Source organism: Catenulispora sp. EB89 (assembly GCF_041261445.1).
Taxonomy (GTDB): domain Bacteria; phylum Actinomycetota; class Actinomycetes; order Streptomycetales; family Catenulisporaceae; genus Catenulispora.
Window position 1 is genome coordinate 686,657 of the sequence record NZ_JBGCCU010000002.1, and the last position, 54,913, is coordinate 741,569.

General features: G+C 71.4%; 60 protein-coding genes (2 of these 60 cut by a window edge). 28 read left to right on the forward strand and 32 right to left on the reverse strand.

The genetic code is table 11. From position 1 onward, the window contains the following. From ABH920_RS06580 to ABH920_RS06645, 14 genes are all read left to right on the forward strand, one after another. Positions 1–646, forward strand: the 3' portion of a protein-coding gene (locus ABH920_RS06580; protein WP_194912026.1) for a response regulator transcription factor. Its footprint begins 104 nt before the window's first position; only the last 646 of its 750 coding nucleotides appear in the window; its start codon lies off the left edge, out of view; its stop codon occupies positions 644–646. 321 nt (positions 647–967) lie between these two features. Then, on the forward strand, positions 968–1,657 hold the full coding sequence (locus tag ABH920_RS06585) for a hypothetical protein (protein WP_370347845.1): 690 nt from the start codon (positions 968–970) through the stop codon (positions 1,655–1,657). A 13-nt stretch (positions 1,658–1,670) separates the two neighbouring features. Next, entirely contained in the window at positions 1,671–2,978 is a 1,308-nt protein-coding gene (locus tag ABH920_RS06590; RefSeq protein ID WP_370347847.1) for a hypothetical protein, read from the forward strand. Beyond that, positions 2,978–4,306 (forward strand): CpaF family protein, encoded by a 1,329-nt coding sequence (locus ABH920_RS06595; protein ID WP_370347850.1) that lies wholly within the window; start codon positions 2,978–2,980, stop codon positions 4,304–4,306. Before ABH920_RS06590 ends, ABH920_RS06595 begins: the two co-directional genes overlap by 1 nt. A gap of 5 nt (positions 4,307–4,311) precedes the next feature. Further along, on the forward strand, positions 4,312–5,214 hold the full coding sequence (locus ABH920_RS06600; RefSeq protein WP_370347852.1) for a type II secretion system F family protein: 903 nt from the start codon (positions 4,312–4,314) through the stop codon (positions 5,212–5,214). Then, the gene (locus tag ABH920_RS06605; RefSeq protein ID WP_370347854.1) at positions 5,211–6,131 is read left to right on the forward strand and encodes a type II secretion system F family protein; all 921 of its coding nucleotides are present in this window, start codon (positions 5,211–5,213) and stop codon (positions 6,129–6,131) included. Before ABH920_RS06600 ends, ABH920_RS06605 begins: the two co-directional genes overlap by 4 nt. A 13-nt stretch (positions 6,132–6,144) precedes the next feature. After that, a complete protein-coding gene (locus ABH920_RS06610; RefSeq protein ID WP_370347856.1) occupies positions 6,145–6,534 on the forward strand; it encodes a Flp family type IVb pilin in 390 nt (129 codons plus the stop codon). 9 nt (positions 6,535–6,543) lie between these two features. Further along, complete coding sequence (locus ABH920_RS06615; protein WP_370347858.1) at positions 6,544–7,026, forward strand: TadE/TadG family type IV pilus assembly protein; 483 nt, start codon at positions 6,544–6,546, stop codon at positions 7,024–7,026. Continuing rightward, entirely contained in the window at positions 7,023–7,799 is a 777-nt protein-coding gene (locus ABH920_RS06620) for a TadE family protein (RefSeq protein WP_370347860.1), read from the forward strand. Before ABH920_RS06615 ends, ABH920_RS06620 begins: the two co-directional genes overlap by 4 nt. Further along, positions 7,799–8,308, forward strand: a complete 510-nt coding sequence (locus ABH920_RS06625) for a TadE/TadG family type IV pilus assembly protein (RefSeq protein ID WP_370347862.1) — start codon at positions 7,799–7,801, stop codon at positions 8,306–8,308. Before ABH920_RS06620 ends, ABH920_RS06625 begins: the two co-directional genes overlap by 1 nt. Positions 8,309–8,335: 27 nt before the next feature. Next, positions 8,336–11,539, forward strand: coding sequence for a BTAD domain-containing putative transcriptional regulator (locus ABH920_RS06630; protein WP_370347864.1), 3,204 nt, complete (start codon positions 8,336–8,338; stop codon positions 11,537–11,539). Positions 11,540–11,633: 94 nt separating this feature from the next. Beyond that, complete coding sequence (locus tag ABH920_RS06635) at positions 11,634–12,332, forward strand: hypothetical protein (protein WP_370347866.1); 699 nt, start codon at positions 11,634–11,636, stop codon at positions 12,330–12,332. Then, positions 12,332–13,261, forward strand: a complete 930-nt coding sequence (locus tag ABH920_RS06640) for a hypothetical protein (RefSeq protein ID WP_370347868.1) — start codon at positions 12,332–12,334, stop codon at positions 13,259–13,261. The genes ABH920_RS06635 and ABH920_RS06640 overlap by 1 nt, the downstream gene beginning before the upstream one ends. A gap of 211 nt (positions 13,262–13,472) precedes the next feature. Then, a complete protein-coding gene (locus ABH920_RS06645; protein WP_370347870.1) occupies positions 13,473–14,432 on the forward strand; it encodes a hypothetical protein in 960 nt (319 codons plus the stop codon). Positions 14,433–14,802: 370 nt separating this feature from the next. Here ABH920_RS06645 and ABH920_RS06650 read toward each other — a convergent pair whose 3' ends face one another. The 3 genes from ABH920_RS06650 to ABH920_RS06660 all read right to left on the reverse strand — a co-directional run bounded on the left by ABH920_RS06650 (position 14,803) and on the right by ABH920_RS06660 (position 17,198). After that, positions 14,803–15,168 carry a hypothetical protein gene (locus tag ABH920_RS06650; protein WP_370347872.1) on the reverse strand — a complete coding sequence of 122 codons (366 nt, stop codon included), beginning with the start codon at positions 15,166–15,168 and terminating at the stop codon, positions 14,803–14,805. A 150-nt stretch (positions 15,169–15,318) separates the two neighbouring features. Then, positions 15,319–15,999 carry a response regulator transcription factor gene (locus tag ABH920_RS06655; RefSeq protein ID WP_015796763.1) on the reverse strand — a complete coding sequence of 227 codons (681 nt, stop codon included), beginning with the start codon at positions 15,997–15,999 and terminating at the stop codon, positions 15,319–15,321. A 47-nt stretch (positions 16,000–16,046) separates the two neighbouring features. After that, positions 16,047–17,198 (reverse strand): sensor histidine kinase, encoded by a 1,152-nt coding sequence (locus tag ABH920_RS06660; protein WP_370347874.1) that lies wholly within the window; start codon positions 17,196–17,198, stop codon positions 16,047–16,049. 196 nt (positions 17,199–17,394) lie between these two features. On the opposite strand from ABH920_RS06660, the gene phoU reads away from it, so the two are divergent. Next, the gene (gene phoU, locus ABH920_RS06665; protein ID WP_370347876.1) at positions 17,395–18,048 is read left to right on the forward strand and encodes a phosphate signaling complex protein PhoU; all 654 of its coding nucleotides are present in this window, start codon (positions 17,395–17,397) and stop codon (positions 18,046–18,048) included. Positions 18,049–18,166: 118 nt separating this feature from the next. Here the strand turns inward: phoU and ABH920_RS06670 are convergent, their stop codons facing one another. From ABH920_RS06670 to mshA, 7 genes are all read right to left on the reverse strand, one after another. Then, positions 18,167–19,459 carry a hypothetical protein gene (locus ABH920_RS06670; protein ID WP_370347878.1) on the reverse strand — a complete coding sequence of 431 codons (1,293 nt, stop codon included), beginning with the start codon at positions 19,457–19,459 and terminating at the stop codon, positions 18,167–18,169. 7 nt (positions 19,460–19,466) lie between these two features. After that, a complete protein-coding gene (locus tag ABH920_RS06675) occupies positions 19,467–20,000 on the reverse strand; it encodes a SigE family RNA polymerase sigma factor (protein WP_370347880.1) in 534 nt (177 codons plus the stop codon). Between the two features lie 93 nt (positions 20,001–20,093). Then, positions 20,094–22,028 carry a GTP-binding protein gene (locus ABH920_RS06680; protein ID WP_370347882.1) on the reverse strand — a complete coding sequence of 645 codons (1,935 nt, stop codon included), beginning with the start codon at positions 22,026–22,028 and terminating at the stop codon, positions 20,094–20,096. Positions 22,029–22,164: 136 nt separating this feature from the next. Continuing rightward, positions 22,165–22,536 carry a hypothetical protein gene (locus ABH920_RS06685; protein WP_370347884.1) on the reverse strand — a complete coding sequence of 124 codons (372 nt, stop codon included), beginning with the start codon at positions 22,534–22,536 and terminating at the stop codon, positions 22,165–22,167. Between the two features lie 389 nt (positions 22,537–22,925). After that, entirely contained in the window at positions 22,926–23,681 is a 756-nt protein-coding gene (locus ABH920_RS06690) for a phosphoglyceromutase (protein ID WP_370347886.1), read from the reverse strand. A 9-nt stretch (positions 23,682–23,690) separates the two neighbouring features. Continuing rightward, positions 23,691–24,239 (reverse strand): YbjN domain-containing protein, encoded by a 549-nt coding sequence (locus ABH920_RS06695; RefSeq protein WP_370347888.1) that lies wholly within the window; start codon positions 24,237–24,239, stop codon positions 23,691–23,693. 52 nt (positions 24,240–24,291) lie between these two features. Then, entirely contained in the window at positions 24,292–25,575 is a 1,284-nt protein-coding gene (gene mshA / locus ABH920_RS06700) for a D-inositol-3-phosphate glycosyltransferase (protein ID WP_370347890.1), read from the reverse strand. An 861-nt stretch (positions 25,576–26,436) separates the two neighbouring features. On the opposite strand from mshA, the gene ABH920_RS06705 reads away from it, so the two are divergent. From ABH920_RS06705 to ABH920_RS06720, 4 genes are all read left to right on the forward strand, one after another. After that, positions 26,437–26,910: a helix-turn-helix domain-containing protein gene (locus ABH920_RS06705; RefSeq protein WP_370347892.1), complete on the forward strand. Its 474-nt coding sequence runs from the start codon at positions 26,437–26,439 to the stop codon at positions 26,908–26,910. Positions 26,911–26,926: 16 nt separating this feature from the next. Further along, the gene (locus tag ABH920_RS06710; protein ID WP_370347894.1) at positions 26,927–27,613 is read left to right on the forward strand and encodes a hypothetical protein; all 687 of its coding nucleotides are present in this window, start codon (positions 26,927–26,929) and stop codon (positions 27,611–27,613) included. Between the two features lie 158 nt (positions 27,614–27,771). Beyond that, on the forward strand, positions 27,772–28,098 hold the full coding sequence (locus tag ABH920_RS06715) for a DUF2516 family protein (protein ID WP_370347896.1): 327 nt from the start codon (positions 27,772–27,774) through the stop codon (positions 28,096–28,098). Further along, a complete protein-coding gene (locus ABH920_RS06720; RefSeq protein WP_370347898.1) occupies positions 28,095–28,931 on the forward strand; it encodes an alpha/beta fold hydrolase in 837 nt (278 codons plus the stop codon). Before ABH920_RS06715 ends, ABH920_RS06720 begins: the two co-directional genes overlap by 4 nt. Positions 28,932–29,495: 564 nt before the next feature. Here ABH920_RS06720 and ABH920_RS06725 read toward each other — a convergent pair. Then, a complete protein-coding gene (locus tag ABH920_RS06725) occupies positions 29,496–29,999 on the reverse strand; it encodes a MarR family winged helix-turn-helix transcriptional regulator (protein ID WP_370347900.1) in 504 nt (167 codons plus the stop codon). Positions 30,000–30,248: 249 nt separating this feature from the next. Here ABH920_RS06725 and ABH920_RS06730 point away from each other — a divergent pair, with 249 nt between their 5' ends. Next, the gene (locus ABH920_RS06730) at positions 30,249–31,784 is read left to right on the forward strand and encodes an MFS transporter (protein WP_370347902.1); all 1,536 of its coding nucleotides are present in this window, start codon (positions 30,249–30,251) and stop codon (positions 31,782–31,784) included. Here ABH920_RS06730 and ABH920_RS06735 read toward each other — a convergent pair. Genes ABH920_RS06735 through ABH920_RS06745 form a run of 3 tightly spaced genes read right to left on the reverse strand, consistent with a single transcriptional unit; the run spans position 31,705 to position 33,214 of the window. Continuing rightward, positions 31,705–32,715 carry a permease prefix domain 1-containing protein gene (locus tag ABH920_RS06735; protein WP_370347904.1) on the reverse strand — a complete coding sequence of 337 codons (1,011 nt, stop codon included), beginning with the start codon at positions 32,713–32,715 and terminating at the stop codon, positions 31,705–31,707. The two genes, ABH920_RS06730 and ABH920_RS06735, sit on opposite strands and share 80 nt — an antisense overlap. Further along, positions 32,712–32,843: a hypothetical protein gene (locus ABH920_RS06740; protein ID WP_370347906.1), complete on the reverse strand. Its 132-nt coding sequence runs from the start codon at positions 32,841–32,843 to the stop codon at positions 32,712–32,714. Before ABH920_RS06740 ends, ABH920_RS06735 begins: the two co-directional genes overlap by 4 nt. Continuing rightward, the gene (locus ABH920_RS06745; RefSeq protein ID WP_370347909.1) at positions 32,843–33,214 is read right to left on the reverse strand and encodes a PadR family transcriptional regulator; all 372 of its coding nucleotides are present in this window, start codon (positions 33,212–33,214) and stop codon (positions 32,843–32,845) included. Before ABH920_RS06745 ends, ABH920_RS06740 begins: the two co-directional genes overlap by 1 nt. Before the next feature lie 149 nt (positions 33,215–33,363). On the opposite strand from ABH920_RS06745, the gene ABH920_RS06750 reads away from it, so the two are divergent. Both ABH920_RS06750 and ABH920_RS06755 read left to right on the forward strand, forming a co-directional pair. Further along, complete coding sequence (locus tag ABH920_RS06750) at positions 33,364–33,783, forward strand: YciI family protein (protein WP_370347912.1); 420 nt, start codon at positions 33,364–33,366, stop codon at positions 33,781–33,783. Positions 33,784–33,822: 39 nt separating this feature from the next. Then, entirely contained in the window at positions 33,823–35,184 is a 1,362-nt protein-coding gene (locus ABH920_RS06755) for an RNA polymerase sigma factor (RefSeq protein ID WP_370347915.1), read from the forward strand. A 149-nt stretch (positions 35,185–35,333) separates the two neighbouring features. Here the strand turns inward: ABH920_RS06755 and ABH920_RS06760 are convergent, their stop codons facing one another. After that, on the reverse strand, positions 35,334–35,867 hold the full coding sequence (locus ABH920_RS06760; RefSeq protein WP_370347917.1) for a hypothetical protein: 534 nt from the start codon (positions 35,865–35,867) through the stop codon (positions 35,334–35,336). A 133-nt stretch (positions 35,868–36,000) separates the two neighbouring features. Here ABH920_RS06760 and ABH920_RS06765 point away from each other — a divergent pair, with 133 nt between their 5' ends. Beyond that, on the forward strand, positions 36,001–37,407 hold the full coding sequence (locus tag ABH920_RS06765) for a M64 family metallopeptidase (RefSeq protein ID WP_370347919.1): 1,407 nt from the start codon (positions 36,001–36,003) through the stop codon (positions 37,405–37,407). Between the two features lie 67 nt (positions 37,408–37,474). On the opposite strand, the gene ABH920_RS06770 is transcribed toward ABH920_RS06765, so the two are convergent. The 4 genes from ABH920_RS06770 to ABH920_RS06785 all read right to left on the reverse strand — a co-directional run bounded on the left by ABH920_RS06770 (position 37,475) and on the right by ABH920_RS06785 (position 41,369). After that, positions 37,475–38,470, reverse strand: coding sequence for a DUF5996 family protein (locus ABH920_RS06770; protein WP_370347921.1), 996 nt, complete (start codon positions 38,468–38,470; stop codon positions 37,475–37,477). A gap of 95 nt (positions 38,471–38,565) precedes the next feature. Further along, a complete protein-coding gene (locus ABH920_RS06775; RefSeq protein WP_370347923.1) occupies positions 38,566–39,522 on the reverse strand; it encodes an asparaginase in 957 nt (318 codons plus the stop codon). An 8-nt stretch (positions 39,523–39,530) separates the two neighbouring features. Beyond that, positions 39,531–40,091 carry an aerial mycelium formation protein gene (locus tag ABH920_RS06780; RefSeq protein WP_370347925.1) on the reverse strand — a complete coding sequence of 187 codons (561 nt, stop codon included), beginning with the start codon at positions 40,089–40,091 and terminating at the stop codon, positions 39,531–39,533. 270 nt (positions 40,092–40,361) lie between these two features. Beyond that, positions 40,362–41,369 (reverse strand): folate-binding protein YgfZ, encoded by a 1,008-nt coding sequence (locus tag ABH920_RS06785; RefSeq protein ID WP_370347927.1) that lies wholly within the window; start codon positions 41,367–41,369, stop codon positions 40,362–40,364. 95 nt (positions 41,370–41,464) lie between these two features. On the opposite strand from ABH920_RS06785, the gene ABH920_RS06790 reads away from it, so the two are divergent. Next, positions 41,465–42,847, forward strand: a complete 1,383-nt coding sequence (locus ABH920_RS06790; RefSeq protein WP_370347929.1) for a hypothetical protein — start codon at positions 41,465–41,467, stop codon at positions 42,845–42,847. Here the strand turns inward: ABH920_RS06790 and ABH920_RS06795 are convergent. From ABH920_RS06795 to ABH920_RS06845, 11 genes are all read right to left on the reverse strand, one after another. Beyond that, positions 42,807–43,268: a Fur family transcriptional regulator gene (locus tag ABH920_RS06795; RefSeq protein ID WP_370347931.1), complete on the reverse strand. Its 462-nt coding sequence runs from the start codon at positions 43,266–43,268 to the stop codon at positions 42,807–42,809. The genes ABH920_RS06790 and ABH920_RS06795 overlap by 41 nt on opposite strands. A 68-nt stretch (positions 43,269–43,336) precedes the next feature. Beyond that, the gene (locus tag ABH920_RS06800; protein ID WP_370347933.1) at positions 43,337–43,870 is read right to left on the reverse strand and encodes an FABP family protein; all 534 of its coding nucleotides are present in this window, start codon (positions 43,868–43,870) and stop codon (positions 43,337–43,339) included. A gap of 315 nt (positions 43,871–44,185) precedes the next feature. Further along, positions 44,186–44,485: a DUF1416 domain-containing protein gene (locus ABH920_RS06805; RefSeq protein ID WP_015796793.1), complete on the reverse strand. Its 300-nt coding sequence runs from the start codon at positions 44,483–44,485 to the stop codon at positions 44,186–44,188. Further along, on the reverse strand, positions 44,482–45,345 hold the full coding sequence (locus tag ABH920_RS06810; protein WP_370347936.1) for a sulfurtransferase: 864 nt from the start codon (positions 45,343–45,345) through the stop codon (positions 44,482–44,484). Before ABH920_RS06810 ends, ABH920_RS06805 begins: the two co-directional genes overlap by 4 nt. A 206-nt stretch (positions 45,346–45,551) precedes the next feature. Further along, complete coding sequence (locus tag ABH920_RS06815; protein WP_344661945.1) at positions 45,552–45,632, reverse strand: Ms5788A family Cys-rich leader peptide; 81 nt, start codon at positions 45,630–45,632, stop codon at positions 45,552–45,554. A 100-nt stretch (positions 45,633–45,732) separates the two neighbouring features. Continuing rightward, a complete protein-coding gene (locus ABH920_RS06820; protein WP_370347938.1) occupies positions 45,733–46,422 on the reverse strand; it encodes an anti-sigma factor in 690 nt (229 codons plus the stop codon). Then, the gene (locus tag ABH920_RS06825) at positions 46,419–46,952 is read right to left on the reverse strand and encodes a sigma-70 family RNA polymerase sigma factor (RefSeq protein WP_194910193.1); all 534 of its coding nucleotides are present in this window, start codon (positions 46,950–46,952) and stop codon (positions 46,419–46,421) included. The genes ABH920_RS06820 and ABH920_RS06825 overlap by 4 nt, the downstream gene beginning before the upstream one ends. 250 nt (positions 46,953–47,202) lie before the next feature. Then, the gene (locus tag ABH920_RS06830) at positions 47,203–47,964 is read right to left on the reverse strand and encodes a DUF2993 domain-containing protein (protein WP_370347940.1); all 762 of its coding nucleotides are present in this window, start codon (positions 47,962–47,964) and stop codon (positions 47,203–47,205) included. Next, the gene (locus ABH920_RS06835) at positions 47,961–49,223 is read right to left on the reverse strand and encodes a hypothetical protein (RefSeq protein WP_370347942.1); all 1,263 of its coding nucleotides are present in this window, start codon (positions 49,221–49,223) and stop codon (positions 47,961–47,963) included. The genes ABH920_RS06830 and ABH920_RS06835 overlap by 4 nt, the downstream gene beginning before the upstream one ends. 53 nt (positions 49,224–49,276) lie before the next feature. Continuing rightward, positions 49,277–49,528, reverse strand: coding sequence for a MoaD/ThiS family protein (locus ABH920_RS06840; protein ID WP_370347944.1), 252 nt, complete (start codon positions 49,526–49,528; stop codon positions 49,277–49,279). Next, positions 49,528–50,787: an alpha/beta hydrolase gene (locus ABH920_RS06845; RefSeq protein WP_370347946.1), complete on the reverse strand. Its 1,260-nt coding sequence runs from the start codon at positions 50,785–50,787 to the stop codon at positions 49,528–49,530. Before ABH920_RS06845 ends, ABH920_RS06840 begins: the two co-directional genes overlap by 1 nt. A gap of 115 nt (positions 50,788–50,902) precedes the next feature. On the opposite strand from ABH920_RS06845, the gene ABH920_RS06850 reads away from it, so the two are divergent. Genes ABH920_RS06850 through ABH920_RS06860 form a run of 3 tightly spaced genes read left to right on the forward strand, consistent with a single transcriptional unit; the run spans position 50,903 to position 53,018 of the window. Further along, a complete protein-coding gene (locus ABH920_RS06850) occupies positions 50,903–51,700 on the forward strand; it encodes a response regulator transcription factor (protein WP_370347948.1) in 798 nt (265 codons plus the stop codon). Beyond that, entirely contained in the window at positions 51,697–52,635 is a 939-nt protein-coding gene (gene mshD / locus ABH920_RS06855) for a mycothiol synthase (protein WP_370347950.1), read from the forward strand. The genes ABH920_RS06850 and mshD overlap by 4 nt, the downstream gene beginning before the upstream one ends. 2 nt (positions 52,636–52,637) lie before the next feature. Further along, the gene (locus tag ABH920_RS06860) at positions 52,638–53,018 is read left to right on the forward strand and encodes a hypothetical protein (protein ID WP_370347952.1); all 381 of its coding nucleotides are present in this window, start codon (positions 52,638–52,640) and stop codon (positions 53,016–53,018) included. A 72-nt stretch (positions 53,019–53,090) separates the two neighbouring features. On the opposite strand, the gene ABH920_RS06865 is transcribed toward ABH920_RS06860, so the two are convergent. Next, the gene (locus ABH920_RS06865; protein WP_370347954.1) at positions 53,091–53,807 is read right to left on the reverse strand and encodes a class F sortase; all 717 of its coding nucleotides are present in this window, start codon (positions 53,805–53,807) and stop codon (positions 53,091–53,093) included. Next, the gene (locus ABH920_RS06870; protein ID WP_370347956.1) at positions 53,797–54,501 is read right to left on the reverse strand and encodes a hypothetical protein; all 705 of its coding nucleotides are present in this window, start codon (positions 54,499–54,501) and stop codon (positions 53,797–53,799) included. Before ABH920_RS06870 ends, ABH920_RS06865 begins: the two co-directional genes overlap by 11 nt. Positions 54,502–54,717: 216 nt before the next feature. Here ABH920_RS06870 and ABH920_RS06875 point away from each other — a divergent pair, with 216 nt between their 5' ends. Next, on the forward strand, positions 54,718–54,913 hold the 5' end (the start) of the coding sequence (locus tag ABH920_RS06875) for an RNA degradosome polyphosphate kinase (protein WP_370347958.1). Its footprint extends 1,898 nt past the window's final position; 196 of the gene's 2,094 nt are visible here — the first part of the coding sequence; its start codon is at positions 54,718–54,720; its stop codon lies off the right edge, out of view.

Genomic DNA, 54,913 nt, shown 5'->3' on the forward strand with positions numbered 1-54,913 from the left:
GGCCGGGCCGCTGCGGCGGCTGCCGGACGTGGTGCTGCTGGAATGCGGCATCGTCGATCGCGAAGTGCTGGCGTTCTGCCGCCGGCTTCGGACCGAGCTGCAGGCCCCGATCATCGCCGTCACCCACCGCGTCGACATGGGCGCCTGGCTGCGCGGCCACGACAACGGCATCGACGACTACGTGGTCCAGCCTTTCGGACTGCAGGAACTGGCCGCGCGTCTGCGGTTGGCCGTGGCCCCACCACGACCACCCCTGACCCCCGGGCCGCCGCGCCGCATCGTCGCCGGACCCCTGGTGGTCGCGGAGGACTCGCGGACGGTCACGGTCAACGGCCAGCGCGTCGCCCTGCGTCCCAAGGAGTACCAGCTGCTGGTGGTCCTGGCCCGGCAGGCCGGCACGGTGCTGGCCCGCGACCAGCTGATAGCCCGGCTGTGGCCGGCCGGCTGGGACGGCGCCGAGCGGTCGCTGGAGGTGCACATCGCCTCGCTGCGCTCGAAACTCGCGCTGCCCGGCATGATCGCCACGGTGCGCGGCGTCGGGTACCGGCTGGTGACGCCGGAGTCGTTCCTGCGCCTGAGTTCGGAGGCGGTGCGGCAGCTGCGGGAGGAAGCTGCGGGCCGCGAGCGGACAGTGGTGGCGGCATAAGGGCATTTCAGACGCACTATTGCGATTGGGCAACGACTGCGACGTCGACGATCGACAACACGACGGCCGCCGCGACTCGGGACACCCCGACGTCACGGCGGCCGTCGCCACTTCCGGTGACGATTCGGTCACGAGAACCGCCGGACGACCGCATCCGAACCGGGAGAAATCACAAAACGCCCCTCCCCGGGCGCCCTGAAAGGCGGTTACGATAGCCGCTCGCAGGGGGATGGCGAACCGTCCAATGCCGCATCGCTCCGGGGGTTTCCTCAGTCTCGGTGCCCTGCGATGCGGCCTGACGCGTAGACGGGGAAGACAGCTGTGAGCAAGGACCGAACGATTCCGGGCGCCCCGGCGACGGGTGCCGCATTCGGCGGCGGCCGTGCGGTCGCGGCGAACCGGCTGCCCACCGCTCCGCGCGAGCGCAAGCCGGCCCTGGCGGCGCTGGCCGTGCTGCTCATCCTGGCCGGGGCGCTGGCGACGATGATCCTGGTGACGAAGTCCGGGGACCGGGAGTCGGTCGTGCGGGTCGCGGGCACGACGATCGCCGCGGGCTCGAAGCTGGACGCCGGCCAGTTCGTCGAGGCCAGCGTCGCCAAGGACAGCGACATCCACTACGTGCTGTGGAGCCAGCTGAGCCAGCTTCAGGGGCGGGTCACGTACAACACCCTGGTCAAGGGCTCGCTGCTGACCGGCGAGATGCTCAACGACCAGTCCGGGGCGTCGGCCGGCGCCGTCCCCGGCACCACCCTGATGGGCGTCCAGGTCAAACAGGGCCACTACCCGACCGGCGAGATGTACATCGGCGACAAGTTCACGCTCTACACCGAGACCGTGACCGCCGGCCAGAACGGTCAGAACGCCACCGCGAACTGGGTCGCGCTGGGCACGGTGACGCTGGTGAACCGGGACGACGCGGAGACCATGACCGCGACCATCGCGGTGCCCACCGACAAGGTGCTGACGGTCGCGAACGCCGCGGACCTGATGCTCACCAAGACCTTCGGGTGAGGCAGCCCACCCCATGTCCCTGATAGTCCTGGCCTCCGACAAGGGCTCCCCCGGCGTCACCACGACCGCGGTGGCCCTGGCCGGCGTGTGGCCGCGCCGCGCGGTGCTGGCCGAGTGCGACCCGGCCGGCGGCGACCTGGTGTACCGCACCCCGGCCGAGAGCGGATCCCCGCTGAACCCCAACATCGGCATGCTCTCGCTGGCCACCACGGCGCGCCACGGCCTGTCCCCGCACCAGCTCGAACAGCACATCCAGCGCATGCACGGCGGCCTGGAACTGGTGGTGGGCCTGGCCACCGGCGACCAGTCGGCGGGCCTGGCGGGCCTGTGGCCGGCCCTCGGCCGCGCCTTCGACGCCCTGCCGGAGGCCGACGTGATCGCCGACTGCGGCCGCGTCGACGCCACCGGCCCGGCCCTGGACCTGATGGCCACCGCGGCGCTCGTGGTCCTGGTCGCCCGCACCTCGGCGGAGCAGATCGCTCACGTCCGCGACCGAGCACTGTCGCTGCTGCAACGCGTCGGCGGCGGCACCGCCACGGCCGGCGGGGGCCTGGGCGTCCCGATCGGCGTGGTGCTGATCGTCGACCCGAAGCAGCGCGCCCGCGTCACGGCCCAGGTGGACGAACTCCTGCGCAACAGCGGCCTGCCGGTGAAGGTGATCGGCACCATCGCCGACGACCCGGACGGCGCGGACCTGATCAACGGCCGCGGCCGGGGCCGCCTGGACCGCACGCTGCTGATCCGCTCGACGCGGGAAGTCGCGCTGGATCTGTACCGGCGGTTCGCGCCGCCTTCGCAGGGGGCTGCGATACCGCAGGGCGGAGCGCCGATGCAGGGTGCCGGACCGATGCAGGGTGCCGCGCCGATGCAGGGTGGGGCGCCGATGCAAGGTGCCGGACCAATGCAAGGTGCCGCGCCGATGCAGGGTGCCGGACCGATGATGCCGCCCGGGCAGCCGATCCCGGCACCGCAGCAGCAGTATTCGGCGCCGCCGATGCAGCAGCCAATCGCGCCGCCGATGCCGCCGCAGCCACAGCACGCGCCGGCCAACGGATACCCGCCGCCTGCACCTCCCGCGCCGACACCGAAGCCACCGATGTTCCGCCGCGACCCCCAACCGCAGCCCGCGGTCTGGCCCGGCGAGCAACCGCCGAAGCCCCCGACCTCAGCCCACGAAGGCTTCACCTCCGTGACCCTCGGCGGCGGCCCCGATCCGCGCCCCGGCAACCTGCCGTACCAGGACCCGCAGGAACCCGACATCCAGCCCGGCCGCCACGGCCACCGCGCCGCCCCGCCGCACGAAGAGGGGGGTCAGCGCTGATGGCCTCCCCCATCGACCACGGCCTCGTCAAACGCCTCCGCCAGGACGTCGGCGACCGCCTCGCCGAGCAGCGCCGCGCCGACCAGGCCTCGCGCCTGCCTCCGATGACCGGTGAGGACGAGCGCCAGTACGCGCGGGCGCTCGTGGCGCAGGCGTTGGAGGATCACGCCCGTACCGAGATCACCTACGGCCGGACTCCTCCCAACGCCATGGAGGAGGAGGCCCTCGCCGCCGCGGTGCACGCCGCGCTCTACGGCGTCGGCCGTTTGCAGCCTCTGCTCGATGATCCCGACATCGAGAACATCGACATCAACGGCTGCGACCGGGTCTTCATCGGGTTCGCCGACGGGCGCGAGGCCGAGGGCGAGCCGGTCGCCGACACCGATGAGGAGCTGATCGAGCTCATTCAGGTGCTCGGCGCCTACTCCGGCCTGTCGTCTCGGCCCTTCGACACCGCGAATCCGCAGCTGGACCTGCGGTTGCCGGACGGCTCGCGGCTCTCGGCGGTCATGGACGTCACGCGCCGGCCGGCGCTGTCCATCCGGCGTGCGCGGCTGGGCAAGGTGTTCCTGCGCGATCTGGAGAACAACGGGACGGTGCTGCCGGAGCTCGGCGGCTTTCTGCGGGCGGCGGTCGCGGCGCGCAAGAACATCATGATCGCCGGGTCCACCAATGCCGGGAAGACCACGCTGCTGCGGGCGCTGGCGAACGAGATCCCCGGGCACGAGCGCCTGATCACCGTGGAGCGGGCTTTGGAGCTCGGGCTCGACCAGTTCCCGGAGCTGCATCCGAACGTCGTCGCGTTCGAGGAGCGGCTGCCGAACTCCGAGGGCCACGGCGCCGTCTCGATGGCCGAGCTGGTGCGCCGCAGCCTGCGGATGAACCCCTCGCGCGTCATCGTCGGCGAGGTGCTGGGCGACGAGATCGTCACCATGCTCAACGCGATGTCGCAGGGCAACGACGGGTCGCTGAGCACCATCCACGCGAACTCCTCGCTGGAGGTCTTCAACCGCATCTCGACCTACGCCCTGCAGTCGCGCGAGCGGCTGCCGGTCGAGGCCAGCCAGATGCTGATCGCCGGCGCCATCAACTTCGTGGTCTTCATCACCCGGCGCAACGCCTACCACCACGGCGGCACGCTGCAGCGCATGGTGACCTCGGTCCGCGAGGTGAACGGCATCGACGGCCGGGTGCTCTCCTCGGAGATCTTCGCCGAGGGCCCGGACGGCCGCGCCGTCGCACACGCCCCGATCGCCTGCATGGAAGACCTCGCGCAGGTCGGCTACACCGGCCCCCTGCCGACCCCCCACGCCCCCGGATGGAGGTGAGGCCCGTGGACTCCGCGGTGTTCAACCCCACCACGTTCGCCGCGCTCGGCATCGGCGCGGCGATCGGCGGCGGCATCGCCCTGCTGATCGCGGCGATCCGCGGCTTCCCCGCGAAGCCGCCGCAGGAGCGGCAGCGGTCGGCCGCCGACGTCATCAAGTTCCTCTCGACGCGCGGCGCGGTCGCCGTGGTGGTCGGGGCCGTGGTGCTGGCCGCGACGCGCTGGCCGACGGCCGCGATCGCCTCCGGCGTCCTGGTCTTCTTCTGGAACCAGATGTTCGGCGGGCTGGCCGCCGAGCGCGCCGCGCTGGCCCGGGTCGAGGCGCTGGCCGCCTGGACCGAGAGCCTGCGCGACACCATCGCCGGCGCGGTCGGCCTGGAGCAGGCGATCCCGGCCACGGCCCGCGCCGCGTCCCCGGCGATCCGCGAGAACCTGCACACGCTGGTCGACCGGCTGCGCGCCCGCATGCCGATGCCGCAGGCGCTGGAGTACTTCGCCGACGACATGAACGACGCCTCCGCCGACCTGGTCATCGCCGCGCTGATCCTGAACTCCCGGCTGCGCGGACCGGGCCTGCGCGAAGTGCTCGGCGCGCTCGCGCAGTCCTCCCGCGAGGAGGTCGACATGCGCCAGCGCGTCATGGCCCAGCGCAGCTCGACCCGGCGCAGCGTGCAGATCGTGGTGGGGGTGTCGGTCGCGGTGGTGCTGGGCCTGGCGGTCTTCAACAAGTCCTTCGTGCAGCCCTACAGCACGGCCACCGGCCAGCTGGTGCTGCTGGGGGTGATCGCGCTGTTCGCCGCCGGGTTCTTCTGGCTGCGCAAGCTGTCCTCGATCGAGACCCCGGCGCGCTTCCTGCAGCGCGCGCACGCCCCGCAGGTGCCCGAGCAGCGAGGCGGTGAGCAGCGGTGACGTACCAGGTACTGGCCGGGGCGCTGGTCGGGCTGGGCCTGTTCCTGCTGATCAGGGCCCTGATGCCGAGCAGGCCGGACCCGATGGCCTCGATCGCGCGCATCGACGCGCTGCGCCAGCAGTCCTCCTCCGCCTACACCGCCCAGCAGGAGCAGGCGCCGCCCAAGCGCCTGGCCCGGTTGCGCGACGAACTCGGCACGTCGGTCAACGAGTTCTACATCCGCCAGGGCTGGCAGATCCGCTCGCTGCGCGCGGACCTGGCGATCCTGGACCGCTCGGTGGAGCAGTTCCTGGCGACCAAGCTGCTGCTGGCGGCGTTCGGCGTCATCTTCGGCCCGTTCGTCTTCGCCGCGTTCTACATCATCGGCCTGCACCTGACGCCGACCATCCCGGTGTGGCTGGCGCTGCTGTTCGGCGCGGTCTTCTTCCTGCTGCCGGACCTGGAGGTCAAGGGCCAGGCCGCCGAGAAGCGCCGCGACTTCCGCCGCGTGCTCGGCGCCTACCTGGACCTGGTGGCGATGAACCTGGCCGGCGGCCGCGGCCTGCCCGAGGCGCTGATGGCGGCGGCCGAGGTCTCCGACGGCTGGGCGCTGCGCCGGATCCGCGACGCGCTCACCGACGCCCGGGTCACCGGCATCTCGCAGTGGAACGCGCTGTCCCAGCTCGGCGACGCCCTGGACATCGACGAGCTCAAGGACCTGGGGGCCGCGCTGGCCCTGGTCGCCGAGGACGGCGCCAAGGTCCGCGAGTCGCTGTCCGCGCGCGCCGAGACGATGCGGCACCGCGAGCTGTCCGAGATCGAGGGCGCGGCCGGCGCGAAGTCCCAGTCCATGCTCGTGGCGCAGATGCTGCTGTGCGCGGGCTTCATGGTTTTCCTCCTGTACCCGGCGATGGCCCGGGTCATGGGCTCTATCTAGGAGAAATACGAAGATGAACGCTCAGGTCATCAGAACCGAGTACGCGGAGCTGTTCCCGGTCCGGCCGTGGCAGCAGGTGGTCGCGACGTCGCAGGGCTCTGCCACGGGGTCCGACGACGCCGCCGTAGTGGTGGCGGAAGCCGCCGCCGCGCCCCGCAAGGCCTCCGACCGCGGCGCGTCCGCCGTCGAGTGGGTCGTCATCACCGGCATCGTGGTGGCGATCGTGGCCGGCGTGGGCTACGGCATCAGCAAGGCGATATCCGGCAAGGCCAACGACGCCTGCAACCAGATCAACAACGCCGGCACCAACGTCAGCGTCACCGGCGGCGGGAACGGCGGCGGCAACGGCGGGACCGCGGGCACCACCACCGGGACCACCGGCGGCAACGGCTGCGCCAAGTAACGAGCGTCCATGACACACGGGGTGCGGGACGAGACGGGGTCGCGCGGCGGACGTTCGCTGCGCGACGACCGCGGCATGACCGCGGTCGAGTTCGTCGTCCTCACTCCGCTGCTGTTCCTGCTGCTGATGCTGACGGTGCAGTTCGCGCTGTTCCTGTTCGCCAAGCAGGCCGCCACCGCCGCGGTGCAGGACGGGGCCCGGACGGCGCGCGAGGAGGCGGCCGCCCAGGGCTGTGACTCCACGACCGGCACCTGGCAGCAGGACGCGGCGAACGCCGCGGTCTCCCGGGCGCAGAACCTCGGCGGGCAGTTGGTCCTCAAGCCGGTGGTGAAGTCCAGCTTCACGCTGGACCCGGGCCTGAACGCCGACTGCAAGATCTCGCTGGTCACCGTGACCCTGCACTCGGACGTGCCCTCGGTGTTCCCCGGCTTCGGCCTGACCATCGACGTGCACGCCGGCGGCCCGCTGGAGCAGCCGGTGAGGCACCCGTGAGCCGCCGCGCGCACCACGCCCGCCGCCCCGGCCGCGCCCACGCCCCGGCCTGCGCCCGCGCCCGCGACGCCGGGGTGTCCTCGGTCGAGGTCGTGCTGATGGCGCCGCTGATCGTGATGCTGATCCTGTTGATCGTCTCGCTCGGCGTGCTGGTCAACGTGCGCAGCGAGGTCGAGGGCGCGGCCCGCGACGCCGCCCGCGCCGGCTCGCTGCAGGGCACCGGCCAGGACGCGATGACCCAGGCGCAGGCCGCGGCCGACGCGGACCTCGGCAACCGGTGTCAGGGCTCTGCCACGGTCACCAGCGCCTACGTCCCGCCGGTGGCCGACGGCGGCGGCTACTACAAGGTGACGGTCGCGTGCACCGTGGACATGTCCGGGTTCGGAGTGTTCGGCGCGCACCAGACGTTCAGCCAGACCTTCGCCGCGCCGATCGACCCGCTGCAGAACTTCCATCCCGGGCCCGTGCCGACCTCCACCGCGCCGGGGCCGCAGCCCACGACGACGACGCCGAGCCCGACCAGCACCCAGTTCTCGGCGCCGACCTGGCTCACCCCGTCCCTGCCGACCGGCGGCATCACCATCACCACCACGATCGGCGGGCCGCCGACCCCGACCCCGCCGGCACCGACGCCGACCGGCACGACGCAAGGGCCGACCCCGCCGACGCCGACCGGTACGGGCACCGGCACGGGCACGGGCACGGACAATCCGACCAAGCCCTCGACCACGGCCCCGACCACCTCGCCCCCGACCAAACCCGCGGGGCACTGATGGGGAGCCGTCTGGACACGCTTCGCGAGAACCTGCGCGACGACCGCGGGTCGCTGGCCATGGCCGTGGTCATCTGGGCACCGGTCGTGGTGCTGCTGATGGCGTTCCTGGTGGACGTCGGCCTGCTGATCTCCGACCGCACCCAGGCCTCTGACTACGCCGACCAGGCGGCGCGGCGGGTCGCGCAGGACATCGACCAGGGCTGGCTCAAGACGTACAACACGCGCGGGCCGAACGGCGAGTACCCCGGCATCAAGGTCAACGTCGACCCGAAGACCGGGGACTGCGTCCCGGACGCGCAGCAGTACCTGCTTGACAACCAGATACCGAACACCACGATCACGTCGTGCCAAGTCACCGGGAATCCGACGCCACAGAACCTGTACGTCAACCCCCGGATAACGGTCACACTACAAATGCAGTACAAGCCGCTGTTCGTCGGTTTCGCCCTCAAAGGTGACAGTACTGTCACCGGGACGGGATCTGCGACACCGGTCATCCCGAAGTAGCAGACGCAGGAAAGGGGGCGCGGACGCATGGTGCACGACTCGGACCGGCAGTACCTCGCGCCGCAGGGACCGCCGCCGGGCTTGGCGCAGGCGCAGGCGCGGCAGGCTCCGGTCGCGCTGAAGCGGCAGCGCAGCGCCGCGGACGTGATCACCGGCCTGGGCGCGCTGTTGGCGTTGCTGGCGCTGGTGATCGGCGTGCCGCTGGCCCTGGCGTACTTCGTCGGCTGGCCCCTGCCGCACAAGATGCCCTCCGGCGGCCTGCTCAACGCCACGATCGACACCAAGACGTTCACCAACGTGCTGGCGGTCCTGGTCTGGCTGGCGTGGGCGCAGTTCTCGGCGTGCGTGCTCGTCGAGGCGCTGGCCGCCGCGCGCGGCATCGGGATGCCCAGCCACGTGCCGCTGTCCGGCGGCAGCCAGATCCTGGCCCGCCAGCTGGTCGCCGCGGTCCTGCTGATCACCGCCTCCGCCGCGTCCTTCGCCCCCGGCCTGTCCTCGCTCGGCCGCACCCCCGACGACGGCCCGCACCGCGCGCCGACCGTCGCGACCCAGGTCCTGCAACACGGCACCCGCGCCGACGCCCCGGTGCCCTCGGGCCCGGCCGCCCGCACCGCGACGAGCATCGACGCCCGCACCACGGCCGATTCGAAGGGCACCCCGGTAAAGGGCGCGACGAAGTTCTACCGCGTGCAGCCCCCGGCCGGCCGGCACCACGACTCGCTGTGGGAGATCGCGCAGCGGCACCTCGGCGACGGCCGCAGGTACCAGGAGATCTACGAGCTCAACAAGGACCGGGTGCAGCCGGACGGCTCGACGCTGACGAAGGCCTCGCTGATCCGGCCGGGCTGGATCCTGGAGATGCCGGCCGACGCGGTCGGCGGGGATCTGGTCGGCGATCCGGCGGCACCGGTTCAGGCCCAGGCACAGCCACAGGCGCCGATGCAGACGCCGACGGACACCGGCAGGTCTCCGCAGCGGCAAGGCGCCCCGGCCGGCGCGCTCGACGCGACGAACAACGACGTCTCCGCCACGGAACAGACCATGAACCTGGCCGCCGTGACCGACGCCACCGATTCGGCCGGCCGGGTCGCCGGCGAAGTCGCCCAGCACGCCGGAGACGGCTCCGGGCAGCGTTCGGACGCGGTCCAGATCATCGCCGGGAGCCTGTCGCAGAACACGCAGAACACGCAGACCCACCAGACACCGCAGCCGAAGCAGCCACCACAGTCGCCGCAGACGCCGCAGACGCCGCACCAGTCCTCGGCGTCGCCGACGCACACGCACACCAACGGCCCGGCCCACCACGAGCAGGCACCGGCCGGCGACCAGTCGCCCTACCGCCTGCCCCTGGAGCTGGTCTCCGCGCCGTTGCTGGCCGCCGGGCTGCTCGGCGCGCTGACCCGCAACCGGACCCGTCAGCTGTGGAACCGCGCCGCCGGCCGGCGGCTGTCCGGCCCCGGCGACGCCGCGGGCGCGGAGGAGGCGATCCGGCTCGGCGCCGGGGTGGCCGACGTGCGCTTCCTGAACCAGGCGCTGCGCGAGCTGTCGGCGTCGCTGGCCACCGCCGGCCGGCCGCTGCCCGCCGTGCGGATGGCGAACCTGACCGAATCAGGCCTCGAACTCCGGCTGGCCGAGCCCGCGCCGGCCGCCCCGCAGCCCTGGCACACCCGGCCGGACGGGCTCGCCTGGTGGGTGGCCCGCACGGACGTCGGCACGGTCGCCAAGCGCGTCGTGGAGGCGGCCGTGGCGCCGTGTCCGGGGCTGGTGACGGTCGGCGCGGTCGGCCCGGACGCGGCCACCCGCGTGCTGCTGGACCTGGAAGCCTCGTGCGGCGTGATCTCGGTCGGCGGCGACGACGCCATGCGCCGCGCGGTGCTCGCCGCGATGGCCGTGGAGCTGCTGACCAACACCTGGTCGGACAAGATGACGGTGACGCTCGTGGGCTTCGCCGGCGACCTGACGACGCTGGCCCCGGGCCGCGTGCACCAGACGCGGTCCCTGGAGGAAGTGCTCCCCGGCCTGGAGACCGAACTCGCCGAGCGCCGCCGCGGCCTGTCCGAGGCCGGTCTGGACTCGGTGCTGGGCGGCCGCCTGGGCATGGTCGGCGGCGCGGGCTGGCCGCCGCACTTCATCATCTGCGCGGCCCCGGTCTCCGGGCCGACCGCGGCCCGCCTGGCCGCGGTCATCGGCGACCCGGCGCGCGTGGGCATCGGCTACCTGATCGCCGGCGACGTCCCGGGCGCCACCTGGACGGCCACCGTCGACGCCGCCGGCCGGCTCCGGCTGCCGGCGCTCGACCTGGACGTGGCGGCCCAGCGCCTGCCGGACGACCAGTACCGGTCGGTCCTGGCGCTCTTCGAGGCCACCCGGGACCTGGACGGCGAGCCGATCCTGCCGCTGACCGCCGAAGCCGCGGTCCTGGAGGCGCAGCTCCGCCTGACGCCGACGGTCTCCGTGCGCCTGCTGGGCGACCTGGAGGTCACCGGCGCGTACGGAGACCTGGACGAGGACCGCGTCGACCAGGCCGCCGAGGCCCTGACCTTCCTGATGCTGCACCGCGACGGCGTCCATCCCCGAGTGCTCACCTCGGCGCTGTTCCCGCGCGGCGCCACGAACGAGGTCGGCGACCAGGTCCTGCACCGCGTGGGCACCTGGCTCGGCGTGGCCCCGGACGGCTCCCCGAACCTTGTGACCCTGCCCGACGGCCGCCTGACCGTCTCGCAGAGCGTGCGCAGCGACTGGGAGATGTTCAAGAACATGCGCGCCCTGGCCGACGCCGACCCGCGGTATCAGGACGCGAAGAACCGCGACCAGGTCCTCGGCCAGGCCCTCGGGCTGGTCCGCGGACCGCTGCTGGCGCACCGGGAAACAAGCCGCTACGGCTGGCTGGCGTACGAGTCGGTGGAGGCCGAGGTGCCGGCGCTGATCGCGGACACCGCGGTCGAACTGTGCGAGCTGCGGCTGTCGCTCGGCGACGCCGAGGGCGCGATCGACGCGGTCCGCAGCGGAATGCGCGGCTCGCCCTCCGACGAAGAACTGTGCCGCGCCCTGCTGCGCGCGACCCACGCCACCGGCGACGAGCAGCGGCTGCGCGAGGTGATCGCGACGGTCGAGGCGCAGACCCGGGCGGTCCACGGCGAGCGCGGTCTGCATCCGAAGACCGAAGCGCTGGTGGACGAGCTGCTGCCGAGCTGGCGCGAGGGACGCGGGGCCGTGGCCGTCGGCGTCTAGGCCGGGCCGGGTCCGGAATCCGAGACAGGCGGCCGAGCCGCGACAACGGGATGACTGCAACGGGATGACTTGGGGGAACGCAGGGATGGTGCTCATGAAGCGGGACAGGGTATACAAGGGCCTCATGGGGGCGTTCGGGGCTTGTCTGCTGCTGGCTGGTTGTTCCAGCGCGCAGAAGCCTGCCGCTTTGGGACCGGTCGGCGGGAGCGCCACCGGAACCACGTCCACCGGCGCCCCGGCCACTCCCACCGGCGCCACCATCAGCAGCTCCAGCTCAGCGAGCTCCGCGGCGAGCAGCAGTTCCGCGGCTCCGGCGCCGACGAGCGTCACGTCGTCGAACGGCGAGTGGTCCTACTCGGCCTCGGTCCCCGGCGACGCCGACATCGCGGCGGCGTTGAAGGCCTTCCAGAACTACGCGGCGATCTCCTACCAGATGGCGATCAAAGTGCAGTACGACAGCAACCTCGTCACCTACACCGACGGCAACGTGCTGTCCCTGGCGAACAACTTCGTCACCCAGGAACGCCAGGACAGCCTGATCTCGCGCGGGCCGGAGATCGTCAAGGTCACCGGGGTCACGAAGGACGGCGGGACCCCGCCGATCGTGACGATCACGACGTGCACGGACGACTCGAAGTTGCCGATGTACAGCTCGTACGGGCCGAAGAAGGGCCAGATCCTCGCCCCCGCCCCGAAAACCGCGACCCCGGACATCTACAAGGTCCACCGAGGTGCTGACGGCAAGTGGCGCGTCAACGCCGTGACTCCGGAGACCACGCCATGTTCAGTGTGATGAGACGGCTGCTGACCGCGGCGGTCGCGGTGTTCGCCCTGACCGCCGCCCTGATGGTCGCCACCTCCGCCGCTCCCCGCCCCGTGCACGCGGACGGCACCGGCGGCTGCGACGCCGTCGTGGAGACCCGCAACGGACAGACCCTCTGCGAGATCGACGGTTCCAAGGGCGGCGGAGGTGGCGGCGGCAACGGGGACGGCACCAACATCGTCTGCAAATCCGACGGCACCCTCGTCTGGAACGGCGTCAGCTACCAGTGCGACATCGGCATCTGGTCGTTCAGCGGCGGGTGCTACATCACGCCGGTCGTCCCGCAGCCGGCCACCGACGACCCGATCTGGGGCAGCAGCGACCCGTCGACCAACCGCGCGCAGTGGGAGGACTGCCACCCCCCGTACAACCCGCCGACGATGAACGGCGCGGTGGAGATCATCGGTCCTTGCGTCGGATACTGCGGCGGGCAGAATCCGGTGGAGCGGATCACGAACGAGCTGCAGATCAACAAGCCGGACCTGGGGATGGCGCCACCCGGCGGCGCGGGGAAAGTCGGCTTCGTGAACCAGAACATCTGGTTCTGGAGCAAGGCTCTGGACACCTCCACGCAGACCCGGTCCGCGGGGAACGTGGTGGGCACGCGGACGTTCGTCTCCGCGGACTGGCAGATCAAGCTCGGCGGCCAGGACGCGCCGGGAACGCCTCTGCACTGCACATCAGACAACGAATACACCCCGGACAAGGGCACGGCGGCGTCGCCGGACCCGAAGTGCGGGTTCCAGTTCACCGCCCCGGGGACCTACACGATCTCCGTCTCGACGACCTGGACCCTGGTCATCTCGCAGAACGGCGCCCCGGGCCCGCCGCAGACCATCACGAGCCAGCCGAACACGACGACGATCCTGATCACCGAGGGGCAGAGCACCAACGGCTGAGCCGGCCGGGCTCGGTCGGAGGATCGCCCGCGTCGCCGTCCGACGGCACGCGGGCGATTCGCGCTTCCCCGCGTTTCCCGGGCTTCCCTCGGCTTCCCTGGACGGTGCCGCCCCCTGGTGCAGCCCCGCGCGCGTAGTCCCCGGCACCCCTGATATCACTGTTACAGCCGCCGTCCACCGGACGGGGCCCAGGGGACCGAAGGGAGCCGGCGTGAGCGCAGCGGGCGAACGCCTCTGGCGTCCCGAACCGCCGGTCCCGCTGGCCCGGCTGACGGTGTGGACCACGCGCGGCGGCGCGCCGGTCGTGGTGCGGGATCCGGAGGCGGGGCCCGGGATCTACGTGGTGGCGTCCACGCTGGCCAGTATCGACCTCGCGGACGCCCCCGGAGGCGCGCGGCCGGTGGCGCCGGGGGCGGCGGACGCCGTGCTGGCGCTGGTGCCGGAGCACCACGGGCTGCTGGTGGACAAGGCTTCGGCGGACCCGGTGGTGGTCTCGGCGGCGGCGCTGGACCAGCTGCGGCCGCGGCCGATCCCGTACGGGACGGAGGCCGATGCCGCCTTCCACTTACCGCCGCCGCGTGTGACCGCCTACCTCGCCGGGATCCGGCGGGCCGCCCGGCCGGCCGGTGCGGGGCGGATCACGGCGGCGTGGACGCTCTTCCCGGACAGCGTGCCGGCGTTGCTGCTGATCGTGAAGCCGGCGCGGAAGGCCGACGGGTCGGCGGCGCTGGACGCGGTGTACCGGGCGGTGCAGGAGCTGGCGCCGCCGGAGGCGGTGCGGGTCATCGACGCCGGGACGCTGAGCCGGGGGCAGATGTTCCGGACGCTGAGCGGGCAGCGGTTGGTGGAGTCGCCGGCGCCGGATCCAGATCCTTATGCGTGGCCGGCCGGGAGCGCTGGGGGCGCCGGGGGCAACGTCGGCGCCGGGCGGGTTTCGGGTCGGCGCCCGGGCTTCGACCCGGCGGCCGGCCGGCGGCAGATCAACGGCCGCACCCCCTTCAACCTCGCGCTGGCGATGGTCGGCGCGCTCACGGGCGCCTTCGTGACGGCGGTGCCGCGGGAGTTCTCTATGCACGGCGCGGCGGCCGGGATCGTGGTCGCCGTCGGGGTCCTGATCATCGTGGCCTGCGTCGGCGCGGCATTGCGGGACTTCTTCCGGAAAGAACCCTGACAGCCGGAAAGCCGCTCCCCGGACCGTTGCCGGACCATTTCCGAACCGTCCTCGGACCCCGCCGAACCCCGCATGATCGCGCCCTGCCGCGCACCCGGTAGGATCGACGCGGCCTTACATCAGGGCACAACCCACTTTCGAGTGAAGAACCCCTGATTTTCACCTGTTATCAAGCGAAAAGCCGCTCCGGCCGGATACGGTGGAGGGGTCGCGCCGCACACCGCGTGCACGAAAACGAGTCCTCCCGCATGGCTGTCCACTTGGCTACAGTGGCATCCATGCCGATCCGGGGGACCGTAGCACCGGCCAGGGCCGCCGCCACCGCAGTCGCGGCGGCCCTGGTCTGCGCCGCCTGCAGCAGCACCACCAGTCAGCCGCCCGGGCAGCTGACGAAGAGCGCCGTGATCTCCTCCACCGGGGCCGGCAGTGGTTCCAGCGACACCGACCGGCCCAGCGGAGCCCCGATGGCACAGGGCGGCACGTCTCCCGGGGACCGGCCCAGCGGCGGCTCCATCAACGACGCCCAGGCGCAGTCGTCGTCGGCGAGCAAGTCGACCCCGCCGCCGTCCTCGAAGGACCCGGCGCCGACCCACCCGCAGCCGACCACGCCGAAGTCGACCACCACGGCACCGCCCCCGCCGCCGCACAGCACCACGCCGACCGGCCCGGTGATGGGATCGCGGCCGAGCGGCGGGCCCTCGACCCCGCCGCCGTCGATGTCGACGCGCTGAGGCAAGCCCCGAGACGGCCGAAGGGGCCCCGGTCGAAGACCGGAGCCCCTGTGTCCACACTCCACACCCGACCGCGCGTGCCGGCCCCCGAGGCCGGCGCGCACCGCGTCGTCGAATCAGCCCGGCGCTGGAGCCGGCTCGGCGTCGCAGTGTGTTCAGCCCTCGAACTTGTACCCGAGCCCGCGCACCGTCACCAGGTGCACCGGGGTCCCCGGGTCCGGCTCGATCTTCGCGCGCAGCCGCTTGACGTGCACGTCCAGCGTCTTGGTGTCGCCGACGTAGTCGGCGCCCCAGACCCGGTCGATCAGCTGCATGCGGGTCAGCACCCGGCCGGAGTTGCGCAGCAGCATCTCCAGCAGTTCGAACTCCTTCAGCGGCAGCTCCACCGGGCGGCCGTCGACGGTCACCTTGTGCCGGTCCACGTCCATGCGGACCGGGCCGGCCTCCAGCGCGCCGCCGTCCGGCTCGTCGCTGGCGGCCTGGCGGCGCAGGACCGCGCGGATGCGGGCCACCAGCTCGCGGGCCGAGAACGGCTTGGTGACGTAGTCGTCGGCGCCCAGCTCCAGGCCGACGACCTTGTCGATCTCGCTGTCCTTGGCGGTGAGCATGATCACCGGGACGTTGGACTTGGCCCGGATCTGGCGGCAGACCTCGGTGCCGGGCAGCCCCGGCAGCATCAGGTCCAGCAGGACCAGGTCGGCGCCGTGCCGGTCGAACTCCTCCAGCGCGGCCGGGCCGGTGTCGGCGACCGCCACCTCGAAGCCCTCGTTGCGCAGCATGTAGGACAGGGGGTCGCTGATCGAGTCCTCGTCCTCGACCACGAGTACACGGGTCACTGGGGTCCTCCCACGTTGTATGACTGGTTGTTCATGGAGCGCGGCCGTCACACGGCCCGTGCCAGATCGCGTTCCTCGACACAGACGGGGAGCTTCAGGGTGAAGGTGGAGCCGTTCCCCTCGGAGGACCACACCGACACCTCCCCGCCGTGCGTGGCCGCGATGTGCTTGACGATCGACAGGCCCAGACCGGTACCGCCGGTGGCGCGCGAGCGCGCCGGGTCGACCCGGTAGAACCGCTCGAAGATCCGCTCCAGGTCGCGTTCGGGTATCCCGATGCCCTGGTCGGTGACCGCGATCTCGACCCGGTCGCCGTTGTGCTTGACGGCCACCGCGACCCGGGTGTCGTCCGGCGAGTAGTTCACGGCGTTCTCGACCAGGTTGCCCAGGGCCGCGGCCAGCTGGGTCCGGTCGCCGCGCACCGCGACGTCTTCCTCGGCGTCGGCGACCAGCTCGATCCGGCGCGCCGCGGCCGTCTCGTAGCTGCGGTCCAGGGCGTCGGCCACCACCTCGGCGACGCGCACCTTCTCCGCCGAGGCGGACAGCGGGGCGTCGATCTGCACCCGGGACAGGTCGATCAGGTCCTGGATCAGCGAGGTCAGCCGGGCCGACTCCTGCTGCATCCGGGCCGCGAAGCGGCGGACCGCCTCGGGGTCGTCGGAAGCCGACTGCACGGCCTCGGCCAGCAGCGACAGCGCCCCGACCGGGGTCTTGAGCTCGTGCGAGACGTTCGCCACGAAGTCCCGGCGCACCTCGTCCACCCGCCGGGCCTCGGTGCGGTCCTCGACCAGCACCAGCACCAGCGTGGCGCCCAGCGGCGCGATCCGGACGGTGGAGTGCAGCACGGCGGTCGCGCCGTGCGGCACGTCCATCTCGACCTGGCGTATCTCGCCGTCCCGGCGCACCTGGCGGGCCAGGTCGAGCAGCTCGGGCGAGGTGAGAGAGCGGGACTTGACCAGTCCCATGGCATAAGCTGCCGGAGAGGCCTTCACGACGGCGTCACTGGCGTCCAGTACGACGGCCGAGCTTCGCAGGACCTGCAGGACACCGGCCACGCCCGGCGGGACCGGATCGTCGCTCGGCGGTTCGGGTGGACCCACGCGTTCCCTTTCACTGAACCGGAAGGCCAAAGCTCCGCTGACCCCGGTACCCAGGCCGATCAGCGCGGCCAGCCCGGCGGTCGCAGCATTGACGTTCACACAGCCAACAGTAAGGGCGCTTCGCACCGGCACAACTCCCACGGATCATTCCGCCGTACCGACGTGGCCAAGAGTTCACTTTCCGGTCCCTGTCGATTCACCGGCGGCATTGTCCCGGGATGCCTGGACGGGGAAGAGTAGTCCGCGTCCGCACAGCAGAACACCAGCACACGCGACGACAGGAGCGGTAACCCCCATGCGCGACGCCTTCCACGAGGAGCTCGACTCGATCAGCGAGACCCTGGTCGAGATGACGCGGCTGGTCGGCTCGGCCATGGCCCGGGCCACCACCGCGCTCCTGGACGCGGACCTGACCCTGGCCGAGTCCGTGATCGACGCCGACGACAAGGTCGACGAGCTCCAGCACACGCTGGACGACAACAGCTTCGACCTCCTGGCCCGCCAGCAGCCGGTGGCCGGCGACCTGCGCACCATCATCACCAGCCTGCGCATGAGCGCGGACCTGGAGCGCATGGGCGACCTGGCCCGGCACGTGGCCAAGGTGGCCCGCCGCCGCTACCCGCAGTCGGCGATCCCGCCGGAGATCCGCGGCACCATCGTGGAGATGGGCGACATCGCCTCCGAGCTGGTCGCCAAGGTCGGCTCGATCATCGCCGCCCGCGACGTCGAGGCCGCGCTGGCCCTGGAATCCGAGGACGACGAGATGGACCGCCTGCACCGCGGCCTGTTCAAGTCGCTGATGGACGACAAGTGGAAGCACGGCATCGAGACCGCCGTGGACGTCACCCTGTGCGGCCGCTACTACGAGCGGTACGCCGACCACGCGGTGTCGGTGGCCAAGCGCATGGTGTTCCTGGTGACCGGCGAGCACCCCGAGACCGTCAGCTGAGTCTGGGGCACCGAGCACAGACGGCTCCGGCCGGTCGTCGTTGCCGACGACCGGCCGGAGCCGTGTTTTCGCTGGTCAGCGGATACCGGGCTCAAGGGCCAGGGCCAGAGCCCTCGAATCAGTACAAGCCGGCCAGCTTGGTGACGTCCTCGATCACCTTCGCCACCCCCGGCGCCTTGACGATCGCCATGGCCTGCTGCGGCGTCAGCCCGGGACCCTGAGGCGCGGTCTCGAGGGGCTTGCCCATCTGCGTCGGGTCCACCGACGTGCCCAGCTCCGACTTGCCGAAGACATGGATCACGACCGACGAGTCGGCGGACTTCCCGGTCCATCCCCCGTACACACCGAGCCGGGCCTTGCCGTCGGGGCCGACCGTGCTTCCGATCCCGTTGCCGCTGTACGGAACGAAACACAGCGACTGGGCCGGGCAGGAAATCTGCTGGTCCTTGCCCAGGAGACTGAACCACTCGAAAGTGTTGACCCCGCCGGGGCCGACGAGTTCGAGCGCGCCGGGCGCGCCCGGGTTGAACTTCAGCCGGAATCCCGGCGGCAGGACCTTCTCCGCCTCGGCGTTGATCTTCGCCTCGAGGGCGAACCGCTGCCGGACCGCGTCGGCCGAGGCCGGGACCGACGGGTCGAGAAGCTGCCGGAGCTTGGCGAACGCCGGCGACTCCACCATCTTCCGGAAAGCCGTGGGGCTGATGGGCGTGGTACTGCCGGAGCCGTAGAGATAGAAGTGGAACACCTGCTTGGAGCCGGTGGGTGTGAATTCGTACCACGCGGAGAACCCGTGCAGCGGTGACTCGGTGCCGCTCGGTACCACCGCGACCCGGATCGTGCCGCCGGCCACTGCGATCGACGGGGAAGTCCCTCTCGCGAAAGCGCTGGCGTACCCTGTGTCGTCGGAAATGTCGAAGTGCAGGGGGTAGTCGCCGCCTCCGGAGCGCAGCACGATCGTCGGCACGTAGTCGCCGGTCAGCATGGACGAGCCACCGGCGGCATCTGTTTGATTCGGGCTCACCGTCACCCCTGCCGGGAGCAACGGGCGCAACACCGACGGCAGCTGCTCGATGATCTCCCGCTGCCGGTCCGCGTACGTCGGGCCGGGATCGTCGTAAGCCTGCGGCGCGATCTGCGGCGTGGAGTCCGTGTTGATCGACCAGTCGCCGCCGCCTCCGGAGTTGTTCGCCCCGCCGGCCATCGCGACCGCCCCGCCGATCACCGCGAGCACACTCAGCGTCGCCCCGGCGACGGCGAAGCCCCGGCGGCGCGTCACCGCCATGCCCTGCGCGATCGCGCCGTCGGCCAGGTCGGTGCGGTGCATCGGCTCCGGCTCGTCGAAGAGCCGGCCGATCATGTCGTGGACCATCAGGTCCGTGTTCTCTGGGTTCTCTGAGTTAGCTGGTGTCATTTCCAACTCACCTGGTTTCTACGGAGTCGGGAAGCAGGCTCGCGAAGTCGCCCAACCGCACGCGCAGCTGTGCCAGCCCGCGCGCGGACATGCTCTTGACCGTGCCCTGGCTCATGTCCAGCGCGGCCGCCGTCTGCTCGACGCTCTGGTCCTCCCAGTAGCGCAGCGCGACGACCGCGCGGGTGCGCGGGGCCAGCTCGGCCAGCGCCGCCAGGATGGTCAGCCGCATCGCGGCGTCGCCCTCCCGGACCGGCCGGTCGACCAGCGCCTCGATCGAGGCCGCCTCCCGATGCCACTTGCGGCTGTCGAGGTAGCAGCGGTAGACGACGCGGCGCGCGTACGCGTCCGGCATGTCCACCAGCCGCACCCGCTGCCAGGCCCGGAAGATCCGCTGATAGGCGGTCTGGACGAGGTCTTCGGCAAGGTGCCAGTCGCCGCACAGCACATAGGCCGAGCGCCTCAGGTGGCCCTGACTTCCCGTGACGAAGGCCCGGAACTCCTCTTGATGCTCCGGGCTGGTGCCTTTCCTGAGAGATCTCACGCAGATACAACCGGTGTCTGCATGCTCGGGGTTCTAGCGCCTCTCCGTACTTTCTCCACGCGGTCTCCCACAGCGGCTCCACGCCTTCTCCGACTACGCCTTCTCCAACGCCAGGTGACGCAGGTACTCGCCGAGCTCGGCCGGGTTCCCGTCGGTCCGCTCCCGGGCCGCCGGCCGGCTCCGCACCGGCCGCTCCCCCGCCGCCTGCGACAGCCAGACCGCCTCGCCTCGCGTGAGCGCGGGCAACGTCTTCTCGACGTCCTGAACTGTCCGCGCCGGCAGGTTCCCGCGCAAGGACCAGGACGCGGTCCCGCCCTCCGACACCTCGATCTCGGCCTCCGCCGCCATCAGCGCCGACAACACCGCCGAGACCGTGTCCGCCGGGACGTCGAGCTCGAAGGCGTGGCAGGGCTCGTGGACCTCGGTCCCGGCCTCGGTCAGCGCCCGCATCAGCACGAACGGCGCGAGCTTCCGGAAGTCGGCGGCGACGCTGGTGACCGAGCAGAAACCGCTGTGCACCATGGTCACCACCACGTCCGTCACCTCCCAGCCGTCGAGCCCCTGGTCCAGCGCCCGCAGCACGGTCTCCTCGGTGGCGCGGTGGAACACCGGCGGCAGCGCGCCGAGCTCGGTCTCGTAGCGGAACACCCGCCCGCTGCCCGCCGGGCCCGGCGCGACCCGGAAACCGAGGGTCGCGCGGAAGCGGGTGCTCGGGTCGTGGGTCATGTCCTCGCGGTACTCGCCGACGCCGACGGGGCGCTCGGTGTAGACGGTGCGGCTGGGTTCGAAGAGCGCTTGGACGCCGTACTCCTCGGCCAGCGTGGCGGCGATGACCTCTTTCTGGACCTCGCCGTAGAGGAGCACGGAGCTTTCGCCGCCGGGGAGTGCGCGGGTGCGGATCAGCGGATCCTGGTCCGCCATGGCGACCAGGGCGGCGTGCAGGCGGGTGCGGTCGCCGTCGGCTGCGCGGACGACGGTTTCCAGGCTTGGGGTGGCGAAGTCGGTGGCGGTGTTGGTGGTGGTGGCAGTGTTTGCCGCTTGACCGGTCTCGGCGGATCCGAAGCGGTCGCCGACCCGGATCCCGGGCAGTCCCCTGACCTTCGCGATGTCGCCGGGGCGTGCCTCATCGGCGCCCTGGAGCCCGACCACCTGCAGGCCGGTGATCGTGCCGAACTCGGTGCGGTCGCGGACGCGGAGCACGCCGTTGCGCACGCGCACGTAAGCGATCTTCTCCCCCGCACGTCCGCGCTCGATGGCGAAGACCGTGCCGCGGGTCTCGCCGTAGGCGTCACCGCCGGCGCGCGGCAACAGGTCACGGACACCGTCGATGAGCTCTGCGACCCCGACTCCGGTGATCGCCGAGCCGAAGTAGACGGGGTACGCGCGGCCGAGCGCCGTCTGGCGCGCCAGAGCTTCGCGCAGCTCGGACTCACCGGGGAAGCGGTCGTCGACCAGCGCGGCCAGGACGGCGTCGTCGTGTTCGGCCAGCCGCTCGGCATCGGCAGCGCCGAGGACCGCGGGCCGCACGCGCGCCGCCTTCGTCCCGGCATCCTCGGCCGCGGTCACGGCGACAGCGCCGGGCGTCAGCAGCCTGCGCACATCCGCGAGCAGCTCCTCGTGCCGCGCACCGACCCGGTCGATCTTGTTCACGAACAGCAGCGTCGGCACCCGCAGCCGCCGCAGCGTCTTCATCAGCCGCCGGGTGTGCGCCTGCACCCCCTCGACAGCCGAGAGCACGAGCACGGCGCCGTCCAGTACCCCCAGCGCCCGCTCGACCTCGGCGACGAAGTCGGAGTGCCCGGGCGTGTCGATGAGGTTGACGCGCAGGTCACCGACGCCAAGCGCGGCGACCGCGGACTTGATGGTGATCCCCCGCCGCCGCTCGATCTCACCCCGGTCGGTCTGGGTGGTCCCGGCGTCCACGCTGCCGAGCCGGCCGATAACGCCGGTCTCGAAGAGCAGGCGCTCGGTCAGGCTGGTCTTACCCGCGTCGACATGCGCGAGGATTCCGATGTTCACAGTGGGCACGGTTGGTTGCGTCCTCGAAAGCTCGATCCATGGGGGAAACGGAGATTTCGAAACGTCGGCGCATGCCCGTGGCCTTTCCAGAGAACGACAATGCCGCCGTGCAGGCTCGCACGGCGGCACCGGTGGGGCAAACGATTTATTCAGCGCTCGCGGTGAACTGCAGGCGCCGGTAAGTGCCGGTTGTGCCCTCGGCGCTTATGTCAGGCGTCGCGTAATGGTTGGAAGCCTGCCAATCAGGCGTGCCGTGTCCCGCAGCGTGGATCGCGGTCCGCACCGCGGCCAAGGCTCGCTCGATGCACTCCGGTTCCGACGAACCGGATGCCCTGAGCTCAACCTCGACGATCATCTGGTCGGCGTCCATGGCCACACCGGCGTCGCTCAACTCAGAGTTGCAGTCTTCGAGCGCCAGAAGGGCCTCCATGACCTTCCCGGCGCTCTGTTCGAGCTCCTCAGCGGTCCCGGGCCCGTCTACGCGGAACGACAGCCCCAAATGCATCTCGATGCTCATGGCACGTTCCTCCAGCACGGTTGACGCTTACCCCAGCTCACCACGTTCTTAGCGTAGTTTGCCCCGCTCGGCGTGAGGTGATACCACCTCATGTGCGCCCCGCAGGGGCATTTGAGCGTGTAGTACGTGGGCGGATCCTTGATGGTCCACCCGTTGCGATGAAAGAGCTCGAGGACCTCTTCGTGATCCTTTTTATGTCGCTGCCAGTACCCCATGCGATTTCCCGAGTCGAAGGCCGTGACCTTCCACTGTAAGCACGTCAAGCACGCAGCGTAGTCGATTGCGCACACTACTCATCAGTATCGTAGCGTGCGACGTCAAGGACTGACTGCCCTCACCGAGAGCAACCACCCCGGTGAGAGCAGAACCCGTTAGACCTACTTCTCGCGCTACTTCTTCCCCTGGTTCTTGACCGCCTCGATCGACTCCGCCGCGGCCGCCGGGTCCAGGTACTCGCCGCCGGTCTTCGTCGGCCGGAAGTCGGCGTCCAGCGTGTAGAGCAGCGGGATGCCGGTGGGGATGTTCAGGGCGGCGATGTCCGCGTCGGAGATGCCGTCCAGGTGCTTCACCAGCGCGCGCAGCGAGTTGCCGTGCGCGGCCACCAGTACGGTGTTGCCGCCGCGCAGGTCCGGGACGATCGCGTCGTACCAGTACGGCAGCATGCGCTCGACGACGTCCTTCAGGCACTCGGTCTGCGGACGGATTTCGGTCGGCAGGCCCGCGTAGCGCGCGTCGTCGTACTGCGAGTACTTGTCGTCCACCGCGAGCGGCGGCGGGGGGACGTCGTAGGAGCGGCGCCAGAGCATGAACTGCTCCTCGCCGAACTCCGCCAGCGTGGCGGCCTTGTCCTTGCCCTGCAGCGCGCCGTAGTGCCGCTCGTTGAGGCGCCAGCTGCGGCGCACCGGGATCCAGTGGCGGTCGGCGGCCTCCAGTGACAGATTCGCGGTGCGGATCGCGCGGCGGAGCACCGAGGTGTGGACCACGTCCGGCAGCAGGTCGTGCTCGCGCAGCAGTTCGCCGCCGCGCACGGCCTCGGCCTCGCCCTTGGCGTTGAGGTTGACGTCCACCCAGCCGGTGAACAGGTTCTTGGCGTTCCACTCGCTCTCGCCGTGGCGGAGCAGGATGAGGCGGTATTCGGCGGTCATGGCGCCAGCCTACTTCGGGGGTGTGGGGCCGTTCTCGTCCCGGGTGTCGGGTGTCCGCTCGATGAGATGGCGGAACGCCGCGAGGTTCGCCAGCGACTCCCCGCGGGAGGTGCGCCACTCCCACTCGCGGCGGATCGCCGAGGCGAAACCCAGCTCCAGCAGCTGGTCGAAGGAGGAGTCGGAGGCCGCGACCGCCTCGCCGAGCAGCTGGTCCACGGTCTCGGCGGTGATCAGGCCCAGCGGCAGCCGGCCCACCAGGTAGACGTCGCCGAGCCGGTCCAGCGCGAAGGCCAGCGAGCCGAGGCGGGTGTTGCGCTCCAGGAGCCAGCGGTAGACGCCCTCGTGGTTCTCATCGGGACGGCGCGCTACGAACGCGTTGAGCGACAGCGTGTGGTCGCCGACCACCAGCGAGCACGTGGTCCACAGCTTGTGCTCGCCGGGGAGCTTCACGACGAACGTGCTCTCGTCAGGCTGCTCGTACTCGATTCCGGCGTCGGCCACCGCGTCCCGGACCGCCGCGCGCGCGGCGGCCTTGAGGCTTTCTCGATCACCACCCATGGGACGACCCTATTGCCGACGCGGCGCCGGGCAACTCCCGCCCTACGGCTGGCTACTGCCCGGCGCACAACTCCCGGTAGCGGAGCGCGCGCAGATCCTCGATCGAGCGGCTGTAGACGTCGGCGGTCGCGGCCGCCGTGGCCGACCAGCCGAAGCGGGCCGCGTGCTCGACGGCGTTCTCCCCGTAGTCGGCCAGCAGGTGCGGCGCGTCGAGCAGCCGGGCGGTGGCGGTGGCGTAGTCGCCGGGGTCGTGCCCGGTGACCAGCGTGCCGGAGCGGCCGTCGGCCACCGCGGTGGCCAGCCCGCCGACCCGCGCGGCCACCACCGGCGTGCCGCAGGCCTGGGCCTCGATCGCGACCAGCCCGAAGGACTCGCTGTAGGAGGGCACGACCGCTATGTCCGCGGCCCGGTACCAGTCGGCCAGCCGGGTCTGGTCCACCGGCTTCACGAAGCGCACCACGTCGGCGATGCCGAGCCGGCGTGCCAGCCGGTGCAGGTGTGTGGGCTCGGCCAGTCCGGACCCGCTGGGCCCGCCGACCACCGCGACGACCAGCTTCTCGCGCCGCTCCGGCTCCCGCGCTATCAGCTCTGCGGCGGTCCGCAGCAGCACGTCCGGGGCCTTCAGCGGCTGGATCCGGCCGACGAACAGCAGCACCGAGGCGTCCGACGGCAGCCCCACCGACTCCCGCGCGGCCCGCTTGTCCCCCGGACGGAAGCGGTCCAGGTCCACCCCGGGGTTCACGGTCGAGACCCGGTCGGGATCGGCGCCGTAGAGCCGCACCAGCTCGGAGGCCTCCTGGTCGGTGTTGGCGATCAGCCGGTCGGCGGCGTCCACCACCTGGTCCTCGCCGACCAGCCGGGCCGTCGGCTCGGGGTCGTCACCGAGCGCGAGCGCGGCGTTCTTCACCTTGCCCAGAGTGTGCATGGAGTGGATGAGCGGGACGCCCCACCGCTCCTTGGCCAGCCAGCCCACCTGGCCGGAGAGCCAGTAGTGGGAGTGGATGAGGTCGTAGTAGCCGGGCTCGTGCATGGCCTCGGTCCGCAGGACGCCGGAGGTGAAGGCGCACAGCTGCCCCGGCAGGTCCTCCTTGGACAGGCCCTCGTAGGGCCCGGCGGTGACGTGCCGCACCAGAACCCCGGGCGCGAGGTCCACGGCCGGCGGCAGCGCGCCGGTGGTGGCCCGCGTGAAGATCTCCACCTCGATCCCCAGATCGGCCAGCCGCCGCGAGAGCTCGACGATGTAGACGTTCATCCCTCCCGCGTCGCCGGTACCCGGCTGGTGCAGCGGAGAGGTGTGTACGGAAAGGAGCGCCACACGCCTGGGCAGCGATTCCACGGCGCTCTACCTCCTACATCGGGGCCATCCGGGGGCGTCGTCGCAGGCGCGCAACCGGGCCACGCGAACGTGGCCGGCGGCCGTGGCCGACAACGATGCAACGGCAGGACCTCGGCGGCGCATTCCCGGCAGGGGGCGGGCACCGCACAGCGGTCCGATCATCGGATGACTTTACGGGGTGCACCCGATGCGGGTTCAGACGCGACTGACCTGTGAGACGGGCTGCTTGAGCACGCACAACGGGCGGCGACCCGTACGAGGAAGCCCCACGGGACAGCCATGTGTGAGGAGGAACACGCCAGGCGCGAAGCGGCGGCAGAAGCGCCGAAAAAGAACCCGGCCCCGCACAACCGATCACGCGGGGACGCGAACGGAGCGGGGCCGGGCAGGCGCGCGGGTCTGCACTCGCACACCGCCGAGGGTCGGGCTCCCTCGGAGGGCTCTCAGAGTGGCATGTCCGATGTCAAAACCACATAAGAAAACTGACTACGCATCGTAGTAGATCCCTGGTGCCCGACCCTGCACCGCAGGTCAGGGGCATATCCGGCGGCGTATGGCGCGGGGGTGGCCAGCATCGGCGTCTTTATTTCGGGCGGTTTCCGGGGCCCTGAAGGGGGTCCGGCGGGCCCGCGAGGCCGCTCGGAACAGCACCGCCAAGGGGACGACCACCGGAAAAATGCCGCCAGGGATTGGGTGATTTTGCCGTCGCGGAGAGGTGGCGGACGCTGGGCCGTCGTCGCGCGGTTACGGAACGCGCCCGGCGTCGTACGGGCACTGAGATACGAACTCGACGACGTGCCTCTCATCACACCAGCAAGCACCCGCTTGCAATTGCAAGCACCCGCATGCGACCCTGAACCCATGCCCCACAACCCCCTGGGAGCCATCCCGATCGGACCGCTCGGCGAGTACATCCGCGAGCAGCGCCGCAACGCGCAGTACTCCGTGCGGCAGCTGGCGCAGGCCGCGGGGGTGTCGAATCCCTACCTCAGTCAGATCGAGCGGGGGTTGCGGAAGCCCAGTGCGGAGATCCTGCAGCAGTTGGCCAAGGCGCTGCGGATCTCGGCCGAGACGCTCTATGTGCGGGCCGGGTTGCTGGACGGGGGCGTCGACGTCGATGGGGACGCGGCGACCGACGGCCATGATGTGCGCTCCGCTGTGGCGGGCGATCCGTGGCTCAACACGCGGCAGAAGCGGGCACTGCTCGACATCTATGAGGCTTTCCGTATTGAGAGCGCTCGGGATGCGGCGGTGTCCGGTGAACCGGCCGCCCAGGATGACGAATCCACCGAAACCACCCATGGTCCGGCGAAGGCCGGGCTCACCGAGCAGTGAATCGAGAGGCATCCTCATGAACCTCGTGGACAGCGCCCGCAAGACCGTGACGACCACCGTCACCAACCCCAAGCCCTTCTACTTCGCCGCCGGTGTCGGGGACGCCGCCGTGTCGGCGCTCAAGGACGCCCCCTCGCTGCTGACCGAGGCCGGGGGCAAGGCCGGCGAGGTCGCCACCTCCGTCGCGGGGAAGGTCGCCGGGGTCGCCGAGACCGTGCAGTCGAAGATCGCGCTGGGGCAGCTGCAGGACGACGCAAAGTCGCTGCGCGACCGCATCGCCGAGCCGGACCTGCGGGCCGCGCGCGAGAAGGCCCAGACCCTGCTGCTCATGCAGGTCGGCCGGGCCCTGGAGGTCGCGGGCAAGGCCGTGGAGACCTACGACGGCTACTCCGAGCGGGGCAAGGCCGTGGTCGAGCGCGTGCTCGCGGGCCGGGTCACCGAGGTCGAGGTCGTCACCGTGCAGGAGACCAGCGCCGCCGAGCCGGTGCGGGTCGAGTCGGTCGTGGTGATCGAGGACGACGAGCCGAAGACCGAGGCCGCCGCCAAGCCCGCCAGCACCACCGCCGCCCCGAAGACCGAGACCGCCGCGCCGAAGGCCGCCGCCGAGCAGCCCAAGCCCAAGGCCGCCGGCACCACCGCCAAGAAGGCCACGCCCCGCCGCTCCGCCAACGGCAGCGCCGCCAAGAAGGCCGACCAGGCCTGAGCGCCGCAGCGATCGGCGATCGGCGACCGGCAGCCCGCCATGGATCGCCGAACGTCAGTAGATCGCGAGGAGACTGGGAACGAGCCCGCCGGTCGCGTACGTTGAACGTAACGACCGGCAGGCCTTCCCGGCCGCAACCCTAGAAGGAGGACGGCGACATGATCGGCTCCGCCCTGCGCGACGGTCTCTCCAGCTTCCTCGCCATCATCTCCCTGGCCGTGCTGGTCGGGCAGGTCGTCGTCCTCGTCGACGCCGCCATGCGGCGCGAGGACGCCTACCGCGCCGCCGGCAAGCTCACCAAGCCGGGCTGGCTGATCATCCTCACCGTGGCCATCGCCGCGAACCTGATCCTGGGCCTGCTGTTCACGATCATCGGCGTGGTCGTCGCGATGGTCTACTGGGTCGACGTCCGCCCGGCGCTGAAGGAAGTGTCCGGCGGCAACGGCAAGAGCGGCAGCAACCAGGGCCCGTACGGCCCCTGGTGAGGACCCTGACGCTGCCCTACGCCGGCCCGGCCGGCGGCGGGACCGTCGAGTACGCGTGCGCCGGCGCCGGCAGCGGCACCCCGGCGCCGCCGACCACCCTCTTCCTCCACGGCCTGGCCGGCTCCATCGACGACACCCGCCCCCTGGCCTCCGGTGTCCCCGGCCGCAAGGTCTTCGCGCACCTCCCCGGCCACGGCCGCTCCACCGGGCCGGATCCGCTCGGCTACGACGTCCTCGCCGCCGCCGCGCTGGCCGTCGCCGACCACGAACACGCCACCGCCGCCCTCGGCGTCTCCCTCGGCGCGGCCACGCTGCTGCGCATCCTGAGCCGGACTCCCGACCGCTTCGAGCGCGTGGTGCTCTACCTGCCGGCCGTCGCCGACGTCCCGCGCCGTCCCGAAGCCGTCGCCCCGCACCGCGACCTCGCCGACCGGCTGGCCGCCGCGGACGCCCCGGGCGTCGCCGAAGCGCTGCTGCGCACGCAGCCGCTCGCGGTCCGCGGCAGCCGCGTCGCCGAAGCCTGGGCCGCGCGCCGCGCCGAAGAACTCATCGCCGAGGACGGCGACCCCCGGCGCTGGCTGCCGCTGGCCGCCGCCGTGCCGCTGGATCCGGAGGGCCTGGAGCGGCTGCGTGCCGTCCGCGTCTCGGTCCTCGTGATCGCCCAGGAGGGCGACCCCGCGCACCCGGTCGAGGCCGCGCGCCGCGTCGCCGACGCCCTCCCGACGGCTCGCATGACCGTCTTCGACGAGGCCGGCGCGCTGTGGGGCCATCGCACCGAACTCAGGGAACTCATCGCCGGATTCCTCACCTCAACAGATGCTCTTCGGCGTTGATATACGTTCGGTAACACACCGGCCTCGACCTGCGATTTCTTTTCTCAGGGTTTTCTCACAGCGGTCTCAGCGAAACCGAGGGACTGCCGGGTCATAGTTGTCTCACCCCCGAAAAACCCGGGAGAGCCCGACTCCCGGACGGTGTGGCTGCTGACGAGACGGCCATGCTGGGCCCCGGTCCTTTCGGACCGGGGCGTCGGGTCAAATTTAAAGAGACCCCCTGGAAAGTGGACCGGTGGGAGATGCCGCTCGCGGCGTCTGGTGTGGGATGCAGGATGCAAGACCCGGACCGCCCGTCCGACGAGGCCGCTCAGCCCTCCTCCCTGAGCAGCGGCCACGTTGGGCGGGCGGTTCGGTGTTCCCGCCGATGGACACAGAACGGTCTCCTTTAAAGCCTGCTTAACGGACTCATGCTCTGATGACTCCAAGCGTCGCGGCGTGGGCGGGCCTGGGACGCCCCCCGCCGCGGCGCTCCACTCCTTCAGTAGCAGGTCAGAGCACGTATCAGCGCACCCGCCGAACGCTTCCGAATCCTCGCGATCAAGCCGTTTGCCTACGGGATCCTCACGCCTGCCGAGCGCGCCGAGCCCCCGCCGGACTCTCCTCCGGCGTCGCGAGGTGACCGCGGGTCAGCAGCTTCAGCGCCTCCAGCAACACCGGGCGCATCTCCTCCGGCAGAGAACCGATCGCCTCGGCGTGCACGCGGTCGACGATCTCCTGAGTCCGCTTCGCCATCTCGGCGCCGGCATCGGTGACGGCGATGATCCGGGCCCTGCGGTCCGTCGCCGAGGGACGCCGCTCGGCCAGGCCGGCCTTCTCCAGCGCGTCGACGGTCACCACCATCGTGGTCTTGTCCATGTCGCCGATCTCGGCGATCTGGATCTGCGTGCGCTCCTCCTCCAGCGCCTTGACCAGCACGCAGTGCATGCGCGCGGTCATGCCGACCTCGGCCAGCGCCGCGGCCATCTTGGTGCGCAGCACATGGGAGGTGTGGTCGAGCAGGAAGGACAGGTCGGGCGCCGTGCACGCGACGGCGCCTGCGGAACGCGCGGGGGCCAGGGAGGTCATGGGCGTCAGTCTACTCCGCGAGCACTCCGGCAGCAGATCTTCCCGAGAAGGATTGTCTGCTTCAGAACTATCCGCTACGGTCATTCATGACGGCACCGGTACGGCTCGGCGGCTCGGCAGCTCAGCAGACCCACCAACGCGCCAGTTCCGACAACCGGAAAGTTCGGCAGACCGGCGGCTCGGCAAGCCGGCAGCTCAGCAAGCCGCCACCCGGCCGTGTCCCGACTCCCAGCGTCCAGGAGTGATCGCATGTCCCCCGAATCACCCGAATCCCCCGCCGCCCCCGCATCCGGCGCACCCACCACACCCCGCGCCGGCACCACCCCCCGCCTGGCGCTGGCCGTGATCGCCGCCAGCGCCCTGATGGCGGTCCTGGACGGCAGCATCGTCACCGTCGCCATGCCCGCCATCCAGTCCCGCCTGGGCTTCTCCCCCGCCGGCCTGAGCTGGGTGGTGAACAGCTACCAGCTGGCCTTCGGCGGCCTGCTGCTCCTCGCCGGGCGGCTCGGCGATCTGCTCGGCCGCAAGCGGATGTTCCTGGCCGGGATCGCGCTCTTCCTGGCCGCCTCCGCTGTGGCCGGGGCTGCGACCTCGCCGGCGATGCTGGTCGCGGCGCGGTTCGCGCAGGGGGTCGGGGGTGCGGCGTCCTCGGCGGTGAGCCTGGGCATCCTGGTGACGCTGTTCACCGAGCCGCGCGAGCGGGCCAAGGCGCTGGGGGTCTTCGCCTTCACCGGGGCTGCCGGCGCTTCGATCGGGCAGGTGCTCGGCGGGGTGTTGACCGATGCGCTGAGCTGGCACTGGATCTTCCTGATCAACATCCCGATCGGTGTGCTGACGCTGGCCGCGGCCGTGAAGGCGATCCCCGCGGACCGGGGCCGGGGCCTGCGGGCCGGGGTCGACGTGATCGGTGCGCTTTTGGTCACCGGGGGCCTGATGCTCGGCATCTACACCGTGATCGGCACCGCGGACCACGGCTGGGGCTCGGCCCGCACGCTGGGCCTGGCGGCGCTGTCCGCGCTGCTGATCGCGGGGTTCTTCGCCCGGCAGGCCACCGCCGCGAATCCGTTGATGCCGCTGCGGATCCTGCGCTCACGCGGCGTGGCCGGTGCGAACATCGTGCAGATGCTGATGATCGCGGCGATGTTCGCCTTCCAGATCATGGTGGCGCAGTACATGCAGAAGGTGGACGGGTACGACGCCACCGAGACCGGCCTGGCGATGCTCCCGGCGGCGGTGGCGATCGGCGGCGTGGCGCTGGGCGTCTCGGCCCGCCTGATCGCGAGGTTCGGCGCCCGCAGCATCCTGATCACCGGTCTGGCGATGCTCACCGGCGCGCTCGCGCTGCTGCTCCGCATGCCGACGCACGCGGACTACGTCCGCGACCTGCTCCCGACCATGCTGCTGATCGCCGGCGGCGGCCTGGCGATGCCCGCGACGGCCGGCCTGGGCATGGCCGGCGCCCGAGACCAGGACGCCGGCCTGGTCTCCGGCCTCTACAACACGACGGCGCAGGTCGGGGCGGCCGTCGGCGCCGCGGTGCTGTCCACGCTGGCCGCCGGCCGCACGGCCCACCTGCTCGGCGCGGGCCGTACCCCGGCGGAGGCGCTGAGCAGCGGCTACCACGTGGCGTTCGCCATCGGCGTCGTCCTACTGGCGGCGGCGCTGGTGGTCGCGGTGGTCGTGCTGCGGCGCGTCGGGACGCCGGCTACGCCCGCGCCGCCTCAAGACCCTCGGCCCGCGCCGCGTCGCGAGGGGTACGCGTCCGCAGCCCGAGCAGGCCGCTGAACAGGCAGTAGCCGAGGAACGCCGCCGCGGTCTCGATCGCGGCGGCGGGCACGTCGAGGTCGCCCTTCACCAGATCCGGCGCCTTCAACGCGACCCCCGCCGCCACCGAGAGGGTGACGGCCGAGCGCCACGGATGCCGCCGCATCTCCAGCCAGCTCATCAGGCGCGGCATCCGTGCGGCCGCCGCCGACCAGACGTCGGTCACCAGCTCGTACAGCCGGGTGCTCCACCTCCAGCGCAGCGCCAGCGCCTCGCAGCAGTCTGCGATCACGTCAAGGGTCGAACCGCCCCCGGACACCGTCCCGGCGCGCAGCGCGGAACGGACGCTGAAGACCAGAGCGACCGGCACGGCGAGCGCCACCAGCGCCGACATCGCACCCACGTCCCACGCGGCGCGGGCGATGTTCCCGGCCGAGATCACCGCGATCGGCGCCAACGCCAGGACCGCGACGGCCTGCGCCCGAACCGCCGTCGCCAGGCTCTGCGGGGTCCGGCCCAGCACTCGAGGCGCGAGCACCACCAGGAGGAACGCCGTCCCGGCGCACATCGCCGCCACCTGCCCCAACAGCACGGGAACGGCGAAGTACGCAGCCTGATCCGGCCACGGCACCGCCGGCGCCCCGCCCCGGTTCGCGAGCCCGGCGGCGCCGACCGCGGCCGCCACGCACGCCACCAGCGCCCACGCCGCGACGCGTGCGCTGTGCAGCGCGCAGTCGTGGTTGAACTCCGCGGCCAGTTCCTCCGGGGCGCCGAAGCGGACGGTCGCGCGGCGCGCCGCGGCCTGCGGCGTGAGGCCGGCCGCCTCCTCCTCGGCGACGAGATCGGCGAGATGCGCCGCGACCTCGCTGACGATGCGGCGCCGGCCGCGCGTGCCGACGCGGAGCCGCCAGGCCAGGTCGTCGGTGTAGGCCGCGATCGAGCGGTAGCTCATCGCGCGACCTCCACGCGGCTCATGCGCTCGACGCGGTCCACGCCGTCCACGCCGTTCGCGCAGGGATTCCCGATGAACCACCAGATCGCGCTCCCGAAAGCGCCGCAGCCGCACACACCGCCGCTCATCACAGCACCGCCCCGTCCGCGAATCCGGCCGCCGGACCGGCCTCGGCCCGGTCGCCGACGCCGAACACCCGCTCCACCGCCGCCGAGAACGACCGCCACTCGGTGCGCCGCTCCTCGGCCGCGCGCCGGCCGGAGACCGTCAGGCTGTAGACCCGCCGCCGGCGTCCACCGACCTCGGACCAGCCGCTGGCGACCAGGCCGGCCCGCTCCAGCCGGTGCAGGGCCGGGTACACCGAGCCCTCGGGCAGGTCGAAGACCCCGCCGCTACGGTCGCGCAGCGCCTCGATGAGTCCGTAGCCGTGCGACGGCCCGGTGCCGAGCACCGCGAGCACCAGGCCGTCGAGGTGTCCGCGCATCATGTCCTGGCTCATACCTAGGAAGCCTAGGCTTAGGGAGTCTCGGTATCAAGGGCTCCGGGGCGCCCGAAAAAATTCTTCCGGCTCTTGTCGATCCCGCCGCGCGCCGTCCGACGCAGTCAGAGAGGCTGGACCGACCAGCCACGACGTGAGGAGCGACCGCCATGCCGAAGTTCATGGTCCTGGTACCGGGCAGTGCCGAATCCGAGGCCGGGGAGCTGCCGCCGACCGAGCTGTTCGAGGAGATGGCCGCCTACAACAACCAGCTCGCGAAGGCCGGCGTGCTGCTCGCCGCCGAGGGCCTGAAGCCGACCTCGGCCGCCGCGAAGGTGCGGTTCGACGACACCGAGCGGCGCACGGTCATCGACGGGCCGTTCACCGAGGCCAAGGAGATCATCGCCGGATACTGGCTGCTTGAGTGCTCCTCGCTGCAGGAGGCGCTGGAGTGGGTGAAGCGCGCGCCGTTCGGCGGCGGGGTGACGCTGGAGGTGCGGCCGATCGGCTCGATGGACGAGCTCGAGCTGGAGTTCTCGCCGGAGCTGCTCGAAGCCCAGCAGCAGCTGCGGCAGCAGCTCGACCAGTAGACGGTTCGCGCAGCCCAGAAGGGCTGCCAGACTGGCGATATGGCGCAGGCGACCGAGACCGTCGAGACCGTCGAGGCGGTGTGGCGGCTGGAGGCGGCCCGGGTCGTGGCCACCCTGGCCCGCTACACCGGTGATCTGGGGCTGGCCGAGGAACTGGCGCAGGACGCGCTGGTCGCGGCGCTGGAGCAGTGGCCGGCCGAGGGGGTGCCGGCCAACCCCGGCGCCTGGCTGACCGCGGTCGGCAAGCGGCGGGCGGTGGACCACTTCCGGCGGGCCGAGACGCTGCGCCGCAAGGTCGGCGAGCTCGGCCGCGAGCTGGAGATCGACGGCGAGGGCCACCAGGACGACACGGTCCTGGACGCGGTGGACGCCGCGCTGTCCGACACCGCCATCGACGACGACCTCCTGCGCCTGGTCTTCACCGCCTGCCACCCGGTGCTCTCGGCGGAGGCCCGGGTGGCGCTGACGCTGCGCGTCCTCGGCGGCCTGACCACCGCCGAGATCGCGCGCGCGTTCCTGGTCCCGGAGGCCACGGCCGCGCAGCGCGTCGTGCGGGCGAAGCGCGCGCTGGCCGACGCCGGGGTGGCGTTCGAGGTCCCCGACGGCCCCGAGCGCCGCCGGCGCCTGGCCTCGGTGCTGGAGGTCGTCTACCTGATCTTCAACGAGGGCTACGCCGCCACCGCCGGCGACGACTGGCTGCGCGCCGACCTGTGCGCCGAGGCGCTGCGGCTGGGACGCGTGCTGGCCGGGCTGATGCCGGCCGAGCCGGAGGTGCACGCGCTGACAGCGCTGATGGAGATCCAGGACTCGCGGCGGCACGCCCGGACCGGGCCCGACGGGGAGCCGGTGCTGCTCCTGGACCAGGACCGGACGAAGTGGGACCGGCTGCAGATCGAGCGCGGGCTGGCCGCGCTGCTCCGCGCCGACCGGGCGTTCGAGGCGGAAGTCGCGGCGGCGACAGGAGCGACTGCCGAAGCCGCAGGGCACTCGGCGGATTCGCAAAGCCCTGCGGCCGTCGAGCCGGGCACGTATCACCTGCAGGCCGCACTCGCCGCGTGTCACGCCCGGGCCCGCTCCGCCGAGGACACCGACTGGCGGCTCATCGCCGACCTCTATCAGCGGCTGGTGCAGCAGACCCGGTCCCCGGTCGTGGAGCTGAACCGCGCGGTCGCGGTCGGGATGGCCGAAGGCCCGGAAGCCGGCCTGGCGATCACCGACGCGCTCACCGGCCTGCGCGCCATGCGGGGCTACCACCTGCTGCCCGGCGTACGCGGCGACCTGCTGGTCCGGCTCGGCCGGCGCGCGGAGGCGCGGGAGGAGTTCGAGCGCGCCGCCGCGTTGACCGCGAACACGCGGGAGCGCGCGCTCCTGCTGGCGCGCGCCGCCGCATGCGGTCCCTGATCAGGCCCGCTCGATCAGCTCACTTGCTCAGGCGGAGGCGCGGGAGGAGTTCGAGCGCGCCGCCGCGTTGACCGCGAACACGCGGGAGCGCGCGCTCCTGCTGGCGCGCGCCGCCGCGTGCGGTCCCTGATCAGGCCCGCTCGATCAGCTCACTTGCTCAGGTCGACGACGTCCGACATGCAGTCCGGCTGCGGCTGCCAGCCGCTTTCGCACGTCCCGGGCGAGGACGCGGTGTCGTACTGGTCGGCGCGCACGACCTCGGTCGTGGTGCGGATGAAGCCGGCGTTCTCGTCCGGGATGGTGGTGACCACCGGGAACTCCGCGTGCCCGCCGGCCGGCATCGAGCCCAGGGCGGTCTCGAAGTCCATGGGCTTCGAGGGGTCGAAGCGGTCCGGGATCGGCTTGCAGTCCTCCTTCGACTGCGCGTTCGCCTCGCAGTCGTAGCCCGTCGTGCGCACCACCACGCCGGTGGCGGTGTTCGGGCCGTTGTTCGTCACGACGATGTCGTAGCCCAGGCCGTTGTTGTCGGTGAAGATCGGACCGTGGTGGGTCACGGTCAGCTGGATCTGACCGTAGTCGGTGTAGGCGGGGGTGGAGGCGTGGGCGGGGACGGCGCCAGCCGCACCGGCGACGGCCGCGAAGGCCAGAGTCGCGAAGGCCACAGGAAGGTTTCGCAGAGTCATGCCCCACAGCTTCGCCGGGCCCGGCACGGCGACCTGCATTCCTGCCGCCAAAAGGATGAATGTCCGCCGTCTTCAGCCGTGTCGGTGACTGACCCGCGCGTTTCCGGACGAAATGCGGAGTTTGAATGGCCGCATGCTCCGTCACACGACTGACGCCCGCCACGACTCCCCCCGCCGCCGCGCGCCCCGCCGGGCCGCGGCCGTCGCCCTGCTGTCCGCCACGCTCGGCGTCTGCCTGCTGGCCGCCACCGCCGCCGGGCCGGCCTCGGCCGGCGCGTTCCGGTTCGGCGGGACGCCCAACGCCGAGGACCGCGGCGACGGGGTGTACGAGACGTTCCTGCCGGACGGCAGCATCACGCTGCGCCCCGGGGCCGCCGACCAGGCGCCCTCGGCGCTGCCGGTGCCGTCCGACCTGCGCCTGGCCACCAGCGGACTGCCCACGGCCAGCACCCCGGTGCTGATCCCGATGCACGACAACGGCCGCCACGACAACCGGATCGACCTGGTCTTCGTCGGCGACGGCTACCTCGCCTCGGAGACCCCGGCCTTCGCGCGGTCGGCCGAGGCCGCCTGGCAGGCGCTGATGAACTACGAGCCCTACAAGACCTACCAGAACTTCTTCGACGCCTCGCGCGTCGAGATCGCCTCCCCGGTCTCGGGCATCTCCAACGACCCGACCGACGGCGTGGCCAAGCAGACGCCGCTGGGCATGCACTTCTGGTGCCACAACATCGAGCGGCTGCTGTGCGTGGACACCAAGTCCGCCAACGCCTACGCCAACCTGGTGCCCGGCATCAACCACGTGGTCTCGCTCGCACACACCGCCACCTACGGCGGCGCCGGCGGCGCGATCACCACGCTGGCCGGCGAGAACTCGCTGTCCGACGGCGTGATCGTGCACGAGATGGCGCACACCCTCGCCGGCCTCGGCGACGAGTACGACGTCCCCTACGACACCGCCGGCGGCAGCGACTCGGACCTGCCGAACATCACCTCGCAGTCGGCGGCGGCCATGACGGCCAACCACACCAAGTGGTGGCGCTGGATCGGCAAGCCGAGCGGCGACGGCAGCACCGTCGGCGCCTACGACGGCGCGAACTACTACGCCCACGGCTTCAACCGGCCCTCCCAGGACTCGGAAATGCGGAGCCTGGGCAAGCCGTTCAATCCGCCGTCGATCGAGGCCCTGATCGAGTCCTTCTACCTGAGCAAGTCCGGCAAGGGCTCGATCAACCCGATCGACTCGGTGACGCCGGCCGCGACCGCGTCCGGGATCACCGCGAAGAACGGCGTCACCCTCACCGCCAACCTGATCCCGCTGGTCGGCGCGAACTACACGGTGTTCTGGGGCGTCAACGGCACCGCGGTCAACGGGTCGCGCGGCAAGACCAGCCTGGACCTGACCACCGCGCCGCTGACCAAGGGCCAGTGGAACCAGGTGATCGTCTACGTCGTGGACGACAACCCGGCGGTCGCCGACCCCGACTTCCGGACGAAGTACATGACGAAGTCGGCGAAGTGGTGGGTGTGGGGCGGCTGACGCTCTACCTCTGGAAGCCTCTCAGGGAGACAACGCTTAAGCGGAATCCGCTTAAGTAGACAAACGCTTAGGGCCGCTCGGGCCAGTGCCGTCCGAGCGGCTCTTTGCTGCGCAGCAGCGGATCGGTGATGCCGTCCCAGCACGCCAGCGCCGCGTGGTCCCAGTCCGCGAGTTCCGCTCCGGCCTCGTATGCGGACTCGTAGAAGGCCAGCGCGCAGCCCACTGGGTCGTCCTCCATACGCGCCGCGTCATAGGAGTAGTACGCGGTATGGCTCCCGCGCGCCGTGACCCACCGAGCGGCCTCGGGACGCAGCGTCTTCTCCTCGATGCCCTTGGGCTCGGGATACGTATAGGAGTAGAACGTGGGCTCCGGGGTGTCGGGGTCGCCGTACCAGAACCCGGAGCTGATCTGCTCCCGGGAGTAGGACTCGCGGGTCGCCTCGTCCATGCCGTCCGGCGTGGGGATGTGGCGCGGCGAATAGCGCTGGGTCGCGATGTCGAACGTGTGCCAGAAGACCTGGACCGGGCTGACCTTGCCGGAGAAGGCCGCGCTGAACTCCTCCAGGATGCGGCCCACCTGGCTGTAGACCTTGAAGGCTCGGTGCGCGTGTTCCGGCACATAGATCTTGTGTTCCGTGTCTTCCGCGAACGGACGCTCTTTGTCCGGGAGGTCATAAGGGTACGGATGCGCTATATACGGATCGACGTCCAGCGCACGCAGAGCGTCCTGAGTCTGGCTGTAGAAGGACGCGACCGTCTGGTCCGTCAGCGGCACCAACGCCTGGCCACCGTGGTCGGTGTCGATGCGCAGGACATGGTCGAAGAAGTCGAATTCACAGGTGAACAGCGGGCCCTGTTGCGCCGTGCCGAGTTCGACGGTGGACCAGCCGCGCGGCTGGTTCCGCAGCGTCATGTGCCACCAGTGGTTGCGGCGGATGCCCCGCGCGAGGGCGATCTTGCCGACGATCTGGAGATAGCGGTGCAGGGTTTCCCGCGTGGGACGCCACTCCTCGTAGGGGATGGCGGGGAGGACTTCCGTCGGGGTCCATGGCGACTCGGTCATGGTCGCGAGCCTAAGCGTGAAACCGGCGGAGCGCCCGTCATGGAGCGCCCCGCCTGGAATCGCTGGGAGCCGCCCGGAACCGCCCGGACGGGGTCCTAGATCGCCGAGCGCACGGCGCCGACCGGGTGCCCGCCGCCCAGCAGCGGGGACTCGGCGTACCGGCTGAGCACCGGGGCCTCGACGCCGAGCCGGCGCAGCGCGGCGACCAGCACCGGGCCCACGGCGCGGCGCTCGTGGTCGCCGTCGCCGACCTTGAGCGCGACCGCGCGGCCGTCGGGCAGCGCCACCGCCTGCACGCCCTCGGCGCCGCCCTTGGCCAGCAGCCCGGGGACGCCGGCCATGAAGTCGGTGTCGAGGCGGTCGGTGCCGGAGACGTACTCGGGGTGCGCGCGCATGGCGTCGGCGACGCGGCGCTCGGGGCTGGCCGGGGCGGCCAGGACGGCGGTGCGGAAGGCGCGGGCCAGGCCGACGAGCGAGATGCCGTACAGCGGGGCGCCGCAGCCGTCGACGGCGTCGTGGTGGACCTGCTCGCCGGACAGCCGCTCGACCGCGGCCCGGGAGGCGCGCTGCATCGGGTGGTCCGGGGCGAGGTAGTCGGCGGTCGGCCAGTGATTGACCACACACGTGGCGAGCATCGCGGCGTGCTTGCCGGAGCAGTTCATGGTGACGCGCTGCTTGTCGCCGCCGGCCCGGACCAGGGCCAGCTTCGCCTGCTCGGCCAGCGGCCAGTCCGGCGGGCAGGCCAGCATCCGCTCGTCCAGGCCCGCACCGGCCAGGATCTTGCGCACGCCCTCCAGGTGGAAGGGCTCGCCGGCGTGCGAGGCCGCGGCCAGCGCCAGGAGTTCGCCGGTCAGGTCCAGGCCGTTCTCCAGCATGGCGACCGCCTGCATCGGTTTGTTGCTGGACCGCGGCATCATCACCGCCTCCACGTCCCCGTAGGCGAACTCGACGCTGCCGTCGGCGGCCAGGGCCACCAGGCGGCCGTCGTGCCACCCCTCGGTGAACCCGGAACGGACTATCTCGGCGAGGGGGACGACTCCCTGTGCGGTCATGTGCGGTGTTACTCCATCTTCTGCTCCTCATTGAGCAGATCGTCGACGGTTGCCTGCCCCTCACGGTAGCGGCGCGCCAGCTCCGCCGCGAACCGGTCGATCACCGACTGCGCGATGCGCCGGTACTCGGATACTTCCCGCTCATAGGCCTTCAGCGTCAGCCGCGCGTCGGCCAGCTGCCCGTCGGATAGATCCAGGACGATCGCGGGGCCGACCGCGTCGATGCGCTCCTCCATCTGTGAGCGGTACTCCCCCGGATCGGGATCGGGCACGATGACGATCTCCATGTGCCGCGGCGAGCGCGCGTTGGCCGGCGGATCGTCGGCGAGGATCGCCGCCAGCGACTGGACCAGCGGCTCCGGAGAGCCGGCGGCGCGCCGGCGGAGCTCGGCGTCGATTATGTCGATGCGGCCGTGCAGGACCCGGCGCAGGTAGGAGAGCTCGGTCTCCTCGCGCAGCGCCGCACCGCGCTCCCGGCGGATCGCGGCGAGTTCGAGGGCCTCGACCTCTGCGTCCGGGCGGCGGGCGGCGACGAGGACGCGGTCGAGTCTGGTGGCTTGGGTGCCCATAACAGCATCGTTCCATGGTGGGGAATAGCGGGGATTGAGGTTGGGGGTATCGCCACCCGATCGCGATGGCGTGGCGCGCGCGAGAGCGGCGGCCGTCGGACTTGTCACACTCGGCGGACCGTGCGGTGCCATACCGGTCCCCGCCCTGCTGCTCGTCCTTCGGGCCCTGCCGCTCTACCCGCTCGCCGCTCTTCCCTTACCCGCTCACCGCTGCCCAAGCCGACCGCGGCCCGATCTCGCCGCACTTACCCGGCTTGCCGCTCGCCGCCGTTACCGCGCGGCGCGGAACGTCGGCCGCCGGTTCGCGCCGGAATCGGGCGCCACCACGATCTCCTGCGCCGCCGGGATGCCGTCGGCGAGCAGCTGGTCCTCGACCGGTGTGGTGCGCTTCACCACCGCGAGCGCCACGTGGCCGAGCTCGTAGTGGCGCGCGGCGGAGGTCACCTGGCCGACCACCCGGCCGTCGCCGGTGGTGACGTCGGTGCCGTGCGCGGGCAGCCGCTCGGGGGTGCCGTCCAGGTGCAGGAAGACCAGGCGGCGCGGCGGGTGGCCGAGGTTGTCCACCCGCGCGACCGTCTCCTGGCCGCGGTAGCAGCCCTTGTTCAGGTGCACCGCGCCCGGATGGCCGTCGGAGGCGATCCAGTCGATCTCGTGCGGGATGGTGCGGTCGTCGGTCTCCAGGCCGACACGCGGCCGGTGCGCGGCGATCCGGAGGGCTTCGTAGGCCCACATGCCCACGGGGTCTCCCGCGCCGCCGTCCTTGGCGAAGTCCGCGAGGCGCTCCCGGGGGAGGAACAGCTCGTGGCCGAGCTCCACCTCGCGGGCCAGCACGCCCTCGGGCACCGGGCCGGTCGTGAGCACCAGCGCGTAGCGGTCGGTCACGTCCTCCGGCTCGACGCGCATCATGAAGCGCATCCGCTCCAGGAACGCCAGCACCTCCGGCGCGGTGCCCGGTTCCACGTGGAACCACGTCGCCGCGCCGTCGTCCACCAGGTAGAGCGCGTGCTCGACGCGGCCCTGGGGCGACAGGATCAGCGCCTCGACGGCCACCCCCGGCTTCAGCGACTCCAGGTGCTGGCTGGTGAACGAGTGCAGCCAGGTCAGCCGGTCCGGCCCGGCCACCCGCAGCACGCCGCGGTGCGACAGGTCCACGAACCCGCGGTGCTCCTCCGAGAGCCGCCGCTGCTCGCCGTGCGGGTCCCCGTAGTGCGCGGCGACTCCGGCGTCCGGCGGGTCGGCCGGGACGGCGGCGGGCAGGGTCAGCAAGGGGCTCGTCATGGTTCTAGTCTCTCCTATCGCAAAACGCCTGTTACGCTGCCGTTCTCCCCGCACGCGGGGCTCGATCACATGTAACGCGCAGGGCGGGGAAATCCATGGCAAGGCCGACACGGACCACGTGGGTGGCGTGCGCCGCGCTCGCCGCGGTCGGCACGCTCGCGGTCGGCGGCCTCGCGGCGGCGACGGCGCAGAAGCACCCCGGTCACGGCGCGCCGGCCGCGCAGCCGTCGGTCGGTTCCCGGCCCGCGAGCTCGTCGAGCAGCCCGGCCGACGAGCCGCCGGACGCCGCGAGCACGCCGGACGCCTCCATATCCGTGGCCGACCTCAACACGTTCGTGGCAGCCCACTCCGCGGCGTTGAAGGCCAGGAACCGCGCCGGCTTCGTCGCCGCCGTCGATCCCGGGCACCCGGATCTGGTCACCCGCCAGGGGCAGCTCTACGACAACCTGGAGAAGATCCCCTTCACCACCGCGACCTACTCGGTCACCATGATCGACGACCAGAGCACCCTCCCGCAGGGCGCGACCGCGACCGTCACGGTGGCCTTCGACCACCAGATCACCGGCGTGGACAGCGTCCCGGTCGAGGAACGCTACAAGTGGACCGTGGCGCGCACCGGCCCGAAGGCCCCGCTGCGGGTGACCGCGGTCGACGGCGCCACCTCGGAGCACAACTACCCGGCGCCCTGGGACGCCGTGGCCGGCCTCACGGTGCTCACCCGACCGAAGGTGGTGATCATGGCGGACGACACGTCGGCGTCCTTCGCCAAGAGCCACGCGGACGCTCTGGAGCGCGACGCGGAGTACGACTTCGCGCACTGGACCGGCGGCTCGGGCACGGCGCCCGGCTTCGCCGTCTTCCTCACCGCCGACCGCTCCCGGTACGAGGCCATATACAGCCAGAACCGCGCCGAGTCGGTCGGGGTGACGGTGCCCATAGCCGCGGCGGGCAAGGACGACGGCTTCTATCCGAGCTCCCGTATAGCGGTCGACACCACGCAGTACAAGAACGTCGACCCCGCCGACGCCGACATCGTGTTCAAGCACGAGATGGCGCACGCGATGATCGGTCCGTTCGAGGACCAGAGCGCGACCTCCGGCCAGCAGCACTTGTGGGTCATAGAGGGGTTCGCGGAGTGGGAATCACAGAGGATGTACTCCACGTCGGAACTCCTCTATGACGGCGACACACTGCACGCCTACGTCAGCAAGCACGGCGTTCCGCACGCACTCCCCACGGACAGCCAGGTCTACAGCTCCGACTCCGACACGTCCGGGCTGAACTACTTCTACGCACACATGGCGATCCGCTATATGGCCGACGAGTACAGCCCTGAGAAGGTCGATCAGTTCGTCCTGGCCGTCTACCAGCACGCGACGGCGTCCACGTGTGTCGACGACGCCATGAAGAACGTTCTGGGGACCACCACGGATCAGTTCACTCGGGGTTTTGCGAAGTGGCTTCGGAACTCTGTGTGAGAGCGGAGCACTCCGCGCACGTCCCGAACACCGCCAGGTGCCGCACGTCGGTCTCGAAGCCGTAGTCCTGCTTCAGCCGCTCCACCAATGGCTCGGCGGCGGAGTCGGCGGCCTCCAGGATGCGTCCGCAGCCCCGGCACACCAGGTGCACGTGCGCCGGCTGATCCGCCGTGTGGTAGATCTGCGCGCCGTGGCCCAGGTGGGTGTGGGTGACCAGACCGAGCTCCTCGAGCAGCTCCAGGGTCCGGTAGACCGTCGAGAGGTTCACGCCGCGGGCGGTGCGGCGGACCTCCTCGCAGATGGCCTCGGGGGTGGCGTGGTCCATGGCGGCCACGGCTTGCAGGACGAACTGCCGCTGCGGCGTGAGGCGGTAGCCCTTCGCGCGCAGCTCCTTCGTCAGGTCCGTGGGCGCGGTTTCCATACCACCACTATCCCACCGGGCGGGGACAGTGGTCGCCACCGTCCATACGCGCAGATTTCCTGGAAGACTTAATTGACCGGCTTCAGCTGCGCCGAGAGATGCGACTGCATCGACTGGCCCATGGCCGCCATGTCGAACGCCCACAGCAGATCGCCCTGGACCAGACCGTACAGGCGGTGTCCCGCCGTGTACTCCTTGGCCGTCTCGGTGCGCGCGACCACGTCGGTACGCAGCTCGACCTTAGCGCCGTCCGCCTCGCCGACCCAGATCTCGGAGAAGCCGGTGGGGTGCGCCAGGACCACTTCGAGCTGCGTGCGGGTGGTGCCGGCGGTGCCGTTCTCCTCGGTGCGAGCCTGGGGACGCCAGTAGCCGGACTCCATGGCCAGCGGCCGGACCTGGTTGCCGTCCTCGTCGAGCAGCCAGGACCGCGACTCGTACTTCAGGAAGGGCTTGTTCGGCGTGTACGAGAACACGGCCTCCTGCCCGAAGTTGAACGACTCGATGGTCGGGTACCCGCCGACCCCGGCGCCCGCCCAGGTGCCCAGCAGGAACGCCAGCGGCACACAGTCCGGGTGCAGGTCGGAGGGGATCTCCAGCGGCATCAGTTCTGGCCCTTGAACAGCCGCAGCACCGTGAAGGACGCGAACCACACGACGGCCAGGGCCACCAGGACCAGGAGGATGTCGAAAAGAGCTTGGACGGTCATGGTGGGGAGTTTATCGGAGCGGGTGGCGCGCTGTTCGGTGAGCTGGGTCTCTTCGGGTGTCGGGGCCGGCGGGGGCGACAGGGCCGACATGACAGCCGGCAGGACAGTGGAGACCGGAGCGAAAACGCGAAGGCGCCCGCCCCCGATCAACCGATCGGTGGCGGGCGCTCCCCTCACACTCCGGAGGTCCGGCGTCGCCGGGGCAAGCCGCTCAGACCGCGAGCGCGACCTCGGCGACCTCGCCCAGCGTCGCCTCGACCGAGGCGTCCACGGTGCCGCCGGGCACCAGCGCGCGCACGGTCCAGGTGCCCGGGGCGGCGAAGAAGCGGAAGCCGCCCTCCGGGCTGGTCGGGACCTCGGCGGTGAACTCGCCGGTGCTGTCCAGCAGCCGCACGTACCCGGTCACCGGCGCGCCGTCACGGCTGACCGCGCCCTGGATGACAGTTTCCTTCGCCACGTCCACTCCTTCGATGCTGAATCCGCCGGCGGGGGCGCCGCACGAGGCCGTCACTGCTGGCCGCCCTCGGGCGAGCCGGGGTTGGAGCCGAGCGCGACCGGCACGCCGACCAGCGAGCCGTACTCGGTCCACGAACCGTCGTAGTTCTTCACGTTGGCCTGGCCCAGCAGCTCGTGCAGGACGAACCAGGTGTGCGCCGAGCGCTCGCCGATGCGGCAGTAGGCGATGGTGTCCTTGGCCAGGTCCACGCCCTCGGCCTCGTACAGCTCGGTCAGCTCCTCGTCGGAGCGGAAGGTGCCGTCGTCGTTGGCCGCCTTGGACCACGGGATGTTGCGCGCGGTCGGCACGTGGCCGGGGCGCTGCGACTGCTCCTGCGGCAGGTGAGCCGGCGCCAGCAGCTTGCCGGAGTACTCGTCGGGGCTGCGCACGTCGACCAGGTTGTCGGTGCCGATCGCGGCCACGACGTCGTCGCGGTAGGCGCGCAGCGCCTGGTTCTGCGGCTGCGCCGTGTAGGTGGTGGCGGTGCGGGTCGGCTGCTCGACGACCAGCTCGCGGGAGTCCAGCTCCCACTTCTTGCGGCCGCCGTCCAGGAGCTTGACGTCGCTGTGGCCGTAGAGCTTGAAGTACCAGTACGCGTAGGACGCGAACCAGTTGTTGTTGCCGCCGTAGAGCACCACGGTGTCGTCGTTGGCGATGCCGCGCTCGGAGAGCAGGGCCTCGAACTGCTGCTGGTTCACGAAGTCCCGGCGGACCGGGTCCTGCAGGTCGCGCTTCCAGTCGATCCGGACGGCGTTGCGGATGTGGTTCTTGTCGTAGGCGGCGGTGTCCTCGTCGACTTCGACGAGGACGACTTTCGGGTCGTCCAGGTGCGCCTGGACCCAGTCGGCGTCGACCAGGACGTCGTTGCGACTCATGGGAGTCCCTCCGGATGGTTCGGGGTTCGGATCGATCGGAGTGAGGTGGTGTGCGCGGACACGGTTGTTCCAGGTCCGCGGGCACGCGGAAGCACGAAGGTGTCTTGCTTGGGTCCGCGCTGATGGCAGAGGGCCGCCCGTCCTACAGCGGTCGGGCGTCGTGTCCCCACGAAGACGGGGTCACGGAAGCAGCCGACCCTCCGGGGTCAGCGCATTCGACACAGGCAGGCGGCGACGCGGCACAGATCGACTGCGCGTCGCTTGGTGAAGTCCGCCTGCTGCTTCATGTCACCGACTCTAGAGACGCCTCGGGGCGGTGTCACGCACGTACCGCACTGTGAGACGACGGTCTTACGTTTTTTACACCGTGCTGGTCACGCCGGGCTTTCAGGAGGTCATCGGCACGGTGATGTCGTACGCGCCCCAGCCCGTGACCTTGACCTCGAAGTGGTCGATCTGTGCCGCGGGCAGCGCGGTCGCGGCCGGGATCGCGATCGCCTTGCCTGCGACCGACCGCCAGTTCGAGAGCTGGACCACGGCGTGGTTCTTGGCCACGACGTAGAGCGTGCAGTTCAGGCCGTTCGGCGTCCCGCTCATCGTCGCGGTGACCGAGGTCCCCCAGCCGTGGTCCTGGTAGGAGATCTGGGCGGTCACGCCGCTCTGCGTCACGGCGGGCAGGGCCTCGCCGGGGGCGTTCGCGGTCCGGCTGTGCCCGGCCCAGAAACCGCCGATGACCAGGGCCATGGCCCCGGCGAAGCTGCCGGCGGCGACGAGGATCCGGCGGCGGCGCGGCGCGCGGAACGGTGCCGGAACCGGGCTGCGGAACGGCGAGCGCCGGCGCGGCGGCACCGGCTCCGGCAGCTCCGGCATCGGCGCCCCGACCAGCCCGATGTCCATGACCCGCTTCACGCCGACGAACGAGGCGTACTCCTCCTGGCACTCGGGGCACTCGGCCATGTGCCGGCGCACCTCGCGGGCCTCGTCCGGATCCAGCGCCCCGAGCGCGAGGGCCCCGACGGCGATCCGCAGGTCCTCGTTGTCGCAGGCACCGGGCCGCACCTCTGCTTCCCGGTTCACGGCTTGATCCCCCGTTCTTCGAAAGCGGCCCGCAGCGCGCGCAACGCGTAGTAGGTGCGCGATTTGACGGTACCTGGGGGAATGCCGAGTACGTCGGCGGCTTCCGACACGGACAGGCCCTTGAAGTACGTCTCCCGGAGCACCGCACGGTGGTCCGGGCTCAGTGTCGTCATGGCTTCGGCCACCTCCCATCCCAGCAGCATCCGGTCGTGATCGTCCTCGACGACCGCCTCGCGGGCGGTCCCCAGCGCGAGTCCCTCGTCGCCGACCTCCCGGGGGCGGGAGCGCCGGGCGCGGGCCTGGTCCACCACGATGTTCCGGGCGACCGTGCACAGCCAGGCCCGCGGCGAGCCGCGGTCCGGCGCGAACGCCTCGGCGTGCTGCCAGGCCCGCAGGAACGTCTCCTGCACCACGTCCTCGGCCCGGCCTCGGTCGCCGTCGGTCAGTTTGAGGACGTACCCCAGTAGCGGACCCGCGTGGTCCGCGTAGAGGGATCTGAGACGCTCCGCGTCCGCGCTCGCGACGTCCACACCGGGGACACGGAATGCCGGAGGTTCTGGTTCAACCCGCCGCCACCACGTCACACGCCGATGATGGCATCGCCGGTGATCGTTCGACAGCGGATCGGGCCGGACGGTGCGGCGGAGTTGAGGAAGCGCTGGTGGCGACAGTGGCCGCCGGCGACGGTCCGCGAGATCGAACCGCCGCCGGGGCGCGTACGTATATCTGGATCGCGGGACGGACGGTGCCCGTCGTCCGCCTGGGGTCTGCCGCGAGACCTCAGTTGGAGGACACGCCCGAACCGGTGACCAGCACGTGGTCGGCCTCGGCGTAGACGCGCAGCCCGTCGGCCGACGTCTGCATGTTGGCCATCTGGAGGGTGAGCTGCATCGGCAGGGTGCCGACGTCGATCGGGAAGTCCAGCTCGCGCGGGACGCGGCCGCCCAGGCCCAGGGAGGAGGACTCGACCTTCGACGCCGTCAGCTGCAGGCGGTTGCCCCCGGCCAGCGACAGGTGGCTCTGCAGAGTGGTCTTGCCCAGGCCCGGGACGTTGCCGGTGACCCGGACGGTGTTGTCCGGCCCCTCGGCCAGCGTCACGTCCAGGCCCTGCGCGGCGGCCGCCGACTCCATGTCGGTCCAGCTGAACAGCGCGGTGCCGGAAAGGTGGTCGACGTCGGCTTGTTTGAAGCCGTCGGAGGGCGCGACGCCCTTGAGGTCGACGTGCAGATCGGTGACCCGGACGCCGTTGCGGGTGATGCCGCGCGCGTCGACCGAGACCTTGTCCAGCTTCATGCCGATCAGCTGGGTCAGGAACGGGAAGTTCGCGATGGTGACGGACGGTTTGGACTGGAGGTTCTGCGATTGTTGGATGCGTTTGGCGATCTGGCTCTCCGCGATGCCCACCGTGATCCGGTCCGCGGCCACGAACAGACCCACGAGCACCAGCAGCGTGATCGCCAGCCTGGTCGGCCACTTGCGACGTCTGACCGGCGGCGGATGCGCCTGCCACTGCAACTGGTCGAGCCCCTCCTCGGAAGTCATGGGACGAGGATAGCCGCGGCGTATGAAGCCAGGGCGGCGATCGTGACCGGTATCGCGACGACCGCGGCCCGGCTCGCCCCCAGTTCGGCGTTGCGCGCGGCCGACACCGACAGCACCGCGCAGACCCCCGCCCCCACCGCGACCGAGGAGAGGTGCAGCACGGCGGCGGGCAGGAACAGGCCGGTCAGACCCGCGAAGAGCAGCGCCGAGGAGGCGGCGGCGAGGGCGCGCACCGCGCCGGGCTCGACACCGTGCCGGCGGGCGCGGAAGACGGCGTCCGCGGCGACCAGGACGAACCCGGCGCCCAGGCCCGCGGCGACCGGGAGCGCGGCGTCGTCGGGCTGGAACTTGAAGGCCGCGGCGGCGCCGGCCATCGCCGGGAGCGCCGCGAGGACGGCGGTGCGGCGGGAGGCGAAGCCGGCGAGGTCGAGGACGGCCCAGGCGACGACGAGTTGGAGCGGGAGGACGGCGACGGCGACGGCTTTGGCGGAGACGAAGGCGGTGACGGCCAAGGCTGCGGTCGCTGCGCCGGCGTAGGGGAGGTGCTGGAGAGGGGAGAGGCGGGGGCGGACTGGGTTTTCGCGCGCGGGTGCGTAGTCGTTGGAGTACTCGCCGGCGTAGTCGCCGGAGTACTCGTCCGGGTACTGCTCGGCGTACGGCTCGGCGTATGACTCGGCGTATGACTCGACGGCAGGTGCGGAACGGCGACGGCGGGACTGGACAGGCGGTTCCTCATAAGGCTCTTCGTAGTAGGGCTCTTGATAGCCCTCATAGCCTTCTTGTTGGTAACCGTCCTGCTGGTACCCGACTTGGGGATGGGCCTCTTGGTAGCCCTCCTGCGGGTAGTCCTCGTAATACGTGCCCTGTTGTTGGTCGTAACCCTGACCCTGGTCGTACTGCTCGTAACTCGGGTACTGCTCATAACCGGGGGCGTTCTGGTACCCGTAGGCGGGGTCCGGGGCGTATTCGGGCGCATACTCAGGGGCGTATTCGTAGCCCTGGTGCGGCGGCGCCTGTCCGTACACCGGGGCCGCCTCATACCCGTACTGCTGCTGGGCCTCGTAGCCCTGGTACTCCGCTACCGGCTGCTCGTAGCCGTACTCGTATCCGTAGCCCTCAGGCTGCTGCTGCGCATAAGAGGAGTCATCGGCGAAGTAACCCTGTTGGTAGGCGGGGTCCTCCGGATACACGTACTCGGGCTCCTGCGCCGACGGCTCAGAAGCCGCCCGCCCACGCCGTCGGCCCGTGTACTCGCCCACCCTGAGTTCCTCCTGCCGACGCCTACCCGTCTGCAAGGTATCAGCCGAGTCGCTCAGCCTCCGGCGAACGGCGGAAGCACCTCGACCACCGCCCCCTCGGCCAACCGCACGTCGGACGGGTCACGCCGCCCCACCGGCGCCCCGTCCACCAGGAACGACGCCCGCCGCAGAACCTCGCCGAGGCGCACCCCGTGCCGCGCCACCGCGGAGGCCAGCACCTCGGCCAGCACCTCGCCCTCGAACGCCTCCTCAGCGACACCCGCCGCCGCCTTCGCCGCCGCCCAGTAGCGGATCAGCCCGCTCATCACGCCTCGCCTTCCATGACTTCGCCCGCTTTGCCGGGTTCACCCGCGCCGGGTTCACCCACGCCAGGTTCACTGTCGCCTGCTGCGCCGCGATCGCCGCCGCCGGCCTTGCCGAATCCGCCTGCGCTCAGCTCGCCATCGCCTACCTTGCCGGGTTCGCTGTCGCCTGCTGCGCCGCGATCGCCGCCGCCAGCCTTGCCGGATCCGCCGACGCCTTCGCCGAGTCGGCCCACGCCGCTACCGCCGCCGCTCGCCCTGCCAAGTCCGCCGCCAGCCGTGCCGGGTTCGCTGTCGCCTGCCGCCTCGCCGCCGCCTGCTTCTCCGGGCCCGCCGTCCCGTCCTCTATATCCGTGCTCCCGATCGTCCTCCCCGGACAGCGCGCCAGCAGCTTCACCAATGCTGTCGCCGCCAACCGGCAGCCCCCGCACCCATCGCCCGATCCGCGCCACCATCTCGAGCCCCGCCGCCTCCCGAGCCGCCGCGGCCTCCGCGTGTCCGAACCCGGGCTCGACCCACAGCTCCCGCGGCTCCCCCGCCGCCGCGTACAGCGCCTCGGCGTGGCCGAGCGGGAAGTACTTGTCCGCGTCGCCGTGGACCACCAGCAGTGGCACCGGTGCGATGCGGCCCACCAGTTCCACCGGCGACTCCGGGACCGGGTCCCAGCCGCCGGGCAGGATGCGCGTCTTCAGATGCCAGGCGGAAACCATGCGGCCGAGGGGATGTTCCACCAGAAAGTGGACCAATTTCATCGGTCGTGTGGAGCGCTCGAACCACCATCCCGGCCCGCTCACTGAGACCACCGCGTCCGTCGCGGAGCCCGGGCCGACGCCGGAGCCGCACAGGCCCGCATGCCGTACGACCACCGAAGCTCCCATGGAGAAACCGACCGTCGCCACATTCTCGTAACCCAGGACGCGGGCCCACTCCACCGCGGCGTGCAGGTCGAGCACCTCGAGATCACCGAGCGTCGATCTTCCGTGTGACAGTCCGTGACCGCGGAAGTCGAACGCGATGATTCCGCCATACGGACGCAACATGGCGGCGATGTGCGCCATGTCGCCGGTGCGCCAGGAGCCGCTGAAACCGTGGCACAGGACGAACGCCCAGCGTCGATCGACACCCCCTCTGTGCACGGCGTTCAGCCGGACGCCATCGGCCGTCAACAGCGTCTGACCGGGCTCTGTGTGCCCCGAGCTGCGCCTTTGTCCAGGTAAAATACGTGTGAACTCCGGCACGGAAACCTCGGGGAAACGCTTCATGACGGCTATCCTTTCTCACAGAGGATCCGGGCGACGAAGCCCCACGGGTCCTCTTGTGTGTTTTCTGGCGGGTGTGACAAGAGGCGCCCCCGGACAAAAGAGGAGCGATCCGCGGATGTCCAGTTTGCTGTTGTTGACCAACTCACTGACCCCCTCCTCCGAGGTCCTTCCGGCCCTCGGCCTGCTGCTGCACAACGTCCGCGTTGCGCCGGCGGAGGCATCCGCCCTTCTGGACACCCCGCCCGCCGACGCGATCCTGGTGGACGCGCGCCGGGACCTGCCGCAGATGCGGTCGCTGTGCCGGCTGCTGCGCACCACCGGGGTGGACTGCCCGCTGCTGCTGATCACCACCGAGGGCGCGCTCGCGGCGGTGACCGCGGACTGGGGCATCGACGACGTCCTGCTGGACTCGGCGGGCCCGGCCGAGGTCGAGGCCCGGCTGCGGCTGGCGGTCGGGAAGCTGGCGGCCGGGGCGGTCGCCGAGGACGTGCCGCTGGAGATCAGGAGCGGCGACCTGTCCATCGACGAGGGCACGTACACCGCCCGCGTCCGAAGCCGGGTGCTCGATCTGACCTTCAAGGAGTTCGAGCTCATCAAGTACCTCGCGCAGCACCCCGGCCGGGTGTTCACGCGGGCACAGCTGCTTCAGGAGGTGTGGGGCTACGACTACTTCGGCGGCACCCGCACCGTGGACGTCCACGTCCGGCGGCTGCGCGCCAAGCTCGGGGTCGAACACGAGGCTCTGATCGGGACGGTGCGCAACGTAGGCTACCGCTTCGTCATGCCCGACAAGCGCAACGGCTCCACCCCCGCCGCCACCGGCTCCAGCGCCGGCACCGAGTCCGCCGAGGAAGGCGCCGACGAGGTTCGAGCGTCCGACGCGCTGATCGCACCCCGTACCGTGGTGGGGTGACAGGTATCTCCATCGGCGTCGTCCGCCGACTGAACGAGGCGGACGTCGCCACCATCCGGTCCCTCGCCGAGGCCGCCGAGCGGACCGACGGAGTGGCACCGCTCCCCGAGCAGGTGCTGCTCCACCTGGAGCACCCCGGCGAGACCGACGCCTGGCACTTCGTGGCCCGGCGCCTGGCCAGTGCGGATCAGGCTTCGGAGCTGATCGGCTACGCCGTGCTCGACAAGTCGAACCCGGAGGAGGGCCCGACCGCGGAAGTCGTGGTCGCGCCCGACTCCCGCCGCCAAGGCGTCGGCGGCGCCCTCCTGGACTCCCTGCGCATGAAGGTGCGGCGCGGCGACAAGCCGGTGCGCGTGTGGGCGCACGGCGCGCTCCCCGCCGCGGCCGCGCTGGCCGCGAAGCGCGGCCTGGAACCGGTCCGCGAGCTGTGGGTGATGGCCCGGCCCCTGGATGACGTGCCGCCGCCGGCGCTGCCCGAGGGCATCCGCATCGCGGCGTTCCGGCCCGGCGTCGACGACGAAGCCTGGGTCGCGGTCAACGCCCGGGCCTTCGCGCACCACCCCGAGCAGGGCTCGATGACGGTCGAGGACCTGCGCGTGCGGATCGCACAGCCCTGGTTCGACCCGGAGGGCTTCTTCCTGGCCTGGCGCGGCACGAAGCTGGCCGGCTTCCACTGGACCAAGGTGCACGACCACAGCGCCTACGGCGAGGACGGCGACGGCCCGGTCGGCGAGGTCTACGTCCTGGGCCTGGAGCCGGACGAGCAGGGCAGCGGCCTGGGCCGGACGCTGACCCAGGTCGGCCTTCGCTACCTGCACGACCGCGGCCTGAAAGAGGTCATCCTCTACGTCGAGGCCGACAACGCCCCCGCGATCGCGGTCTACACGAAGCTCGGCTTCACGCGCCGCAGCGCGGACATCATGTATCAAGTCTGAGTATGGACACCTCGCCGAGCCCCGCCCGGGTCCTCGTGATCGGCCTCGACCCCTACCGGGTCCCGGGGCCGTGGGACCCCGAGCCCGCCGCCGACGCGATCGACCGCGGTATCGCCCGGTTCGCCGAGCACGGCGTCGGGGTCGAGACCTGCCTGTTCGGCCTGGACGGGAGCGACGACATCCCGGCGGTCGTCGCCGCCGCGCTGGCCGCGCGGTCGTGGGAGTGCGTCGTGGTCGGCGGCGGGGTGCGCCGGTCCGAGGGGGAGCTGTTCGAGCAGGTGGTCAACCTGGTGCGCCGGCACGCCCCGGACGCGGCGATCGCCTTCAACACCGAACCCGACACCACTTTCGAGGCGGCTGCCCGCTGGATCGACGTGCCCTGAGTCCGGGGCGGGACTCGGGGACCGCCGATCGGCGCGAGCCGCGAGCCGCGACCCTCGAGCCTCGGGCCTCACTCAGCCCGTGACCCCGACCAGCTGCGTGTACACCACAAGGTTGTCCGCGTAATGCTTCCCGTCGAACGCCCCGCCGCACGTGATGATCCGCAGCTGCGGCGTCCCGCCGTCGTCGCTGCCGTAGACCCGCTGCGCCGGGAACCGGTCCTTGTCGACCACCTCGACCGAGGTCACCCGGAACTGCGCGTGCTTCTTGTCCGCGCGGTCCACGATCACCAGCGCCCCGGGCTGCACGTTCCCCAGCGGGTAGAACACCGCGCGGCCGTAGTCGGTGTCGACGTGGCCGACGATCACCGCCGCGCCGCGCTCGCCCGGCGTCGGATCGCCGGTGAACCAGCCCGCCTCGGTCGGCACCGACATCGGCGGGACCGCCACCGCACCGTCGCGGTCCAGGCCGAGCCGGATCAGCGGGGCGTCGATGCCCACCGAGGGGACCTGCACGCGCAGCGGCACCGAGCGCTCCAGCGGCGCGGCCGCCGGGCCGGACCAGCTGCCGAACAGCGCGCCCTGGGTCGGGGAGGGCGGTCCGGACAGCGCGGTCACGCCGCTGCCGAGCAGCTTCGCGCCGGCCACGACCACGACCACCGCGATCACGACCTTCACCAGCTTGTGCCGGCCGAGCGGTCGGCCGCCGCCCGCAGCCGGCCGCCGAGCAGACGGGCCCGGATCGGCGCCGCCGCCGTCCGGGCCCGCCGCCGGCGAGGAATCAGCCGGCATGCGTGCCGTCGGCGCCGCGGCGGCGCATGCTCCACAGGCCGTAGCCGACGCCGCCGACCACCAGGGCCACGCCGCCGGCGGTCATGCCGAGGTCGCCCTTCATCACCGAACCGCCGCCGCCGGCCTTCGGCGGGTTGGTCGGGGCGGGGTTGGTGCCGCCGTAGACCGTGATGCTGGTGACGCCGTTCAGGCTGTTGGAGCCGGTGCCGCAGGTGACGTTCACCGACCACTGGCCGTTCTGCGCGTTCGAGACGATCGTCGCGGTGCCGGCCAGCCCCGCGCCCTTGGGGTTGCGGGTCAGCGAGACCGAGCCGTTGTTGGTGAACACCGAGGACGTCGCGGTCCCGGAGTCGGGTTGGATACAGGTCGGGACCGTGATCACGACCTGCTGCCCGGGTCTGGCCGCGCTCGGGTTCAGCTCCACGGCCGGGCCGCTCAGGCCGCTGCTCCCGCTGGCGCCGCTGCTGGAGCTGGTGCTGGTGCCGGTGCTCACGCCGTTCAGCGCGTTCTGGACCGCCGAGACCCCGTTCGACACGGTCTGCGCACCGCTCTGCACGCTCTGGACGCCGTTGGACACCGTGGACGCGCCGTTCTGCACGGTGTCCACAAGGCTCCCGGCGCTCGCGTGGTTGTTCATCATCCACAACAGCGCGACGGCGCCGCCACCAACCACCAGCGTCTTCATCCCGAACATCGCGGGGGCCTCCTCCGTGCAGGGTTCGAAGTGGCAAAAGCAGGGAACGGTGGACCCCAGCGGGGTACACCTTCCAGATCCATCGATACCGTCGCGGAAGGGGTTTCACCTGTTGAGCAGCGCATTTTCGCCCGGATGGCGCACGCGTTCACCCGGACGCCGAGAATCCACCCTCTCGATACCCGCCGTTCACACCCGCGTGTCAAGCTCGGAATCATGACCGGCCCGGCCCCCGAGACCCGCTTCCTGGACCGGGAGATCTCCTGGCTTCGCTTCAACGAACGAGTCCTGGAACTCGCCCAGGACGCCGAGCAGGTCCCGTTGTTGGAACGGGCCCGCTTCCTGGCGATCTTCGCCTCGAACCTCGACGAGTTCTACATGGTCCGGGTCGCCGGCCTGCGCCGGCGGCTGG

Excerpts from the sequence above, each read along its gene's own strand:
- ABH920_RS06730 (WP_370347902.1), top strand. The coding sequence starts at position 30,249 with ATGTCCCCCGAATCACCCGAATCCCCCGCCGCCCCCGCATCCGGCGCA.
- ABH920_RS06590 (WP_370347847.1), top strand. The coding sequence starts at position 1,671 with ATGTCCCTGATAGTCCTGGCCTCCGACAAGGGCTCCCCCGGCGTCACC.
- ABH920_RS06795 (WP_370347931.1), bottom strand. The coding sequence starts at position 43,268 with ATGGAAACCGCGCCCACGGACCTGACGAAGGAGCTGCGCGCGAAGGGC.
- ABH920_RS06670 (WP_370347878.1), bottom strand. The coding sequence starts at position 19,459 with ATGACACCAGCTAACTCAGAGAACCCAGAGAACACGGACCTGATGGTC.
- phoU (WP_370347876.1), top strand. The coding sequence starts at position 17,395 with ATGCGCGACGCCTTCCACGAGGAGCTCGACTCGATCAGCGAGACCCTG.
- ABH920_RS06635 (WP_370347866.1), top strand. The coding sequence starts at position 11,634 with ATGAAGCGGGACAGGGTATACAAGGGCCTCATGGGGGCGTTCGGGGCT.
- ABH920_RS06780 (WP_370347925.1), bottom strand. The coding sequence starts at position 40,091 with ATGGGCACCCAAGCCACCAGACTCGACCGCGTCCTCGTCGCCGCCCGC.
- ABH920_RS06610 (WP_370347856.1), top strand. The coding sequence starts at position 6,145 with ATGAACGCTCAGGTCATCAGAACCGAGTACGCGGAGCTGTTCCCGGTC.
- ABH920_RS06745 (WP_370347909.1), bottom strand. The coding sequence starts at position 33,214 with ATGAGCCAGGACATGATGCGCGGACACCTCGACGGCCTGGTGCTCGCG.
- ABH920_RS06840 (WP_370347944.1), bottom strand. The coding sequence starts at position 49,528 with ATGAGCGGGCTGATCCGCTACTGGGCGGCGGCGAAGGCGGCGGCGGGT.
- ABH920_RS06770 (WP_370347921.1), bottom strand. The coding sequence starts at position 38,470 with ATGACCGAGTCGCCATGGACCCCGACGGAAGTCCTCCCCGCCATCCCC.
- ABH920_RS06690 (WP_370347886.1), bottom strand. The coding sequence starts at position 23,681 with ATGACCGCCGAATACCGCCTCATCCTGCTCCGCCACGGCGAGAGCGAG.
- ABH920_RS06775 (WP_370347923.1), bottom strand. The coding sequence starts at position 39,522 with ATGACCGCACAGGGAGTCGTCCCCCTCGCCGAGATAGTCCGTTCCGGG.
- ABH920_RS06630 (WP_370347864.1), top strand. The coding sequence starts at position 8,336 with ATGGTGCACGACTCGGACCGGCAGTACCTCGCGCCGCAGGGACCGCCG.
- ABH920_RS06710 (WP_370347894.1), top strand. The coding sequence starts at position 26,927 with ATGAACCTCGTGGACAGCGCCCGCAAGACCGTGACGACCACCGTCACC.
- ABH920_RS06695 (WP_370347888.1), bottom strand. The coding sequence starts at position 24,239 with ATGGGTGGTGATCGAGAAAGCCTCAAGGCCGCCGCGCGCGCGGCGGTC.
- ABH920_RS06595 (WP_370347850.1), top strand. The coding sequence starts at position 2,978 with ATGGCCTCCCCCATCGACCACGGCCTCGTCAAACGCCTCCGCCAGGAC.
- ABH920_RS06765 (WP_370347919.1), top strand. The coding sequence starts at position 36,001 with ATGCTCCGTCACACGACTGACGCCCGCCACGACTCCCCCCGCCGCCGC.
- ABH920_RS06705 (WP_370347892.1), top strand. The coding sequence starts at position 26,437 with ATGCCCCACAACCCCCTGGGAGCCATCCCGATCGGACCGCTCGGCGAG.
- ABH920_RS06740 (WP_370347906.1), bottom strand. The coding sequence starts at position 32,843 with ATGAGCGGCGGTGTGTGCGGCTGCGGCGCTTTCGGGAGCGCGATCTGG.
- ABH920_RS06865 (WP_370347954.1), bottom strand. The coding sequence starts at position 53,807 with ATGCCGGCTGATTCCTCGCCGGCGGCGGGCCCGGACGGCGGCGGCGCC.
- ABH920_RS06830 (WP_370347940.1), bottom strand. The coding sequence starts at position 47,964 with ATGACTTCCGAGGAGGGGCTCGACCAGTTGCAGTGGCAGGCGCATCCG.
- ABH920_RS06850 (WP_370347948.1), top strand. The coding sequence starts at position 50,903 with ATGTCCAGTTTGCTGTTGTTGACCAACTCACTGACCCCCTCCTCCGAG.
- ABH920_RS06800 (WP_370347933.1), bottom strand. The coding sequence starts at position 43,870 with ATGCCGCTGGAGATCCCCTCCGACCTGCACCCGGACTGTGTGCCGCTG.
- ABH920_RS06725 (WP_370347900.1), bottom strand. The coding sequence starts at position 29,999 with ATGACCTCCCTGGCCCCCGCGCGTTCCGCAGGCGCCGTCGCGTGCACG.
- ABH920_RS06785 (WP_370347927.1), bottom strand. The coding sequence starts at position 41,369 with ATGACGAGCCCCTTGCTGACCCTGCCCGCCGCCGTCCCGGCCGACCCG.
- ABH920_RS06845 (WP_370347946.1), bottom strand. The coding sequence starts at position 50,787 with ATGAAGCGTTTCCCCGAGGTTTCCGTGCCGGAGTTCACACGTATTTTA.
- ABH920_RS06755 (WP_370347915.1), top strand. The coding sequence starts at position 33,823 with ATGGCGCAGGCGACCGAGACCGTCGAGACCGTCGAGGCGGTGTGGCGG.
- ABH920_RS06760 (WP_370347917.1), bottom strand. The coding sequence starts at position 35,867 with ATGACTCTGCGAAACCTTCCTGTGGCCTTCGCGACTCTGGCCTTCGCG.
- ABH920_RS06870 (WP_370347956.1), bottom strand. The coding sequence starts at position 54,501 with ATGTTCGGGATGAAGACGCTGGTGGTTGGTGGCGGCGCCGTCGCGCTG.
- ABH920_RS06735 (WP_370347904.1), bottom strand. The coding sequence starts at position 32,715 with ATGAGCTACCGCTCGATCGCGGCCTACACCGACGACCTGGCCTGGCGG.
- ABH920_RS06815 (WP_344661945.1), bottom strand. The coding sequence starts at position 45,632 with ATGAAGCAGCAGGCGGACTTCACCAAGCGACGCGCAGTCGATCTGTGC.
- ABH920_RS06685 (WP_370347884.1), bottom strand. The coding sequence starts at position 22,536 with ATGAGCATCGAGATGCATTTGGGGCTGTCGTTCCGCGTAGACGGGCCC.
- ABH920_RS06625 (WP_370347862.1), top strand. The coding sequence starts at position 7,799 with ATGGGGAGCCGTCTGGACACGCTTCGCGAGAACCTGCGCGACGACCGC.
- ABH920_RS06715 (WP_370347896.1), top strand. The coding sequence starts at position 27,772 with ATGATCGGCTCCGCCCTGCGCGACGGTCTCTCCAGCTTCCTCGCCATC.
- ABH920_RS06810 (WP_370347936.1), bottom strand. The coding sequence starts at position 45,345 with ATGAGTCGCAACGACGTCCTGGTCGACGCCGACTGGGTCCAGGCGCAC.
- ABH920_RS06750 (WP_370347912.1), top strand. The coding sequence starts at position 33,364 with ATGCCGAAGTTCATGGTCCTGGTACCGGGCAGTGCCGAATCCGAGGCC.
- ABH920_RS06615 (WP_370347858.1), top strand. The coding sequence starts at position 6,544 with ATGACACACGGGGTGCGGGACGAGACGGGGTCGCGCGGCGGACGTTCG.
- ABH920_RS06640 (WP_370347868.1), top strand. The coding sequence starts at position 12,332 with ATGAGACGGCTGCTGACCGCGGCGGTCGCGGTGTTCGCCCTGACCGCC.
- ABH920_RS06790 (WP_370347929.1), top strand. The coding sequence starts at position 41,465 with ATGGCAAGGCCGACACGGACCACGTGGGTGGCGTGCGCCGCGCTCGCC.
- ABH920_RS06860 (WP_370347952.1), top strand. The coding sequence starts at position 52,638 with ATGGACACCTCGCCGAGCCCCGCCCGGGTCCTCGTGATCGGCCTCGAC.